The organism is Halorubrum ruber, from assembly GCF_018228765.1.
Lineage (GTDB): Archaea > Halobacteriota > Halobacteria > Halobacteriales > Haloferacaceae > Halorubrum > Halorubrum ruber.
Genome location: NZ_CP073695.1, coordinates 2,127,817 through 2,183,354 on the forward strand (window position 1 = coordinate 2,127,817; position 55,538 = coordinate 2,183,354).

Consider the following 55,538-nt stretch of genomic DNA (forward strand, 5'->3'; position numbering starts at 1 on the left):
CAGCCCTCGGCCGGGCGCCGGTGCCGTCGCGAGGTACGCCGGGTCGCCGTCCGGGTCGGCCGCCAGCACCTCGGGGACCGCGAGTGGCCCGTGTTCCCCCACGTATCCGAGCACGGCGCGCTCTCGGGCGAGCCGGCGGCTCTCGTCGGCGAGTGCGACCTTGAGGAACCCTCGCTCACCGTCGGCGAAGACGACGCCGACCGTCTCGTTGGCGCCGTTCCAGGAGGGGCCGACGCCGGTCAGCCGGTCGACCTCGCGGTCAGGAAACGCCGCGGCGAGCGCGCGGTCGATCGGTTCCGATCCGGGCCCGTCCATGCGTACTCGTCCGAGTCGGCCGATGTTAAGATTGTTGTCAGGGTTGGACGAAAGCGAGCAAGAACCACGGTAGCACGCTTCAGAACTCCGAAACGAGATAATTACCAACAACCTCATACGTGTTGGCGAATCAGACTAATCCAGTGAACGACGGGGCATCCGGGGGGCGCATCGCGTTCGAGGTCGACGGGACGACGCTCACCGTCCGGGACGTGATCGAGGGCGAGGAGATGCGGCTCGGCGTCGACCGCGAGCCGGATCTCAGTCCGGCGCTGCCCGCGTTATTCCCGTCTCCGGTCGACGACGCGGTCAGTTTCGAGGCGGAATCGCTTACCGTTCCGGAGTACACGTCGATCGTCGTCCGAGACGACGGGGGCGAGTTCATCGGGCGGCCCAGCGAACCGATGGAGTTCCCGCGTGGATCGTACTGTATCGAGATCACTGGCGTGACGAAGGCGTCCCTCAGGTTCGAAGACGCAGAACTCTCCGTGAGCGGGGTCGAAGGCTCCGACCCGGTCGAGGTCGCGCTCGACCGCCCGACGACCGTCAGCCTCGGCGCGCGGTCGCTCCACACTCGTCCGGAGGCGACGATCACCGTCCCCGACGATCCGGAGGCCCTCGCGGAGGCGGTGTCGGTGTTGGGGTCGTCGATCCGGGAGTTCTCCGCGGAGCGGTCCTGGCCGACGCTGCGCGGGTATCCCCCTCAAATCCGGCGAGGCGAATCGCTCGACATTCCGAGCCCGTTGACCGTCCCCGACACGGGCGTCGAGGTCGTCGTCCGACCGACGTACGCCGACGTGTACCGCCTCTCGACGCTCGCGTACTACCTCGGCGCGCCGATGACGATCGGCAAGGTACCGGCCGTCCGGCTCGACAACGGATACACGGAGCGGCTCCCGACGGACGGTCGCGGGCTCGAAGAGCGAGCCGAGGAACTGCTGCGCACGTGGTTCTTCCTCGACACGCTCGTGCGGACCGACGGCTACACGCTCTCCGACAGGGAGGAGTACGATCAGGTCGGAGCTCAGCTCCCGTTTTATCCGCCGAATCTGGACGAGCTCTCACCCAGCGAGCGGCTGATGGAGTACATGGAAGTCGACCCTGAGACTGTCGCACCGTATACCCCCGAGTGGTCGACTGAGGCGGTACTTCGTCCCGGTCCCGCGAGCGCGGAAGTCCTGCCCCACCTCGCGCACGTCCTCGCACCCGTCCGAGTCCGCGGTTCGACCGAGCGGACACGCACGGGAGACCCAGTGGGGCTCACGACGGCGGATCGGCCGACCGACAGTCTGCGGTCACCCCCACGCGACGGCGGCCCGGTACCGGACCCGGACGCGGACCCGCTCCCGGCGTGGACCGCCGCAGCGCTCCCGGCAGGGTACGAACACGCGCTTCGGCGAAAGACTCCGAACCCCGGGGAAGCGAACGTCACCCTCCTCGTCCAGTCCGCCGACCGAGCGCAGCGACTTCACGAGGCGCTCACGACCCCATCGCTCGCCGCCGGCGTCGGGTCGCTTTCGGTTCTCGAAACGCCGACCGCGGACACCGTCGTAGAGGTGCTCTCGGACCCGTCGATCGACCTGTTGTACTGTGACCTCCCCCTCGACGGGGGAACCCCGGTCGCGGACTCCGATCCGGTCGAGACCCCTCGCCGCGCGGCCGCGGACGGTCGGTCGGCCCCGGCGGTTAGCGTCTTCGAGGGGAGCCAAAGCGTCGCGATCGGAGCCGACGCGGTCCGACGCGGCGGCACCGGCTCCGCGGTGATCGACGGTCGGATTCCGGACGACCGGATACGAACGCTAGTTGAGCTACTTGCCTCCGTGGGTCTCGCGCTCGACACGTCCCTCGCTACGCTACAACTCTCCGGTCGGTCCCCCGTCCGGTTCGCGGGCGACTCCGCTACGGTCGTGGTCCCTCCGAATCCCCCTACGCCCCGGCTCTCATTCTTCGAGTCCGTGACGGAATCGGAACACCGCCTCACGTGGCGAACGGTGCTTTCCCCCGCCTCGTGGCTCGGAGCGGAGCATCAGATCGTGTACGACTGTTTCGATGACAAGACCCGGCTCATCGGTCGCGACCCGACGGAGCGGCCGACCCTCCCCTCCGAAGTGGTGGTCGACTGGTCGACCGAGCCCGACACCACGCTGTTCCTCAACGGTCAGTTCGTGTCCCCGAATGTCGATCTTACGGTCAAGGACGTCGAAGAGTCGGCTCGCCGGGCGCTCGCGGCCGACGATTCGAGCGCTGACGCTCCGACCGAACTCCGCGCCGATTCCGAGTGCCACGACTAACTCCCCGTCCACGGCCGACAACCGGTCCGGTCCGCAGCGGTCCTGTCGGGCGCTCCCGGGACCTCGTTTCCGCCGACATCTTTTATTCTCCGGACGACGAACCGCCGCGTATGCCCCAGATACACCTCGACGAGGAGACGGTCGAGCGGCTGGACGCGCTCCGGGTCGACGACGAGGAGTACGACGAGATCGTCAGCGAGCTCATCAGCATCTACGAGGCGGAGGAGCTCACTCTGTTCCGCGGTAGCGACGTGGAGTAACGAGCCGGGGCGAGCGGCCGCCGAGCGGCCGAACTGCGGGGTCGGCTACTCCTGATACGCGACGCGGACCTGTTCCCACTTCCCGACTTCCTCTAAGTGCGCCTGTAGCTCGTCGGCGTACTCCTGAACGAGGCGCTCGGCGGCCTCCAGTTCCTCGTCCGAGGGACCGCCGGATCCGCCCCCGCCGCCGAGCCCGAGCGCGCCCTTGATCGAGTCGACGACGCCGCCCGACCCGCCGGAGTCGCCGGCGCCGTCGCCGCCGGGAGCGCCGCCCATCCCCGCCATCTGCGACCGGAGGTTCTCCAGTTCGGGCATGATCGCCGGGAGGCTCGACGTGTCTGCGACGACCCGGGCGGCCTCGGGGTCGTCGGCGTTCTCGATCTCGAACTCCGTGGCCGTCATGATCAGTCCCCACTCCTGGCTGGAGAAGCGCGACGCCGCGACGCGCTCGTTGAACTGGTTGTCGACGGTCATCCGCTCGCCGACGATGGCGTCGGTCCACTCGCTCATACGCCTCCGTTCGCCGGTCGTGGTGAAAAGTCCGTCCCCCTGCGGCGAGCCGGGGCCCCAGTCGCCCGGGTCGTGCCCGAGACGAGCCCGAGCGGCGTCAGATCCGCGTCCGCTACCACCGCCGCAGGTCCTCGAACGCGCCGCCCGCGAGCCCCGGACCGGTCGGGACCGCGATCTGCCCGTCCGCGATCGGACAGGGATCGGACGCCAAGTCCTCGTCGAGCAGCGACCCGGTCGCGAGCCCGCACGGGGGGACGTCGGGTGTCGCGGCCGCAACGTGGACTGCGGCCGTCCGCGCGACGACCGCGTCGATCGTGGTGGTGACGACGGGGTCGACGCCCGCCCGCTGCGCCCGCAACGCGGCCGCGAGCGCGCGGTCCGGGCCGCCGAGCGCCATCGGCTTGAGAACGACCGCGTCCGCGGCGTCCGCGTCCAGCACCGCGTCGACCCCGCGGGCCGCGACCGACTCGTCGACGGCGATCCGGACCGCGCCGCCCGCGCCGTCGGTCGGGCCGCGCTCGCGGAGCGCCGCCAGCCCGTCGAGGTCGTCCGCCGGGAGCGGCTGTTCGACGTACGCGAGGTCGAACGCGGCCAGCGCGTCGAGCGCGCGGCGAGCTGTTTCCCGGTCCCACGCGCCGTTCGCGTCCGCGCGGAGCGAGACCGCGTCACCGATCGCCTCGCGGACCGCGCGGACGCGCTCGATGTCCGCGTCGACGTCGCGGGCACCGACCTTCAGCTTGAGGCAGTCGAACCCCGAATCGACCGCCCGCCTCGCCTCGGCAGCGGTCTCGTCCGGCGACCCGTCGCCGACGGTCGCGTTGACCGGGACGGCATCCGCGGGCGTCGCGGTTACACCGGCCGCGTCCGCGAGCCGGTCCGCGAGTCGCGCTCCCGCGTCGCGGGCGGCGGCGTCGGCGAGCGCGAGGGAGATGCCGTGTCGCGCGGCCGGCGTCGACGCCGCGTCGAGTACCTCCAGCGGCGACTCGGACCCACCCTGCCCGCCCACTCCGTCGAGCGCCGCCGCACACGCCTCGCGTGACTCCGTCCACCCCGGAAGCGGGGTCGCCTCGCCGAGGCCGACCGCGCCGCCTCTGTCGCCCCCCGCGCTGTCCCCGTCGCTCCCGCGTTCGACCGCGATCAGGAACCCTTCTCGCCGACGGATCGCTCCGCGGGCGGTGCCGAGCGGGCGGATCAGGTCGAGCGCGAACGACCGGTGTCGCATCGCGCGAACCGGACTCTCGCCGCGGGGATCGTCGTCGATCACACCGCGAGGCCGACGGCGAACGCGACGGCGTACGCCGCGAGCAGCTTGCCGGTCGATTCGAGTGCGGGGTTGAGTGCCTCGCCCGAGGTCTCGGTCAGCACCGTCCGCGCGACGGCCGCCGCCAGCGGGAGGGTGACGAGGGGGAGCAGCGTCGCGAGGCCCTCGCCGCGCGCGACGAACCACAGCGGGGCGAGGTAGGCGGCGGCGAGCATCGCGAGGTACTCGGCGCGGGCGAACCGGTAGCCGAACCGGACGGCGAGCGTGCGCTTGCCCGTCGCGGCGTCCTCCTCGCGGTCGCGGAGGTTGTTGACGACGAGGATGTTCGTCGACAGCGCGGCGATCGGAAGGCTCGCGACGAGCGCCGCGAGCGTCACGGTGCCGGCCGGGATGCCGACGGGGAACCATCCAGAAAGGAGCGCCGCCGTCTGGACGTAGTAGGTCCCCATCACCGCAATGACGCCGAAGAAGACGAACACGAAGAGGTCGCCGAGACCGTGGTAGCCGAGGGGGTACGGGCCGCCGGTGTAGGCGATTCCGGCCGCGACGGAGGCGAGCCCGATCACGAGGATCGGGACGCCGCCGACGGCGACGAGGTAGGTCCCCACGAGAATCGCGGCAGCGAAGGTGAGCCACATCGCCCGCTTCACCTCGTGGGGCTCGATGAGGCCGCTGGCGACGACGCGGGTGAACCCCTCGCGGTCGTCGGTGTCGGCGCCCTGGATCGCGTCGTAGTAGTCGTTCGCGAAGTTCGTGCCGACCTGGATCAGCGCCGCGCCGACGAGCGCCGCCAGCGCGGGAAGCGGGGCGAACACCCCGTCGGCAAGCGCCAGCCCGACGCCGACGATCACCGGTGCGGCCGCGGCAGGGAGCGTCTGGGGACGCGCGGCCATCACCCACGCCCGCCGGCGGGTCACCTCGGTACTCATTACCGCAAGTTGGTGCGTGGCGTCCCTTAAGCTTGCCATCGCGAATCGCCGCGACACCGCGCCGACGGCTCCTCGATCCAGGCCCGACCGGCTGCATCGATACTGGTCGCAGCCAGCGACGTAGCGATCGCGGCCAGCGACGTAGCGATCGCGGCGAACGATACCGAGTCGCGTACACCTATGCTCCGCCGCCGCGACCGGTCGCCATGGCCCGCGTTCCCTACGCCGAGGCGGCGGACGTGCCGGACGAGTACGAGGACCTCCTAGAGTCGTCGCTTCAGGGGAAACCGCTCCACGTGTACCAGTCGATCGGCAACAACCCCGAGGTGTTAGCGGGCCTCAGGTCGTTCCTCGGGTCGCTGTGGGCCGACAGCGGCCTCACCGAGCGGGAGCGCGAACTCGTCATCCTGGCGGTCGCGAGCGAGGTCGGAAACCGCTACGAGTGGCACCAGCACGTCAATATCGCCCGCGGCGTGGGGATCGACGACGACGAGATCGCGGCGCTCGGCCGCGGGGACACCGGGCCCTTCGGCGACGGGGAGACGACGCTGGTCGAGTACGCGCTCGCGGTCGTCCGCAGTGAGGTCGACGCGGTCGCCCACGACGAGATCTCGGCGCTGTACGACGACGAGACGATCGTCGGCATCGCCGCGACGGCCGAAGGGTACGACGCGCTCGGCGGGATGATCGACGCGTTCGATCTGGAACTGGAGCCGGGGACAGAGTTCCACGGGTGGGGCCCCCGATAACGACCGACAGGTTCGACAGGGACCGGCCCCTATCACGGGTATGACCGACACGGAGACCGCGACGGCGAACGGCGTCGCGGCCCGCTACGAGGAGACGGACGGCGAACGCCTGCTCACCTTCTCGCGGGACGGCCGCGAGGCGACCGTCGCGCAGAACGCCGAGGGGTACGCCATGCTGAAGGTCCGGTCCGGCCCCGACGGCGACGAATTAGAGCGGTACTACGGGTTCGACATGGCGCTTGACCACGCCGCCGAACTGCTCGGCGTCGACGTCCCCGACCTCCCGGTGCCGGACGCCGCAGCTGACATGGGGATGTAGCTGCGGCGGCGGACCGCCCGGCCGGCGCAGTCGGTGGTTTCTCGCGGTCGACGGCGCCGGCGGCGCCAACAACCAGCAATATGATCCGGCACCCGGAACGCGAGCCGAACTGCTTCGCCGACCCGTGAGGTCGGGTCGGAGACGCACGACGAGCCGTCAGGCGCCGTGAGGCGACGTTCAAGGACCGTGTGAACCCCACTCATTGACAAAATTAAATAACCATAGAACATCATAGCCGGAGTTGAATATTCTCCATAGCCATATCCCCTTATGAGTGGCACCGGTAGCAGGAGTCACGATGGAACGAAGACAATTCCTGCGCGGTACCGGCGCGGCGATCGGCGGCTCGCTCGTCGCCGGCTGCGTCGGGGGCGGGAGCGAATCCGGGACGGTGACGGTCGACTACGCGTACTACAACCCGGTCAGCCTCGTGTTGCGCGAGAAGGGCTGGCTCGAGGAGGCGTTCGCGGACACCGACACCGACGTCGAGTGGGTGTTGAGCCTCGGGAGCAACCAGGCGAACGAGTACGCCCAGAGCGGCGAAGCCGAGGTCTCCTCGACCGCCGGCATCGCGGCGCTGATGGCCCGCACGAACGGCGTGCCGATCACGACGCCGTACGTCTACTCGGAGCCAGAGTGGACCGCGCTCGTCACCTTCGAGGAGACCGGGATCGAGTCGGTCGCGGACCTGGAGGGGAAGCGGGTCGCCGCCACGCGCGGCACCGACCCGTACTTCTTCCTGCTCCAGGCGCTGGGCGACGCCGGGCTGAGCGAAGACGACGTCGAGGTCGTCAACCTCCAGCACCCGGAGGGACAGTCCGCGCTGGTCCGCGGCGACGTCGACGCGTGGGCCGGGCTCGACCCCCACATGGCGGAGCTGGAGCTCGAACACGACGGCGCGGAGCTGTTCTTCCGCGAGCCCCGGTACAACACCTACGGCTTCCTGAACTTCCTCGACGGGTTCCTTGCGGACCGCACCGAGGACGCGACGCGCGTCCTCGAGGCCTACGAGCGCGGCCGCGAGTGGGCCATCGCAAACCCCGAGGCGACTGCGGGGATCCTCGCCGACGCTTCCGAGATGTCGGCGCCGGTCGCGGAGCGCGTGTTCACCCAGCGGAACGACCTCTCCGAGCCGATCCCGGGCGAGCCGCACCGCGAACTCCTCTCCGACCTCTCACCAATCCTCGAACGCGAGGACCTCGTGACCGACGACGCGGACCCCGCCGGCAACGTCGACGAGCTGATCGACGCCGAGTTCGCGAGCGAGGTCGTCTGAGATGGCCGCCGACACCCGCCGGGAGTCGGACGTCTCCCGCGACTCCGACTCCGGCCGCGGGTCGACGGCGGGCGGGTCGGCCGGCGGCGCCGAGTCTCACGGGCTCGGCCCGGTTCCCCTCCCCGCCGCGAGGCGGTTCCGCCCCCTGCTCGGGCTGCTCGTCCCCGCCGCGCTCGTCGTCGTCTGGCACCTCTCCGTCGCGACTGGTGTCTTCGCGGCCCACCAGCTGCCGGCGCCGCTGCGGGTGGCGGAGACGCTGTACGGGCTGGCGGCGTCCGGCGAGCTGTGGGGTCACGTCGCGATCACGGTCCAGCGCGTCGTCCTCGGCGCCGGCCTTGGGATCGTCGTCGGCAGCCTGTTCGGGACCGCGACTGGGCTCTCCCGGACGGCGAGCGACCTGCTCGACCCCCTGCTCCAGAGCCTGAAGAACATCCCGTCGCTGGCGTGGGTGCCGCTGTTCCTGCTCTGGTTCGGCATCGGCGAGACCGCGAAGGTGCTGCTCATCGCGGTCGGCGCGTTCTTCCCGGTGTACCTCAACCTCTCGACCGGCATCGCCGCGGTCGACGAGGAGCTGCTGGAGGTCGCCGAGGTGTACGACCTCGGGCGCGTCGAGTCGCTGCGCCGGGTCGTGTTCCCGGCCGCGCTCCCCGACCTGCTCGTCGGGATCCGCGGCGGCGTCGGGCTGGCGTGGATGTTCGTGGTCGCCGCCGAGCTGATCGCGGCGAGCCAGGGGATCGGGTTCCTGCTCAGCGACGGGCGGACCCTCGCGCGGCCCGACATCATCGTGGGGTCGATCCTGCTGTTCGCCTTCCTCGGCAACTGCTCGGACGTCGCGGTGAAGGAGGTGAGAGACCGTGTCGTCGGACGCTGAGGCCGACGCCGCGACACCGACCCGCGAGGCCGACGAAGCCGACGCCGCGTCCGCCGAAGCAGATCCCGTCCTCGCGGTCGACGGTCTCCGGAAGCGGTACGACGACACGGTCGCGCTCGACGGCGTCGACCTCGCGGTCGCGGACGGCGAGTTCGTCGCCGTCGTCGGCCCCTCGGGCTGCGGCAAGTCGACGCTGCTCCGCGTGCTCTCCGGCCTCGAAGCCGAGTTCGACGGGCGTGTCGAGGTCGACGGGACGGACGTGCGCGACGGCGGCAGCGACGCCGTCGGGATGGTGTTCCAGGAGCCGCGGCTGCTCGACTGGGCGGACGTCCGCGAGAACATCGCGGTCGGGCTCCCGGGCGACGTCGACCCGGACGCTCCCGCGGCCCGCGAGCGCGTCGACGACCTTATCGAGACGGTCGGGCTCGACGGGTTCGCCGACAGCCGCCCGGACGAGCTCTCCGGGGGGATGGCGCAGCGCGTCGCGCTCGCGCGGGGGCTGGCGTACGACCCCTCGGTGCTGCTGCTCGACGAGCCGTTCTCGGCGCTCGACCGGCTGACGAAGGCGGACCAGCAGGACCACCTGCTCGACGTGTGGGAGGAACGCGGAACGACCGTCGTCCTCGTCACCCACGACGTCGAGGAGGCGGTCTACCTCGCGGACCGCGTCGTCGTCCTCGGCGGCCAACCCGGCACGGTGGCGTCCGTCGTCGACGTCGACATCGACCGCCCCCGCGAGCGCGCTGACGCCGAGCTCGTCGAGCTCCGGCGCGAGGTGACGGAGGCGCTCGGGCGGTAGCGGCGTGCGTGATCCGGCGGTAGCGGTGTCCGCGGTTCGGCGGTAACGGTGTCCGCGGTTCGGCGGTAACGGTGTCCGCAGTCCGCCCCGAGCGGCGGCAGCCCTCCGGCGGTGCGGATGGCTGCCACGCACCGCGCGCCGACCGTCGTCCGAACGAAACGAACGTCGATCCGACTTATTAACCCAGTTCCGGATCGGAATACGGGGTCGATCCTCGGTGTGTGTATAACCTGTTTAAGGTGTATGGATTCGGGCGCAGTCGTGCGGTTTTTCGCTCACCGTGCGCGGCCCACCGAACTGCCGGTCCGCTCTGATTTTGCGATCGTCCAAACCGTTAAGTATCCGACCGTCTTGTCGTGAACCGATGACAGACATCACGGAGGCTTCGTCGGACACCCCGGCGGATCGAGTTCTTCCAGGGCACGATAGCTTCTAACGTCGATATAGGTCCTGTCAGGATCTTCGACACGACCCTGCGAGACGGAGAACAGTCACCACGCACGTCGTTCAGCTACGATGAGAAACGCCGCATAGCGGCGACGCTGGACGACATGAACACCCACGTCATCGAGGCGGGGTTCCCGGTCAACTCGGACGCGGAGTTCGAGGCCGTCAGCGACATCGCCGCCGCGACGGACACCACCGTCTGCGGGTTGGCGCGGGTCGTCGAGGGCGACATCGACGCCGCCATCGACTCCGGCGTCGAGATGGTCCACGTGTTCGTCTCCACCAGCGACGTTCAGCTGGAGGACTCGATGCACGCGACCCGCGAGGAGGCGAAACAGCGCGCGGTCGACGCCGTCGAGCAGGTGAAAGACGCCGGCGTCGAGTGCATGTTCTCGCCGATGGACGCCACTCGGACGGATCCGGACTACCTGATCGACATCGTCGAGGCCGTCTCCGACGCGGGAACCGACTGGATCAACATCCCCGACACCTGCGGCGTCGGGATGCCGACCAGCTTCGGCGAGACGGTGAACGCGGTCGTCGAGGCGACCGACGCCCGCGTCGACGTCCACACCCACGACGACTTCGGCATGGCCGCGGCGAACGCGGTCATGGGCTTCGAGAACGGCGCGGAGCAGGCGCAGGTGTCGGTCAATGGGATCGGCGAGCGCGCCGGCAACGCCGCCTACGAGGAGGTTGTCATGGCCGTCGAGTCGGTGTACGGCGTCGACACCGGCATCGACACGACCCAGATCACCAAGCTGGCCCGGATCGTCGAGGAGGCCTCGGACATCCCGGTGCCGGCGAACAAGCCCGTCACCGGGCGGAACGCGTTCGCCCACGAGTCGGGCATCCACGCCGCCGGCGTCATCGAGAACGCCGACACGTTCGAGACCGGCGTGATGACCCCGGAGATGGTGGGCGCCGAGCGCGAGTTCGTGCTGGGCAAACACACCGGCACCCACAGCGTGCGCAAGCATCTGGTAGAGGCCGGCTTCGACCCGACGGACAGCGAGGTCCGGGCGATTACGAAGCGGGTCAAGGAGTACGGTGCCGGCAAGCGGCAGGTGACCGCCGGCGACGTCGAGCGGTTCGCCGAGGAGGCGGACGTCACGCGCGAGGAGGAGGTCCGGGTCTGATGACCCCCTCCCCGACCGGAGCGCCCCCCGAGCGACCGCGAGGGCGGTCGCGGGAGCACTCTGACCGGGGCCAGCGTCGGCCCCGCGGCGCCCGTCGCCGTGCCGCGCGCCGCGTCGCCCGACAGGAATTTATACCCCGGCCGCGTTGCTCCGGGCGAGATGCGACGGCACACCACGGCCGCGGCGCGCGCGAGCGTACCGGGAGCCGTCGCGCCGATTATTGTAGGGGTATAACCCCCTACACTACCCTTTCCTCACCAACGCGACGCACCGCCGAACGCCGGCGACCGGGTCGGTTCCCACACGTGGAGACCCGCTCCCGAGACGGGAACCGCGCCCCGGTCTGTCCCGCGTTCGCAGCGACCGACACGACAACCCGCCAGATGCCACACCGCACACCACCACGACAATGAGCGACACAGCAGCACAGCCGCGATCCGACGCGGACGAGTCGGACGACGCCTCGGCCGACGCGACCGCGACCGACGAACCGACCGATCCGGACGAGGAACAGGGGGCAGGCCCCGTTTCGACCGGCGCCGAGTCGGTCGTCGCCGCCCTCGAGGCCGCGGGCGCGAAGACCGCCTTCGGCGTTCAGGGCGGCGCGATCATGCCCGTCTACGACGCTCTGTACGACTCCTCGATCCGGCACGTGACGATGGCCCACGAACAGGGCGCGTCCCACGCCGCCGACGCGTACGGCGTCGTCGCCGGCGAGCCCGGCCTCTGTATGGCCACGTCCGGCCCGGGCGCGACGAACCTCGTCACCGGTATTGCCGACGCAGACATGGACTCGGACGCGATGCTGGCGCTGACCGGCCAGGTCCCCACGGAGTTCGTCGGCAACGACGCGTTCCAGGAGACCGACACGGTCGGCGTTACCCGTCCCATCACGAAGCACAACTACTTCGCGGGCGGCGCGGACACTGTCGGCGACACCGTCGGCGAGGCGTTCGAGCTGTCGCGGGCCGGACGGCCCGGTCCGACGCTCGTCGACCTCCCGAAGGACGTCACGCAGGACGAGACCGACCGGACGCCCGGTCCGGCGACGCCCCCCGCGGGGACCGACCCCGACCCGAACGCCGATCAAGAGGCGGTCGAGGAGGCTGCTCGCGCTATCGAGTCGGCAGAACGACCCGTCTGCCTGTTCGGCGGCGGCGTCATCAAGGCCGACGCGAGCGACGAGGCGCGGACGTTCGCCCGGAGCTACGGGATCCCAGTGACGACGACGATGCCGGGAATCGGCTCGTTCCCCGAGGGCGACGACCTCTGCCTCTCGTGGGCGGGGATGCACGGCACCGGCTACGCGAACCTCGCGATCACCCACACCGACTGCCTGATCGCGGTCGGCACGCGCTTCGACGACCGGCTCACCGGCGGGATCGACACGTTCGCGCCCGAGGCCGAGGTTATCCACGTCGACATCGACCCCGCGGAGATCAGCAAGAACGTCCACGCCGACTACCCGCTGATCGGCGACGCGGGGCGCGTCCTCGACCAACTGACGGCGGCGGTCCGCGAGGGGCCCGATACCGAGGCGTGGCGCGAGCGGTGCGCGGAGTGGAAGGAGACGTACCCGCTCACGTACGCGACGCCGGACGACGAGCCGCTGAAGCCGCAGTTCGTCGTCGAGGCGTTCGACGAGGCGACCGACGACGACACCATCGTCACCACCGGCGTGGGTCAACACCAGATGTGGGCCTCGCAGTTCTGGACGTACTCGGAGCCCCGGACGTGGGTCTCCTCGCACGGCCTCGGGACGATGGGGTACGGCGTGCCCGCCGCGGTCGGCGCGCGCGTCGCGGCCGACACGATGGGCGAGGAGGACCGCGACGTGGTCTGCTTCGACGGCGACGGCTCCTTCCTGATGACGATGCAGGAGCTGTCGGTCGCGGTCCGCGAGGAGCTCGATATCACTATCGCCGTGCTCAACAACGAGTACATCGGGATGGTGCGCCAGTGGCAGGACGCCTTCTACGAGGGCCGCCACATGGCCTCCGACTACACGTGGATGCCCGAGTTCGACAAGCTCGCCGAGGCGTTCGGCGCGCTCGGCCTGCGTGTCGACGACTACGACGAGGTCGCGCCCGCCGTCGAGGAGGCGCTCGATTACGAGGGGCCGGCCGTGGTCGACTTCCACGTCGACCCCGAGGAGAACGTCCTGCCGATGGTGCCGAGCGGCGGCGCGAACGGGAAGTTCGCGGCCGCGGAGGACCAGCTATGAGCGGCGACGCCTCCGACGGCGACGCGCCGGCCGTCTCGGACGCCGACTCGCGCACGACTCCCGACGCCGACTCCCGACCGCTCCCGGGCGAGCAGCCCGGGCCGGACGAGCGCGACCACCCCGAGGGGCGCCGGAACCTCGAAGGGATCCGGATCGATCCCGTCGTCGAGGCCGAACACGAGTCGCGGCGCGCGGTGATCTCCGCGCTGGTCGAGGACGAGCCCGGCGTGCTCGCGCGCGTCTCCGGGCTCGTCTCTCGCCGCCAGTTCAACATCGAGAGCCTCACGGTCGGGCCGACGACCGTCGACGGCCACTCGCGGATCACGATGGTCGTCGAGGAGACGGACCCCGGCATCGACCAGATCGAAAAGCAGATGGCGAAGCTGAAGCCGGTCATCTCGGTCGGCGAGGTCGCCGGCGATGCGGTCATCTCCGAGCTCGTCCTGCTGAAGGTCGAGGCCGACGACCCGGCCGCGGTCCACGCCGTCTCCGAGATGTACGACGGGCGGACGGTCGACGCCGGCCCGGAGACAATCACCGTCGAACTCACCGGCGACAAGGCGAACATTGACAACGCGATCGGCGCCTTCGACCGGTTCGGGATCGTCGAGATCGCGCGGACCGGGCCGACTGCCCTCGCGCGCGGCGACACCCCCACGGCCCCAGGAGAGAAACCCGGAACGGCCGGCGAACCGACGACGCACGACGACTGACAGCGAACACACGCGAACTCACACGATACACATGACCGAAGACGACACGCAGACGTTCAATTCGACAGTATACTACGACGACGACGCGGACGAGGAGGCGATCGCCCACAAGACGGTGGCCGTCCTCGGCTACGGCTCGCAGGGCCACGCGCACGCCCAGAACCTCTCCGAGAGCGGAGTCGACGTGATCGTCGGCCTCCGCGAGGACAGCTCCTCCCGGAGCGCCGCCGAGAGCGACGGGCTCCGCGTGGCGACCCCCGCCGAGGCGGCCGCCGAGGCCGACGTGGTGAGTGTCCTCGTCCCCGACACCGTCCAGCCGGACGTGTACGAGAACGCGGTGGAGCCGAACCTCGACGCGGGCGACACCCTCCAGTTCGCGCACGGGTTCAACATCCACTACAACCAGATACAGCCGCCGGAGGACGTCGACGTGACGATGGTCGCGCCGAAGTCGCCGGGCCACCTCGTCCGCCGCAACTACGAGAACGACCAGGGGACCCCCGGCCTGCTCGCGGTGTACCAGGACGCGACGGGCGACGCGCACGACGAGGGGCTCGCGTACGCGGCCGCGATCGGCTGTACCCGCGCCGGCGTCGTCGAGACGTCGTTTCGCGAGGAGACCGAGACCGACCTGTTCGGCGAGCAGGCCGTCCTCTGTGGCGGCGTCACCTCGCTCGTGAAGCAGGGGTACGAGACGCTCGTCGACGCCGGCTACTCGCCGGAGATGGCGTACTTCGAGTGTCTCAACGAGCTGAAGCTCATCGTCGACCTGATGTACGAGGGCGGGCTCGGCGAGATGTGGGACTCCGTCTCCGACACCGCCGAGTACGGCGGGCTCACGCAGGGCGACGTGGTCGTCGACGAGCACGCCCGCGAGAACATGGAGGAAGTCCTCGAAAAGGTCCAGAACGGCCAGTTCGCCCGGGAGTGGATCTCTGAGAATCAGGCGGGACGGCCCTCCTACACCCAGCTCCGCGAGGCGGAGAAGAACCACGAGATCGAGGCCGTCGGCGACGAGCTGCGCGGCCTGTTCGCGTGGGAGGAGTCGGGAGACGAGGACGAGGAGGAGAGCGCCGAGGTGACCGCGTGATGGGCGTATCGCAGGCGGAAACGGCGTCGCAGCCCGCGCCGCCGGCCGGCGGCGCGGCGGTCCGGGGTGACTCCCGATGAGCGAGGGGACGCTGTACGACAAGGTGTGGGACCGCCACAAGGTCACCGAGCTCCCGAACGGACAGGACCAGCTGTTCATCGGGCTCCACCTCGTCCACGAGGTCACCAGTCCGCAGGCCTTCGGCATGCTGCGCGAGCGGGAACTCGACGTGGCGTACCCCAACCGGACGTTCGCGACGACGGACCACATCGCGCCCACCGAGGCCGACAAGCGCGAGCGCCCCCTTGCCGACGACCAGGCCGAAGAGATGCTTTCCGCGCTCGAACGCAACGTGAGCGACAGCGGGATCACGTTCTTCGGCTTCGAGTCCGGCAAGCAGGGGATCACCCACGTCGTCGCCCCGGAACTGGGGCTCTCCCAGCCCGGGATGACGGTCGCCTGCGGCGACAGCCACACCGCGACCCACGGCGCGTTCGGTTCCATCGGCGTCGGTATCGGCACGAGCCAGATCCGCGACGTGCTCGCGACCGGCTGTATCGCGGCGGACAAACAGAAGGTCCGCCGAGTCAACGTCGAGGGCGAACTCGGCGAGGGCGTTTACGCGAAGGACGTGATCCTGAAAGTGATCCAGGACCTCGGCGTCGACGGCGGCGTCGGGCACGTGTACGAGTACGGCGGCCCCGCCATCGAGGCGCTCGACATGGAGGGCCGGCTCGCGGTGTGTAACATGTCCATCGAGGGCGGCGCCCGCGCCGGGTACATCAACCCCGACGAGACCACCTACGAGTACCTGAAGGGCCGCGAGTACGTCCCCGAGGGCGAGGCGTTCGAGGAGCGGAAGGCGTACTGGGAGTCGATCGCCTCCGACGACGACGCCGAGTACGACGACGTGGTCACCGTCGACGCCGACGGGCTCGACCCGCTCGTCACCTGGGGGATCAACCCCGGACAGGTGATCGAGATATCGGAGCCGGTCCCGCACCCGGACGACTTCGAGGCCCGGACCGACCGCGAGGCCGCGGAGCAGGCGCTCGATCACATGGAGATCGAGGCCGACCAGTCGATGCTCGGCTACGACGTCGACGTGGCCTTCCTCGGCACCTGTACCAACGGTCGCCTCTCCGACTTCGAGGAGGCCGCGAAGATCCTGGAGGGCAACACGGTCGACGAGGGCGTCCGCGCGCTGGCCGTCCCCGGCTCCGAGACCGTCCGCCAGCAGTGCGAGGAGCGCGGCATCGACCAGACGTTCATCGAGGCCGGCTTCCAGTGGCGCCGCGCCGGCTGCTCGATGTGCCTCGCGATGAACGACGACGCCCTGGAGGGCGACGAGGTGTGCGCCTCCTCGTCGAACCGGAACTTCATCGGGCGACAGGGGTCGAAGGACGGCCGCACCGTCCTGATGAGCCCCGCGATGGTCGCGGCCGCGGCCGTCGAGGGCGAGGTCGCCGACGCGCGGGCGTACTTGGACGACGGGCCGACCGGCGGCGCCGGCGGCGTCGAGGAGGTGGCCGACTGATGGCCCCCGACGCCGACCCGGGCGCGGACCAGCACATCACCGACGTCTCGGGCACGGGGGTTCCGATCCCCGGCGACGACGTCGACACCGACCAGATCCTGCCGGCGAAGTTCATGAAGGAGGTCACGTTCGACAACATGGCGGACTACCTCTTCTACGACGCCCGGCGGGACGACGACGGCGAGTTCAACGACCACCCCCTCAACCGCTTCGAGGGCGCGTCGATCGCGGTCGTCAACTCCAACTTCGGCTGCGGTTCCTCCCGGGAGCACGCGCCGCAGGCGATGATGCGCTGGGGTATCGACGGCGTCGTCGGCGAGTCGTACGCCGAGATTTTCCGCGACAACTGCAAGTCGCTCGGCATTCCGGCGGTCACGACTGACCACGAGACGGCCGTCGAACTCCAGGAGTGGATCGAGGCCAACCCGGACGGCGACATCGAGGTCGACGTCGAAGGCGAGACCGTCACCTACGGCGACACAACCATCGACGTCGACGTCGACGACGCGATGCGGGAAGCCCTGGTCGAGGGGATCTGGGACACTACCGCCCTGATGTACTCGAACCGGAGCAAGGTCGACGAGACGGTCGACGGACTCCCCTACGTCGAGGGGGACGACTGACCGGATGACCGACGAGATCGTCGTCATCGAGGGCGACGGCATCGGCCGCGAGGTCGTGCCCGCCGCCGTCGAGGTGTTGGAGTCGTTCGACCTCGACTTCGAGTTCGTCGAGGCGGAGGCCGGCGACGCGACGAAGGAGGCGACCGGCGAGGCGCTCCCCGACGAGACGTACGACCTGGTCGCCGACGCGGACGCGACCCTGTTCGGCGCGGCCGGCGAGACGGCCGCCGACGTCATCCTCCCGCTGCGCGAGGCGGTCGACTCGTTCGTCAACGTCCGGCCCGCGAAGGCGTACCCCGGCGTCGACGCGCTCCGCCCGGAGACGGACGTGGTGTTCCTCCGCGAGAACACCGAGGGCGTCTACGCCGGCCACGAGGACCGCCTCTCGGAGGACCTCTCGACGCTGACGCGCGTCGTCACCTCGTCGGCCTCCCGCGAGCTGGCCGAGTACGCCTGCGAGTTCGTCGAGGACGGCCGCGGCCCCGCGGGCGACCCCGACGAGGGGTTCACCGTCGCGCACAAGGCGAACGTGATGCGCGAGACCGACGGCCGGTTCCGCGAGGAGGTCATGGCGGTCGCCGCGGAGCGCGGCGTCGACGCCGACGAGGAGCTGATGGACGCGTTCGCGACGAAGCTCCCGCTCGACCCGGCGGAGTACGGCGTGGTCGTCTGTCCGAACCTCGCCGGCGACGTGCTCTCCGATCTGGCCGCCGGACTCGTCGGTGGGCTCGGCCTGCTCCCGTCGGCGAACGTCGGCCACGACAACGCGCTGTTCGAGCCGGTCCACGGCACGGCGCCCGACATCGCCGGCGAGGGGATCGCCAACCCGACGGCCGCGATCCTCTCGGCGGCCATGCTGCTGGAGTACCTCGGCCACATCGAGGAGGGCCAGCGGGTGCGCGACGCGGTCGAGGGCGTCCTCTCCGATGGACCTCGAACCGGCGACCTCGGCGGGTCGGCGACGACCGACGAGGTCACCGCGGCGATCGTCGACCGGCTGTAAGGCGCGTCTCACCGCCGGTCGGCCAGCCGGAAGCGGCTCCACCGACCGCGGGCGAACCACAAGACAAGAAACCCTGCGGCCCCTCCGCTCGGATATGAGCAACTACGAAGTCGCGATGGAAGCAGCCTGGTTGGTCCGTGACGTCGAGGAGACCGACGACGCCATCGGCGTCGCGGTCAGCGAAGCCGGCAAGCGACTCAACGAGACGGACAAGCAGTACGTCGAGGTCGAGCCCGGCGTCACCGGCTGTCCGGCCTGCGGCGAGCCGTTCGACGCCGCGTTCCTCGCGGCGAACACGGCGCTGGTCGGACTCCTCCTCGAAATCGACGTCTTCAACGCCGACAGCGAGGAGCACGCAGAGCGGATCGCGAAAAGCGAGGTCGGGGGCGCCCTCCGCGACGTCCCCCTCGAAGTCATCGACGTTTTCGAGACCGAGGCCGACGAGGACGAGGAGGACGCGGCGGACCGATAGGCGCGACGCCGCCCTCCGGGGCGAGTTCGGTCGGTGCCGAAAGCTTTTCTAATAACCTTAAGTAATTAGTCGGCATGGAACTGCCGACGCCACAGGACCTCCGCGAGCGCCGGACCGGACTGGAGCTGACCCAGAGCGAGCTCGCCGACGCCGCGGACGTTTCCCAGCCCCTCATCGCGCGGATCGAAGGCGGCGACGTCGACCCGCGGCTCTCGACGCTCCGCCGCATCGTCAACGCCCTCCAAGAGGCCGAAGGCGAGGTCGTGCGCGCGACCGACCTGATGAACGAGACCGTGATCAGCGTCGCGCCGGACGACGCCGTGAGCGCGGCCGTCGAGCTGATGGAGGCGGAGGCGTACTCGCAGCTCCCGGTCCTCCAGAACGGCGTGCCGGTCGGCTCGATCAGCCAGGGCGACGTCGTCCACGCCGGCGAGAACGTCGGCGACCACCCGGTCAGCGAGGTGATGAGTGAGTCGTTCCCGACGGTCGCGCCGTCGGCGACCGTCGACGAGGTCCGGAACCTCCTCGATCACTACAAGGCCGTGATGGTCACTGACGGCGGCGAGACGGTCGGGATCATCACGGAGGCAGACATCGCGGCGCAGCTGTCGTAGCGCTCAGCGGGGGCGACCGCGCCGGACCGCGCGGGACCGCGCCCTACTCCTCCCGTCGCTCGGAGAGCCGCTCCCAGATCTCCGTACAGCCCGCGCCGTCCGCCACGTCGTCGAGGTGGTCCGCGTTGCCGTTGGCTTCGTCGTCCCGTCCGGAGCCGTCGCTGTCCTCTTCCGTCTCGTCGTTCCCCGCGGCCCCGTCGGTCATCTGCCAAGACATAGGCCGACGCCGCTGATAAGCGGCCATTCGGCGGCACGACGCGCCGCGTCTCCCCGCCGGACGCAACGCTCTCCGTTACCTCGGACGCGATCGCCTACAGTTCCAGTCCGCGGATCTCGACCGTCGCTTCTTCCTCGTCGCCGTCGCTGCCGTCTCCTCCCTCAGCAGCCTCGACCCGTCCGATCACGCGCCCGTCGGTCGCGTCGGCCAGGGCCTCGGCGTCGTCGGGGTCGAGGGAGGCCACGAAGCCGGTCCCCATGTTGAACGTGCGGTGCATCTCCTCGTCGGAGACGTTCCCCGCCGACCGGACGAACTCGAAGACCGGCTGCGGCTCGAACGCGTCGTCGATGGCGTAGCGGTGGCCGCCGAGGCGTTCCAGATTCGTCCAGCCGCCGCCCGTCACGTGGGCCGCGCCGCGGACGCCGTGGGCGCGCATCGGATCGAGGAGGTCGGTGTAGATCGCGGTCGGTTCGAGCAGCGCGTTGCCGAGCGTCTCGTAGTCGCCGAACGGGCACGGATCCGTGTACTCGTGGTCGCGCGTGACGGCTTCCCGCGCCAGCGTGAGCCCGTTCGAATGGATCCCCGACGAGCGCCAGCCGACCAGCGCATCGCCCGGCTCCGCGCGGCCGTCAAACACCCCGTCCTTCGCGGCGAGGCCGGCGCAGGTGCCGGCCAGGTCGAGCCCGCGTACAACCTCCGGCATCACCGCCGTCTCGCCGCCGACGAGCTCCATGTCGGCGAGCTCGGCGCCGCGGGCGAGCCCTTCGCCGACCTGCTCGGCGAACCGCTCGTCCGGCTCGTCGACCGCGAGGTAGTCGACGAACGCGACGGGGCGGACGCCGGCCGCGACGAGGTCGTTGACGTTCATCGCGATGCAGTCGATGCCGACCGTCGAGTAGTCGCCGAGCGCCTCCGCGACGAGCAGCTTCGTCCCAACGCCGTCGGTCGCGAGCGCGAGGTAGCGGTCGCCGATGTCGAGCAGGCCGGCGTACTCGCTCCCCGAGCCCTCCGCCTCGGTATCCGCCCCGACCGCGCCGATAAGCGCCGCGGTCGCGGCCTCGCTCGCGTCGATGTCGACGCCCGCGTCCGCGTAAGTGAGCTCGTCGCCGTCGCTCGGTCCCCCGTCGTCGCCCGCCGATCCGCCGTCGCCGCCGTTGCCCTCGGTCATGTGTGAGGGGGCACGCCCGCGGAGCAAAAGCGCACCGTTCCGGCGGGGAGCGGTCGCGGGAGGGACGGCGGGCGATCAGAACGGCCCGCCGAACCCGAGCCCGACGACGAAGACGAGCCCGAAGGCGAGCAGCACGGACGGGACGAAGACGGCCGCCCAGACCGGCTTGCTCCACCCCATCACCGTCTTCCCGTCGAGCGGGCCGTACGGGACGAGGTTGAACGCGGCGAGGAACGCGTTGATCGCGATGCCGCGCGCGCCGAGGATGACGACTATCTCGCTGCCGACGATTCCGCCGAGCGCGTACAGCGGGAAGAAGACGATCATCAGCCCGAGGTTCACGGCGGGGCCGGCGAGCGCGATGTGACCGTGTTCGCGGGGAGTCAACCGCCCGCGATGGTGGACGGCGCCGGGCGCCGCGAAGATGAACCCGAGGAGGGAGCTCATCACGGCCAGAAACAGCATGCTGTTGTCCGCGCGGAACTCCGCGACCTGGTCGTAGTGGACCGCGACGACCTTGTGTGCGACCTCGTGGAGGAGGAAGGCGACCCCGGCGGTCGCAAGCGCGACGAACAGCGGCGGGACCACGCCCGCCGCGAGTATCCGGCTGATCCCGCCCGAGCCGCCGACGAAGAACAGCATGAACGCCACGCCGAGCGCGAGCCACGCGACGAGGAGGTCGCGGATCTCGGTCCCGCTGAAGTAGAGGCCCGCGATCCGCCGCCCGGAGACCGCGCTGTCGCCGCTCATGCGATCCCCCCCACGGCGCCGCGCACGAGGTCGGCGCCGTTGAGCGCGCCCTCGACGAGCAGCCGCCCGACGTCCTCGACGCCGCCGACCTCGGCGCCGAACATCGCCGGGATGACGTACGCCGCGAAGAGGAAGCTCGCGACGATGCTCCCGACGTTCGTCATCGCGACGACGACGATGAGCCGGAACAGCGGCACGTCGAGCATCGCGGAGACCAGCTCCGCCGCGGAGCGCGTCTCGTCGGCGAGCAGGTCGTTGAGCGCGCCGATGTCGGCGACGTTCACCGTCAGGCTGCGGAGCTCCACGTAGCCGGTGAACCAGCCGGGCGCGAGCAGCGGGTTGATCGAAGTCAGCCACGCGACGGCGCCGCCGACGGCGGCCGAGAGCCAGCGCGCGCCGGCGACCTTCGCGAACGCGAACGCGAAGGCGCCGTTGATCAGGAACCACGCGCCGAAGAGGCGGAGCAGGAACGCGTTCCCCGCGCCGCCCAGCGCCAACAGGAGGAAGAAGCCGACGAACCCGACCGTGATCGCGTAGCCGACCGCCTTCTTCCACGGGAGCCCGCGCCCGGACTCCTGCCCGACCAGGTCCTCCATCGGCGGGAGCGTCGCGGGGTCGGCGAGGTACCGCTCGATCCCCGCCCGGTGGCCGGCGCCGACGACGGCGACCACGTCGTGGCCGGCCTCGCGGAGCGCGACGAGCCGGTGGGCGATGAACGCGTCGCGCTCGTCGATGAGCGCCTCCGCGCCGCCCGGGGAGAACTGCCGGAACTCCTCCATCATCATCGTCACCACGTCCGTGTCGGTGAGGTCCGCCTCGTCGAGTTCTTCGATCCCGCCCGCCTCGGCGTCGACCTCACCGCCGGCGAACGCGCCGACCGCGACCGCGAGGACGGCGCCGACGACGAGTCCGAGGCCGATCCCGATCCCGAAGCCGCCGATCGCCGTCACGGGGAAGCCGCCGAGGTACGTCGAGACGATTCCGTTCGCGACGCCCGTGACCCCGGCGGCGACACCGGCGGCGAGCCCGGTGCCGACCGCAGCGTAGAGGCGTTGGTCCGGCGAGAGCGCGAGCGTGCCGACCTGATCGACGGCGATACCGACGACGAGCGCGACGAGGACGCCCGCGGCGACGCTCGTCAGGATCGCCGTGGTGATCCCCACCGCGCCGCCGAAGAGGCCGATCGCCGGGCCGGCGAGGATCCCGACGAAGAGCCCGCCGATCACGCCGGCGACGCGCGGATCGCTGACGCCGAACGCCAGCCCGCCGACGAGCCTGAGCTTCTCCGTGACCGTCATGCGAGCCCAGAAGCGCTGGATCGTTGTCTGGATGTCGCGGTCGACGAGGGCGACGTCGATGCCGAGCGACTCGGCGAGGTCGACGGCGGCCTTCATATCCGCCCCCGGCTCGATGTCGAACCGCTCGCCCAGCTGGGTCTGGACGTACGAGAGCATCCAGTACGCGAGGAACTGGAACACGGTGTTCCCCTTGAGCAGGTCGCCGGCGTCGAGGTCGTCGGGGGTCTCGCCGTTGAGCTGCCGGTAGCGCCCCTCGTCGAGCTCGACGGCGACGACGTCGGGGCGCTCCCGCTCGATCGTCTCCTCGACCTCGTCGACGGAGCGCTCCGACACGTGCGCGGTCCCGACGACCGTGACCTCTCCCTCGCCGGCCGCGTCGCCGCGCGGCGCGCCGTCGAGGTCGCCGCCGTCGGCCCGCGGGGATCGGTCGGTCGACGGGGGCGGCTCCTCGCTCCCCCGTGACGGCTCTGTCATCACCCGTCGTACTCGGTCACCGCGTTTAGGGTTTGTGAGTCGGTCGCTGGCTCCGGGGCGCGCCGACCCTCCGCGCGTTCCCGACGATCCAACAAATTTGTATTCTCACGCGTCTCACGTGTTCGTATGTCCCGGCTGTTGCCCTCCCTGCCGGACGCGACCCCCGAGGAGCGCGAGCCGCGGGTCGTCGGCGTCGACGACGACGAGGCCGACGACCTCATCGCCGCCCTCGGCTCCGAGACGGCGCGGGCCATCCTCTCGACGCTCCACGACCGCCCGGCGACGAAGTCCGAGCTCGCCGACGAGGTCGACACCTCGCTCCAGAACGTCCAGTACCACCTCTCGCGGCTCGACGAGGCCGACCTCGTCGACGTCGTCGACACCGCCTACTCCGAGAAGGGCCGCGAGATGGACGTGTACGCCGCCGCGGACGAGCCGCTCGTGCTGTTCTCGGGCGGCTCCGAGGAGTCGAGCGGGATCAAGACCGCGCTGATGCGCCTGCTCGGCGGCTACGGGATCATCGGACTCGCCGCGCTCGCGGCCCAGCGCCTCCTCGCGGTCGGATCGCCCGGCGGCTCGGAGTTCACCGCCAGCTCCGGCGGCGACGCGGGGACGGCCACCACCGACGGCGGCGACGGGAGCACGGCGGACGGCGCCGACGGTCCCACGGTAGAGAGCGTTCAGGACGGGGACACCGCAGCCGAGAGCGCGGACGGTGCGATCGAACTCGTCGGCGACCCGCTCGCCGAGTACGCCGTCTCGCTCGTCGAGCCCGGGATCGTCTTCTTCGTCGGCGCCGCGCTCGTGTTCACGCTCGCGTGGGCGTACTGGTACCGGGCGTCGAACTGACGAGGTCGGGGTCGCCCGGAGGCCGCGCGTGGGACAGCTATTCAAGCCGCCGCCACCACGTTCCCGTATGGAACACGAAGCCGAGGTCGTCGGGGTCGGCGCGGGCTCGGCGCCGAGCGGCGACGTCCCGGCGGTTATCCTCTCCGCGCGCGGCGAGTACGTCCCGATATTCGTCAGCGGCGATCAGGCCCGCTCGATCGGGATGGCCTTAGAGGGCGAACCGTTCGACCGACCGCTCACGCACGACCTGCTCGTCGACATCCTCACGGAGTTCGGCGGCGCCATCGACCGCGTCCGCGTCGACGACCTCCGCGACGGCACCTTCTACGCGAAGGTCGACGCCGAGCGCTACGACGACGGCGAGCCGGAGCGGTTCGTCTTCGACGCCCGCCCCTCGGACGCGCTCGCGCTCGCCGTGCGGGTCGACTGTCCGATCATCGTGACCGACGAGGTGATAGACGAGGCGGGCCGCTCGCAGGACTCGATCCGGTTCGGCGGCGACGGCGACCCCCCCGAGGAGCGCTGAAGGGGCTTCGGGATCGGCTTCGCTTCCCGGCGCGCCGCCGACGAAGCCCGCCGTTCAAGTCGCCCGCCCTCCCACGGCGGGTATGGACGAGACGGCCACGCTCGCCTCCTCGCACACCGAGATGACGGAGATGCTGCTCCCGAACGACACGAACAACCTCGGCCGCGCGCTCGGGGCGCCGTGTTGCACTGGATGGACATCTGCGGCGCCATCGCCGGCATGCGCTTCTCGAACCGACAGGTGGTCACCGCCTCGATGGACCACGTCGACTTCATCGCGCCCATCGAGATGGGCGAGGTCGCGATCATCGAGGGGTACGTGTTCAACACCGGCCGGACGAGCGTCGACGTGAAGGTCGACGTGCGCGCCGAGAACCCCCGCACGGACGAGACGCGACGGACGACCACCTCCTACTTCACGTTCGTCGCGCTCGACGACGACGGCCGCCCGACGCCGGTCCCCGATCTGGACTGTCCGACTGAGGACGAGGAAGTCCTCCGCGAAGACGCCATGAGCGGCCGCGAGGAACAACTGCGACAGGTCGTCGAACGCTACGATCTCTGACCGGACACGCGGTCCGGCCGGCAGCGGACGCGGCCCGGACGGCCTCACTCCGCCGAGCCCGCGACGACTTCGACGGTCGCGTCCGGGTCGTCGGTTTCGGCAACTGCGGCCTCGTGCGCCGCCAGCGCGCGCTCCGCGAGGGCGTCGAACGCCTCGTTGGCGTCGACGTCGCGTCCTCGCGCGTGTTCGCCTTCATCTCCGCCCGCGAGATGACTCGGACAGCCGCAGTCGGAGGCGCCGAACCCCTCGATAGGACCGGCCGGGAGGCGCTCGGCGACCGCGCACTCGACGTCGACGCCGACGCTGCGCACGACGCGGTCGATCCGCGCCGCCGGGTGGCCGAGCAGGTAGTCGACGTGCCAGTGCCGGGTGTCGTTATCGCCGCGCGCCGTCCGGCGGTGTCTGTCGACCCGGGAGAACCCGCCCGACCCGAGCGCGCTCCCCGTGTACGCGTACGCGCCGGCCGGGAGACGGTGTTCGCCCAGCGCGCCCGCCGACACCGTCGCATCGTCCGCGAGGGCGACGACGAGCGTGTAGCTGCCGCCAGCGGCGTCGCTCATCGGTCGACCACCGCCAGAGCGGCGTTCGCGACCGCGCTCACGACAGCGCGGCCGGCGCCTCGTCGGCGGCCGCCCGGAGCGAGCCGACCAGATCGTTCGCCTCGTCGTCGAGGCGGTACGTGTCGTGGAAGTCGGCCGGGTCGCGTCCGCGGCCGGAGAGCGTCCCGACGACGTCGGCGATGCGGTCGTAGTTGTCGCGGACGAGCCCGCCGACGATCCCCGGGGTGCCCGCGCGCTCCGCCAGCTCCTCGGCGGCCGACCGGCCGGCGTACACCCGGCGCTTCGCGGGGTCGACGAACACCATCGCGAACGGGCGCGAGCCGAACTGCGCGTCGAGGAACGGCCCGACGGGGTCGGCCTCCCACGGGACCGCGACGACGCCGTCGAGTCGGCGGAGCGCGACCGCCGCGACCGAGCAGTACGGGCAGTCGCCGTCGAAGATCAACACCGGTGCGTCCGCGCCGTCCGGGTCGGTAGGCATGCGAGAATATAGGGTCTCGACCGGCTTAAGCGGCCGGTCGGCGGCTAGCGAGTCGGCGAAAAAGCGGCGTCAAACCCGCTCAGTGCGAGTGGCCGAGCGCCTCTTCGAGCGGCTGTCCGAACCGCTCCTCGAACAGCTCCGCGGCCGTCTCCTCCATCTCCGCGATGTCCTCGGGCACGTCGCCCTCGCTGTGGTGGACGATGACGTGCGCCTGCTGGGCCATCGCCTGGACGACCACGTCGGAGACGACGGCGGTCGCGGGCTCGCCCTGCTCGCTGAGCACGTCGACGAGGCCGGCGGGCAGTTCGAACGACTCTTCGTCACCGTCGGGACCGGTGACCGTGTAGGTCTCGGTGTCTCCCATAGGCGTGGGTCGCGGCCGCGACATAAGGGTCTGTGGAAACCGGACGCGACCCGGCTCACCGACTGGAACTGCGGGGGCCATCCGGACTTATCCGTGCGCGGAGACCGCCGTCACGGAGGAGCCCGATCCGACGACGCTCGCGAGGTACACCGCGATGGCCGTGACGACGATCGACCCCCCCGACGGGAGGCCGAACCCGATCGAGACCGCGAAGCCGCCGAGCACCGACAGCTGGCCGAAGATCACGCCGAGGTACATCGTCTCGCGGAAGCTCCGGGCGACCTGCGAGGCGGCCGCGACGGGGACGACCAACATCGCGGCGACGAGGATGACGCCGAGCACCTGCATCGCGCCGACGACGACGACCGCGGTCAACACCACGAGCAGGGTGTTGTAGCCGGTGACGTTCAGCCGCGCGACCCGCGCGGCCTGCTCGTCGAAGGTGATGAAGAGGAGCTGTTTGTACGTCATCGCCACGCCGGCGACGACGATCAGGGAGAGCGCGCCCATCAGGCGCGCGCCCTCCGGCGTGACCACCGCGAGGTTCCCGAACAGGAATCCCTCGACGTTGACCCCGGTGAGGCCGTCACCGTAGCTGATGATCAGCGTGCCGACCGCGAAGCTCCCGCTGAGCATGATCGCGATGGGCACGTCGCCGTAGGCGTCGGTGCGCTCGGTGAGCCACTGGACCGCGAGCGCGCCGAGGATACCGACCGCGAGCGCGACGAGCAGCAGCGACCCGTTCCACCCGGTCGAGGAGGTGACGAGGATGCCGAGGGCGACGCCGGCGAACGCGGTGTGCGCGAGCGTCTCGCCGATCAGCGCCATCTCGCGGTGGACGAGGAAGGAGCCGACGAGCGGGGCGACCACCCCGACGAGCACGCCCACCGCCATCGACTGCCACATGATCGGGTGCCGGAACACGTTCGTGCCGAACGCGGTGTCCATCCCCCGCCCGAGCGAGCGGAACGCGGCGTACAGGTCGCTCGCGACCGGGAGGTCCTGCGCCCAGTACAGCAGGAGGAAGCCGAGCATGCCGACCGCGACGACGCCCGTGATCCCGATTCCGACGAGTTCCGCCGTTCGGCGGCGGCCGCGTTTGGGTTCCGCGCGAAGTCCGGTCTCAGTGGGCGAGTCCCCGCTCATCAGTGGTGGTGGTGGACGACTTGTCCCGTCGTCCCGTACGCCTCGGCGAGGGCGTCGCTCTCGACGAACGACTCGGTGTCTCCGTGGTGGTACAGCTCGGTGTTGATACAGGCGATGCGGTCGGCGCGGTCGGTGACGACGCCGATGTCGTGCTCGATGAGGATGATCGTGATCCCCTCGTCGTTGAGGTCGTCGAGGAGGGCGTAAAAGGCGTCGCGCGACTCGGCGTCGACGCCGACCGTCGGCTCGTCGAGCGCGAGCAGGTCCGCGTCGCTCGCCAGGGCGCGCGCGATGTACGCCCGCTGCTTCTGCCCGCCGGACAGCTCCGAGACGAGCCGGTCGGTCAGATCGCCGATGCCGACCGTCTCGATGGCGTCGGCGACGGCGGTGCGGTCGGCCTCCGAGAGGCGCCCCCGTCCGGCGTGCGCGAACCGGCCCATGGTGACGCACTCGCGGACGGTGACCGGCATCGCGCCGCCCCGGCTCGTCGCCTTCTGGGAGACGTAGCCGATCCGCCCGCCGTCGTCGAACTCCTCGATCGGTCGCCCGAACAGCTCGACCGACCCCTCGTCCGCCTCGTGGAGGCCGAGCATGAGGTGGAGGAGGGTGGTCTTCCCGGAGCCGTTCGGGCCGACGAGCCCGAGGAAGTCCCCCGCCTCGACGGTGAGGGAGACGTCTCTCACGGCCACGGTGTCGCCGTAGGCGAACGTCACGCCGTCGAGGTCGACGATTGCGCTCACTGCGTGTCTCCCATCTGGGTCGGCCGCACGTTTAGCTCTTTTAGTCCGGCGGCGGGGACGCCGTCACCGGACCGCTCGACCGCCGACGCGAGGTCGGATCGGCTCACTGCGCGCCGAACGCCCGCTCGAAGGCGGGGACGTTGACCTCGGTCATCTGGTCGAGGTAGCCGTAGCCGGCGTCGTTCCACTCCCGAGTCGTCCCCCCGGCGGGCGTGACGGGGACCGCCTCCGTCGCGTCGCTGTTCTCGACGATCGACTCGGCGAGCCGGGGCGACTGGAAGCGGTCGTACAGCACGACGTCGATCCCCTCGCTGTCGACGAGTTCGATCGTGTCGGCGATCTCCGACTGCGTCGGCTCGTTCTGCGGCGAGACGCCGACCGGCGAACGGAGACGGAACCCGTAGCGGGCCTCCAGGTACTGGAAGGAGTTGTGGCCCGCCAACACCGCCACGTCGCGCGCGGCCTCGTCGGCGATCGACTCGAACGCGTCGTCGACCGCGCCGAGCTCTTCCGCGTACGCCTCGGCGTTCGCAGCGTACGCGTCGGCGTTGTCCGGGTCCGCCTCGCCGAGCCCGGTCGAGATCGTGTCGACCATCTCGCCCGCGAGGACCGGGTCGACCCAGACGTGCGGGTCGTACCGAGTCTCGCCTCTTCCGTCGTGGTTTTCGCCCTCGCCGTCGTGACTTCCGTCCCCCCCGTCGTGAGTCCCGCTCTCTCCGCCGTGCGTGTGGTCCCAGTCGAGGAGCTCGTCTTCAAGGCCGTCGAGCGCGTCGATCACCGCGACCGTGTCGTAGTCGCTCTCCAGCGTCTCCGCGAGGTCCTGCGCCCACGAGAACTCCGGGCTGTCGAGGTAGACGAACGCGTCCGTCGCGGCGACATCCGCCGCGAGGGTCCCGTCCGGCGTCCACCCGTGCCCGAGCTGCCCCACGTCGACCGGATCCTCGAAGCTCGCGAGGTCGTCCGCGACCTCGTTGGCCCAGTCGTTGAGGGTGAAGAAGGCGGCGTACCCCGAGTCGAACCCCTCGGACCCGCCGTCCGCGGCGCCGGCACAGCCCGCCAGCGACGCCGCCGTCCCCGCGACCGCGAGCCCGGCGCCGCGCCGCAGCAACGACCGCCGTGAGTGAGTCATACCGATCCGTACCGTGGATTAATAGAAAAAAGTTATTATTTCACAAGCCAGTGTTAATAACACAGCGCCAGAGAGCGCCTTCGCTTAACAACTCGCCGGGCGTGCGTCTCGAAGCGAGTCGCTGATCGTCACTCCGTGAGGTCGACGACGGTCGCGTCCGCGAGCTCGGCGAGCGTCTCGGGATCGACCGCGAACACCGCGCTCGGCGTCCCGGCCGCGCCGTAAACCGTGTCGTACTCGGTGAGCGTCGGGTCGAAGACGGTCGGGAGCGCGGCGTCGTGAGCGATCGGCGGGACGCCGCCGATGCTCCAGCCGACGACCTCGCGGATCCGGCTCGGATCGCCCATCTCGGCGGTGTCGGCACCGAAGTGATCGGCGATCGCGTCCAGATCCAGTCGGTTCGCGCCGCTTGTGACCGCTGCGACGAGCGCTCCGTCCCGGTCACCGCCGGAGAGCGAGACGACGATGGTCGACGCGATGGCGCCGGTCTCGCAGCCGACGGCGTCGGCCGCGGCCGCCGCCGTCTCCGTGCCCGCGTCGAACTCCAGCACGTCGACGTCGACTCCGTAGCGTTCCGCCGCCTCCTCTTCGAACTCCGCCGCGCGTGGATGCATGCGATCCGAGCCGCGGTCCGCCGGTATCAACCTCCCGGAGGCGGTGAAACTCCGGCCGGGCTCGCGGCCGGCTTGGCGGCGGACGATCGGACGGCGTTACCGGGTCCGGAGCTCGTCTTTGTCCTTGATCACGCGGGCGTCCCCCTCCCCGGACGTGATCTCGTTGACGAGGTCGTAGAGGTCGTTCTGGAGCCCGGCCGGGAACGTTAACACACCGACCCACGAGCCGTCGTTCTGCCACTCCTCGCGTTCGAGGTCGCCGAACTCGCGGATCTGTGCCTGCCCGGACCCCGCGTAGTCGGCCGGGAGCTGAACCGCCATCGTCACCTCCTCGAACCGGATCGGGATCACGGGGCGGAGCGCGTCGAGCGCGTCGTCGACCTGGTTTTCCACCGGCTCCATCGGGTCGATCTGGAACCCGGCCTCCTCCAAGGCGCGCTCGATCCGCTCGGGCGGGTGCGGCGAGTCGTCCATCTGCGGGTTCACGGCGTTGCGCGTGATGGTGGTCACGAGCTGGTTGTGCTTCCGCTCTTGCATCTCCGCGCGCTGCTCGGCGGTGATCTGTATCTCCCCGCGATCGACGACCTCCGGAATGATTTCGAGCGCGTCCGTGGTGCCGAAGACGGTCTCCAAGTCCTCTTCCGCGGGGCGATCGCCCCGTGAGGCGTTCTCGAAGACGTCCTCGGCGGCGATGACCTCCTCGAGGTCCCCCTCGAACTCCCCGCGCTTGATGGCGAGCGCGGCGTCGGGGTCGATCAGGACCTCGAAGCGCTCCCCGTGTGACTCCAGTCGGGCCGTCACGGCCTCGTCGAGCGATATCATACCGAACGGTACCACCCCCGCGGGCAAAAAGCCTCCCGCCGTCGCCGTGGTCGCGTCGAATCGGATTGTCGGGCGTCGAGCTCGCGCGCCGCGTCCGACTACTCGGTCGCCGCCGGCCGCTCGTCGTCCCAGTCCTCGCGGCACGACTCGGAACAGAAGTGTCGGTGGACGGCGTCGTCGCCGTCGACCCACGTGACCGTTCGATGTCCGGTCCCCAGCGCCGGCTCGCCGCACGCAGCGCAGCTCGGTGCGGACTCCTCGTCGACGTCCTCCTCGAGTTCCGAGGTCGGATCCACCATACCTCCCCGTACGCCCGGGGACACTTGAACCCGCGAAGGGCGGCAGTTCTGGCCGCGGCGGTCGCCGCCGACTCGGGGCCCCTCGCCCGGTGACGGTCACCGCCCCGGAGCCCCCGCTCCCGGTGCGTCTCGGCCGCTACCGCTGCGTCCGCGCGTCGCGGTCGGTCGCCTTCCGCGACGGGTGCTTGACGGTCAGTTCCCGGTCGGCGCTCGGGCCGACGACGGTCCGCTCGCGGCCGTCGGGCCAGCGCACGTCCACGCGCAGCGGCTCCGCACCCCCGAGCCCGAAGTGCGCGACCGGCTCGGTCTGACAGAGGCAGCCGCCGCCCGCGTCGATCGTCCGCCGCTGGACCCCGTCCGCGGTCTCCAAGGTGACGACGGCGCCGCGCGCCGGCGCGCCGTGGCGCGTCGTCGGACGCACGCGAAGCCACCCGGCGTCCGGCGCGTCCGGGTCCCCGTACGCCGTCACCGGCTGCGCGGCGACCTCGCCGTGGACGACGAGGAACTCTACGGCGCCGTCGCCGTCGAGGTCGGCCGCGACCGCGCCGGTGCCGAACCCGTCCGGCTCCGCGGCCGCGCCGAGGTCCGCCGACTCCCACGCCGGCGGCTCTCCGGGCCGATCGACGCGCTCGAACAGCCGGTTCTCGGCGCCGCAGACGTTGAAGAAGAGTTCCTCTCGCCCGTCGTTATCGAAGTCCGCGGCGACGACGGTCCGGACCGCCCCGACGTCGCGGAGCGGGTCGGGGGCCACGTCCTCGTAGCCGCCGTCCGGCGAACAGCGGAGGAGGCGGCTCGGCGCCGACTCGTTGCCGACAGCGAGCGCGAACGTCCCGCCCTCGTCGACGAGCGCGGCGCCGCGCGTGTCGCCGCCGGGATCCGAGAGGTCGGGCCCCCCGTCCGTGCGGTCGTAGTGGCCGTCGCGGTTGCTGAACAACCGGTTCGGTCCCCCCTCGACGCCCGCGAACAGGTCGCCCTCGCGGGAGCGGTACGGGACCGCGAGCAGCGACCGGCAACCCCCCTCGACCTCCAGGCCGACCGCCTCGGCCATGTCGGTCACCTCGCCGTCGTCGCCGAGCTCGTAGAACGCGAGCGGCGCGGTGTACCCCGAGACGGCGACGCCGTACCGGCCGGTCCCCAGCCGGTCGAGCGCGGCGACCGACCGGCCCGCGCGGACGTCAAGGCGGTCGGCGTTCACCTCGCGGGCGAACACGTCGGTCCAGCGGTACCGATCCGCCTCTAAGCGGCTCAAGAGGAGGTCAGGGTCGCCGCCGTCGACGCCGCGCGCGCAGTTGTGGACGTACACCTCCTCGCAGCCGTCGGCGTCGAGGTCGGCCGCGCACACCCCCATCCCGTGGCGCGTCCCGTCGGCGACGATGCCACAGGCGGTGTCCGAGAAGCGGTCGCCCTCCCGGGCGTACAGTCGGTTCGGCTCGCCGTAGCCGGCGACGAAGACGAGCGGCCCGTCGCGGCCGGGTGTCACCGCCACGCCGTACCCGCGCATCGGGCGCGCGTCGTCGACGAGCGCGGACCGCTCCGTGAACATGGCCGCCCGTCACCGCTCCGAGAATATGAACGCACGGGTTGGATACGGACGGCGAGCGCCGGGAGGAAATCCCCGACGAGCCTACAGGTTCCGCTCGATGTACCGGTTCACCCGCGAGACGCGGTCCGCGTCGAACGTCCACAGGCCGCGCCAGACGCGCGGCTCGGTCTCGACCGCGAGGAGGCCGACGCCCCCTTCGACGCCTCGAACGAGGTCGCTTTCCGGGTCACTCTCGGCAGGGTGGGGTCCCTCCGGGGGGCGGTACACCACGAACCAGCTGTCGGTGAAGTCGGGGTCGTCGCCGGCGTGGATCACCGCGTCGAGATCCGCCGGGAGCTCGTCCGGGACGCCGTAGAGGTGCGTGTCGACCCCGGTCTCGGAGACGCGCTCGTACACCTCGCGCGTGCCGACCTCGTCGTCGATGCGCGAGAGTCGTTGGAATGACGAGCGCAGGGTGCCGTCGCCGGCGGTCCACGCCGCCCGCTCGATGAACCGCGAGATGGTGATGAGGAGCAGCTTCTGTCGGTTCGACTCGGGGTACCCGCGGAGGGTGAACGTCGCGTCGTCGAGGCCGCTTATCACCGACGGGAGGTCGACGTCGGCGAGCGACCGGCTCCCGGTGATGTACAGGTCCGAGTTGACGAACAGCACCGCGTCGCCGAGCTCCCCGAGCGTCGAGCCGGCCACCACCTCGTCGCCCTCCATGAGCAGGACGAGGTTCTCGATCTCGTCGGGGTCGTCGCCGTCGAACGGGACGTCGTCGTGGCGCCGGAGCACGTCGACGTCGAGCGCCGGGACCGGCTCTCCCTCCCCGTCGACCACGCCGGTCGTCGCCAGTTCTCGGGCGGTGAGACCTGTTGTTCCGGCCCCATCGGTCAGGCGTCGGTCGCCTGAGGCGTCGGTCACCCGACCGTCCACCACCCGTACTGCGTCGTCGCCGAACGTGTCCACGAGCATGTTCAAGACGGGGTCCGGGTCGGTCCGGTTGACGATGACCACGGAGCGCTCGGGTCCGTCGAAGCGATCGAGAAACTGTTCGAGAGTCACGTGCTCCGGAGTCAGCGAGTTCAGTTGATAAGAATTCCCGCTCGGTTATCGGCGCTGAGAACGACCAACGCCGGCTACCGGGTACACCACGGCCGCGGGGCGCGCCCGCGGCTCCGGCGGAACCATGTCCGACGACACCGGCAACGGACCGGTGCCGCCTACGCGCCGAGCGTGTCCTCCAGCAGCTGGAGGGGGTGTTCGATCTCGTAGCCGGTGCCGTGTTCCATCTGCATCGCGCAGGTCGGACACTCCGTCATGCCGACCTCGCCCTCGGCGTCCTCCATGTGCTCGAACATCTCCGCGCCGATCTCCATCGACTTCTCGTACTTCTCTTCCTTCCAGCCGTACGTGCCGGAAATGCCCGAACAGGAGTCGCCGACGTCCTCCATGTTCACGCCGTCGACGTCGCGGAACGTCTCGACCGCCTGCCGAGAGAGTCCCTGATTGCGCGCGTGACACGGCGCGTGGTACGCGAACGCGCGCTCGTCGTCGAGCCCGCCGGCCGCGTCGAGCTCGCCCTCTAAGTCCTCGTGGATCCGGAGGTACTCTAACGCCTCGAAGGTGTGTTCCGCGACGTCCTCGATCCCGTGGAGGTCGAACAGCTCGGGGTACTCCTGCCGGAGCGACATCGAACAGGAGGTACAGGAGGCGATCACGTCGGCGCCCTCCCCGATGGCCTCGACGAGGTTCTCGACGTTGGTCTCGGCGTGACGCCGGGCGTCCTTCAGCATCCCGTTCGCGAACATCGGCGTGCCCGAACACTTCTGGGGCGGCACCATGACCTCGTAGCCGAAGTGCTCGTAGACGCGGACCATCGCTTTCCCGACCTCGGGGGTGTTGTAGTTGGAGTAGCAGCCGTGGAAGTACGCCACGCGCTTGTCGGGGTTCTCCACCTGCGCGCCGCCGCGCGCCTTCCACCACTCGCGGAACGTCTCCGTGGCGAACTCGGGGAAGTCGCGCTCCTTCGGGATCCCCATCACCTTCTCCATCGCCCACCGCGCGGGGCCGAAGTTCATCGCGAACGACGCCGTCCGCGGGAACTTGCTCGCGAGGCTCGCCGACGTGCGGTAGTTGGCTAAGATCCGGTTCCGAATGTACTCGACGGAGAGCTTCTCCATCTGCCGCTCGACGAACTGCCCGCGCGCCTCGTTGTGCATCTGCGAGAGCGGCACGGAGGAGGGGCAGGCGTCGTCACAGCGCATACAGTTCGAACAGGAGGTGATCGACTCGTCGATGTCGTGGTCGTCCTTCCGCTTGAGCCGCCACTGCTCCGGGCCCTGGAACTTCGGCCCCGGGAACTCGTCGTCGACCTCCGCCACCGGACAGGAGGTGTCACAGCTCGTGCACTTGTAACAGGAGTCGGCCCCCTCCCGGAGGTCGAGGTCGCCGCCCGGGAACACGTCGACCGGGTCGTACGCGTCCGGGTCGAGTTCGGTCGAGTCGGTCCCCCCGGTCGCGCTATCGGTCCCGCTCGACGCGCTCTCGACGCCGCCGTCGGTGGCCGCGCGGTCGGCGGCGCGGTCGACGTCGCCGGCGCTCGCCGCCTCGGAATCGGGCACCTCCCCCTCGTCGGGGACGAATATCGACGGCTGCTCGTCGCGGCCGGCCTCCGGGACGCCCGGAGTCGGCTCACCGCAGCCGCAGTCCCCGCAGCCGCCGCGCTCGCGCCCGCCGTTCGGTTCGCTCGTCCCGTTCGAATCTCCCGCGTCGCCGTCGTCCTCGGTGTGTCGTGTCATTGGTTCGCCTCCGTCGCCGCCTGCCGCCCGGCCACGAGGCCGGTCGCGAGCGACACCCCGCTCGCGGACTTCTCCCGCGCCGCGTCCGCGCCGCCGACGACCCCGCCGGCCGCGAACACGTTCTCGTACTCTACCGCCCCGTCGGCGTCAGTCGGCCGACACCGCTCGTCGGGCCGGACGCCGAACCGCGCGTACGGCTGGTCGCCGAACGCGTCGTCGACGAACCACTCGTACCGGTCGTCGGGCTGCTCGACGTGGAGGTCGAAGACCGGCTCGCGGACCCCCTCGCGGTCCGAGTCGAGCCCCTTCCCGACGAGGCCGCCGGTCGCCAGCACGAACGCGTCCGCGCCGTACGGCGCCGTCCGACCCTTCCGGTCGACCGCGACTGCCTCGACCCGACCGTCGCTCGCGGACTCGACGCCGACCACGGGGTTTCCGGTCTCGAACCGGACGCCCTCGGCGTCGAGCGCGTCGAACAACCGGTCCTCTAAGCGGAGGCCCGGGAGGCTCGGCGGTCCCATCGGGACCTCGAACACGTCGGCCCCGAGCCGGTCGGCGAGCTCCGCGCGGACCTCCTCGCCCCGGTCGTCGCCGAGGAACGCCGGGAAGCCGACGCGCTCGACGCGGTCGACGCCGCCGTCCCCGTCGACGACATCGTGAAGGTGCGGCGAGACCGCCTTCGCGAGCGCCTCGCGGGCGGGGACGCCGTCGATCTCCTCGTCGTGGTCGAGCGCCTTCGCGAGCCGAGTGATCTTCGCGTCGGCCCGGAACGCCTCCGCGAACTCCACCTCGGCGCCCGCGACGTCGAACGGGACGCCCGCGGCCTCCAGCCGGCCGGCGAAGGCGCGCGCGTCGTACTCCGTCAGCGACCGGAACCCGACGACGAGCATCGGTCGGTCGTCGCTCGCGAGTCCGGCCTCCGCGGCCGCGGGGTACCGCGCCGTCGGCTTCACCGCCCCGCCGAACGTCGGCACGAGGGCGTTGCTGTCGGTGTGGCCCCCGCGGTAGGCGTCGCCCGCGAGGTCGTCGAACAGGTCGAGCCCCTCGCGGAGCGCGTCCGCCCCGACGACCCGGTAGGGGTGGCTCTCGGGGAGCCGGTCGATCGCCTCGTACGGGTCCGCGAGCGGTCCTTCCGGATCGGGCCACTCGTCGGGGTCGAGCTCGCGGCCGGCGGTCGGCGGCCCGTCGCGCAGCGGCTTCGCGGGCTCGGTCGCCGGGACGTAGCCGAGCGCGTCGATCAGCCCGGACGCCTGCCGCAAGGTGCTGGCCTTGTGGGAGACGAGCCGCACGTCCGCGCCCTCGCGGGCCGCCGACACCGCAGCCGTGACCGCCGCGAGGCCGCCGCCGACCACGAGGACGTCGCTGGTTATCGCCATCAGCGACCCCCGTCTGTGGCCGCGTCGTCGTTTGCGCGGTCACCATCGGCGGCCGCGTCGTCGTTTGCGCGGCCGCCGTCGGTCGCCGCAGTTCCGGCCGATCCGGCCCCGTCGGCGTCGGCCGCACCATCGTCGGCGCCCGCGTCGAACGCGCCGAAGTCGACCTCGCCGTCGAGGTTCGCGGGGTCGCCGTCGCGGTTCATCGTCGTCGCGTGGAGCATGTGGTTCAGCATCGCCTGCGAGAGCTGCTCGCCCCACAGCGCGTGGCGCTGGCCCTTCCAGCGCTCCTGGTACAGCTCGTCCTCGGCGTCGCGGACGACGGGCTCGGGGTACTCCTCGGCGAGCTCCGCGGCGATCCGGTGCGTACAGAAGCCGCCCTGGCAGTTCCCCATCGAGGCGCGGGTGCGCAGGCGGACTGCGTTGAGGTCGGAGCCGGCGTCGCCGATCGCGTCCTGGACCTCCGCGCGCGTCACGCTCTCGCAGTTGCAGACGATCGGGTTCGGGTCGTACTCGTCGAGCACGTCGTCGGCCCGGGAGCCGAGCCGCTGGCCCGACCGCCGCGCGACCGGCGAGCGGAGGCCGAACTCGTCCATCAGCTCCGCCATGCGCGCCTCGCTCTCCGAGCCCGGCAGCGGCGCGTCGGCGGTGTCACAGGTCGCCTCGTAGTCGAGCGTCTCGCAGACGTGGTCGGAGATGGACTCGGCCATCATCCGGTAGGTGGTGAGCTTCCCGCCGACGATGGTCGTCATCCCCGGGAGGTCGTCGCGGTCGCCGTGGTCGAGGAGGAAGTAGTCGCGCGTGATGTCCGTCGGGTCCTCCGTGCCCGTTCCCGGGGGCTCGTACAGCGGGCGGACGCCCCAGAAGGAGCGGAGCGTCCGGGCGTCTTCGAGCGCGGGCACGAGCTCGGAGAGCGTCTCGATCATCAGGTCGACCTCCCAGTCCTCCTCGGGGTAGTCCTCGGGGTCGTCGACCTCCTCGTCAGTCGTGCCGAGGATACAGGCGGTCTCGTGGGGGACGATGATGTCGGCGTCGCCCTTCGGCCGGCACCGGTTGATCACGGTGTCGACCTGCCGGGTGTTCATCACCGTCATCACGCCCTTCGAGGGGCGGACCTCCACGTCGACGCCGGCCATCTCCCCGACGTTGCCCGCCCACGCGCCGGTCGCGTTGACGACGTGGCGCGCGCGGATCTCCTCGGTCGTCCCCGGCTCGCGGTGGACGCGCTTGCCCGGTCCGGTCTCGTGTTCGATCTCGACGCCGACGACCTCGCCGTCCTCGACGAGCACGTCGGTCACCGGGGCGTGGGTCTCGACCCGCGCGCCGTGCTCGCGGGCGTCGGCGGCGTTGGAGACGCAGAGGCGGAAGGGGTCGACCGCGCCGTCCGGTAAGGCGATCGCCTTCTCGACGTCGCGCGCGAGGTACGGCTCGCGGCGCCGCGCCTCCTCCCCGTCGATCACCTCGACCGGGATGTCGCACGCCTTACACCCCTCCAGCTTCTCCTGGAAGTACTCCTCGTCGTCCTCCGGTCGCTTGACGAACAGCCCGCCGGTCTCTTCGACGCAGTGGGTCGCGATGTCGCGGAGGACCATGTTCTCCTCGATACACTCCTTCGCGCTCTTCCGGTCGGAGACCGCGTAGCGGCCCCCGCTGTGGAGGAGGCCGTGCATCCGTCCGGTCGTGCCGTGCGTCAGGTTCCCCTTCTCGACGAGGACCGTATCGAGCCCGCGTCGCGCCAGGTCCCTGACGACGCCGCACCCCGTCGACCCCCCACCGACGACGACGACGTCCACTTGTCTGTCCATGCGAGGCCCTTGGACCACGACCACTTTACTTTACCTCCCGAGGCGTCCTACCCATAACTATCAGGGTCATTCAAGTAGCGTACTCGTCCTCGTCGTCGGTGTGTTTATATACTGTACTTTTTCACTCCCGCCGCCATCCGGATTTTAACAGGAAGATTATTATGGTAGTACATTATGTTCACGACCGGCGTGGTAGCTTCCGTGAAGATATGTCGCGGCGGCGTCGATACGCCTCGCGGCCGCCTCGGGTCGGCTCCGGACGGGTCTGACCGAGCGGACGCGCGACGCGACAGCGAACGCGGCGCCGGGATCGCCCTCAACGGCGAGGGCGACCCGGCCACCGCCGCGCGCGGACCAGCGCCACAGGAGGGATCCACAACATGACACAGTACGTCGGTGCGATAGACCAGGGGACGACCGGAACTCGATTCATGGTGTTCGACCACGAGGGCCAGGTCGTCGCGAACGCCTACGAACAGCACGAACAGATCTACCCGAACCCGGGCTGGGTCGAGCACGACCCGATGGAGATCTGGGAGAACACCCAGCAGGTCGTCCTCGACGGCCTCGCTGACGCGGGCCTCGAAGCCGACCAGCTCGACGCCATCGGTATCACCAACCAGCGCGAGACGACGATCGTCTGGGACAAAGACTCCGGCCGACCGGTCCACAACGCCCTCGTGTGGCAGGACCGGCGGACGACCGACCGCGTCGAGGAGCTTCAGGAGGCGGACAAAGTCGAGGAGATCCGCGAGAAGACCGGCCTCGAGGCCGACGCGTACTTCTCCGCCACCAAGACGGAGTGGATCCTCGACAACGCCGAGCCGCTCAAGATGCAGAGTTCTCGCGGCGGCGACCTGCGCGACCGGGCCCGCGCCGGCGAGCTCGTGATGGGCACCATCGACTCGTGGCTCATCTACAACCTGACGGGGAACCACATCACTGACGTCACCAACGCCTCCCGGACGATGCTGTACAACATTCGGGAGTTAGAGTGGGACGACGAGCTGCTCGACGAGTTCGACGTGCCGAAGGAGATGGTGCCCGAGGTACGCCCCTCCTCCGACGAGGACTACTACGGGCACACCGACCCCGACGGCTTCCTCGGCGAGGAAGTCCCCGTCGCGGGCGCCTTAGGCGACCAGCAGGCCGCGCTGTTCGGCCAGACCTGCTTCGACGAGGGCGACGCGAAGAACACCTACGGCACCGGCTCGTTCTACCTGATGAACACGGGGACCGACGCCGTCGAGTCCGACCACGGACTGTTGACGACGATCGGGTTCCAGATGTCCGGCGAGCCCGTCCAGTACGCGCTGGAGGGCTCCATCTTCATCACCGGCGCCGCCATCGAGTGGCTCGAGGACGTCGACCTGATCAACAACGCGGCCCAGACCGCGGAGCTGGCGCGCTCGGTCGACTCGACCGACGGCGTTTACATGGTCCCGGCGTTCACGGGGCTCGGCGCCCCGCACTGGGACGGCCGCGCCCGCGGCACCATCGTCGGGATGACCCGCGGGACGAGCAAGGAGCACATCGTCCGGGCGACGCTCGAGTCGATCGCCTACCAGACCCGCGACATCGCCGAGGCCATGGAGGCCGACTCCGGCGTGGAGACGACGAGCCTCCGCGTCGACGGCGGCGCGGTGAAGAACAACTTCCTCTGCCAGCTCCAGTCCGACATCATCCAGACGGAGATCGCCCGGCCGGAGGTCGACGAGACGACCGCGCTCGGCTCGGCGTACGCCGCCGGGCTCGCGGTCGGCTACTGGGACAACGTCGACGAGCTGCGCGACAACTGGCAGATCGACCGCGAGTTCACGCCCGAGAAGTCGCAGGGCGAGGTCGACAAGCTGTACAGCCGCTGGGACGACGCGGTCGAGCGCTCGAAGAACTGGGCGATCGACGAGGAGGAGGAGTAGATGAACGAACTGCTGCTCCAGATCCCGGTCCTCGGGATCGAGGTCAAGCTGTTCGTCATGCTGCTCATCACCGCGCTGGCGGGCGGCGCGTTCGGGGCCGCGATCGGCGCGCTCCCGGCGTTCATCTTCACCGGGTTCGTCGTCTTCCTCGGCGAGGGATCGGCATCCTTCAGCGACAGATCGGTGCGATCGAGGGCATCCCCGCGGGCGAACTCGCCGCCGGGATCACCGGCGTCATCGGGTTCGGGGCGATCACCGGCCCGCACATCGCGTTCGCGGGCGGCGTGGCCGCCTCGGCGTACGCGGGCAAGAAGTACCCCGACATGAACCCCGCCGACGGCGGCTACCACTTCGGGAAGGACATCACGTACGCGTTCGGCACGAAGCCGGACATCCTGGCCGTGGGAGCGATCTTCGGCGTGATCGGGATGCTGTTCACCCGGATCGCCAACGGCCTCTTCATCAACGTCCTCGGGATGATGCCGCCGACCGACTTCATCGCGGTATCCGTGTTCGCGACCGCGTTCCTCGCCCGCCCCGTCTTCGGCTACCCGATCGTCGGCAAGCCGGCGGGCGACGGCCTCCTCGACATGTCACCGTTCGAGCGCGGCGACATGCACCCGCAGGCCGACGGCGGCCCCGAGGAACACGCCGGTCGCCCGGCGACCGAGCCGTGGCTCCCTCACCAGTACAAGTGGGCGGGAGTCACGACTATCGGCCTCGTCGGCGGTATCCTCGGCGGGTACATCTACCTACAGACGGGGAGCATCTTCCTCGGCTACGGTATCTCGGCGATCAGCCTGCTGTTCCTGAACCTCGGCGTCGAGAAGATTCCGGTGACACACCACATCACCCTGCTCGGCTCCGTCGGCGCCGTCCTCGGCGTCGGCGCGTTCGGGGACATCGGCGCGGTGACGCCGCTCGCGTCGGTCGGCACGAGCGGCGCCGTCGTCGCGCTGCTCGCCGCCGGCGTCCTCGGGGCTCTCAGCGGCCTCATCGGCGAAGTCACCCAGCGGATGTTCTACTCGCACTCCGGGACCCACGTGGACCCGCCGGCGATGGCCATCGCGATCATGATGCTCGTCGTGGGCATTCTCGCCATCCTCGGCATCCTGCCGAACGCCGGGTACCTCTGAGCCCGCTCGCGGGAGCCGACGCGGCGTCGACTCCCTCGTAGCGGCCGAGGACGGTTCCACGCGCGAAACACCCTCTGACCAAGCCGCCGAATACCAATGAGACCAGACCGGACACGCGGACGCCGAGGCGCTCGGTTCGAGAGCGACGGCCGTCCCTCGGTCGGCGTCGACGCCGCTCGCGGACGCCACGTCGCTCGCGGCCGCCACGTCGCACCCGACGCTTTCGACGTCCCTGCCGCCGACGCCGCTCGCGACCGCGATCGACCGCGCACCGACTCCGCTTCGTGCCAGTTTTGTTCGACTATCTCGGAGGGTCGGCCGTGAACATCGACGACCGGATCGAAAGACGGCTCGGCTACGACGCCGGCATGAGCGTCCTCGCTGACTTCGAAGCCGTCTCGCCGGTCAGACACGTCGAGTCGCCGATCGGCCGTGGCCCGGCGATTGAGCGGCTCCTCGACGTGTTCGAGCCCGCCTTCACCGGGTCGCTCCCGCCGAGCGCCTACGTGTACGGCCCGAAGGGGAGCGGGAAGTCGGCGGTCGTCTCCGCGCTGTTCGACCGGCTGGCGAGCCACAGCGGGCCGCGGCGCGCCATCCAGACGACGACGCGGGCGGTCGAGCCGACGATCCCGGGTTCGTTTACGTCGACGCGCGGAACGCGTCGACCCGCTTCCGACTGTATCACGCAATGTTGGCCGCGATGAGCGACGAGCCCGTCCCGGACCACGGGATCGGGACCGAGGAGCTGGCCGAGTCGCTGCGCGACGCGATGCGCACGGGCCCCGAGCTCGTCGTCGCAGCCGACCACACGAACGAGACCGAGACGCCGACAGCGGCGACGCTTATCGACTGGCTGAACGACGTGGGCGATCGGGTCACGCCGGCCTGTATCGGCCGCGACCCGCCGGACGCGATCGACTGGGAGCCGGAGACCACCGTCGAGTTCGCGAAGTACCGCCGGCACGTGCTCGTCGAGCTGCTGACGAGCCGGTGCTCGACCGGGCTCGGCCGCGATGCGCTCTCGCACGACCAGATCCGCGAGATCGTCGAGTGGGCCGCGGGCGACGCCCACGACGCGCTCGCCGCCGTGATGGGCGCGGCGGTCAACGCGGAGCGGGCGGGCGCGTCGACGGTCCGCTCCGGCGACGTCGACGCCGGCATCGACGGCGTCCCGCGTCCCTGCGTGGCGCTGGGGCGGGTGCTCGCGCTCCCCGAGAGCCGCCAGCGGCTCCTCTACGAGCTCGCCGGGCTCTCCGAGGAGGAGCGGTCGACGGTCGGCGTGGCGACCGAGGCCATCGCGGAGCGCCCCGGCGTCGACCTCTCGGCGTCGACGGTGCGGCGCGTGCTCTACGAGCTGGCCGACGCCGGCCTGCTCGAACGCGTCACCGTCCATCAGAGCGACGGCAAGGGGCGCCCCCCGAGCCGGCTCGTGCCGCTGTTCCCGACGGTCGTCTTCCGCGAGCTGTTCGACCGGCGCGTCCGGACCGGATAGCGGCCAAAGGGGGCGACCCAACCGGACCAACAGCAGCGATACGGTTTTTTTAAAAGGTGTAGGCGACACCGAAGGTTACTTATAAATGACTGCGGTGGCGCGTGCCTCCGAGCGCCCACCGGGCGCGAGGAGCACGCGCGAGGGATGCCGTGAGCGACGGGCGACCGAAGGGAGCCCGGAGCGAACGGCGAGGCTGGGGAGGTGTGAGGTGCTGTTGCTGTGCGTTCCCGCGAGCGAAGCGAGCGGGAGCACGGAAGTCGCAGCCCGCGCAGCGAAGCGAGCAGGAACGTCTTCCGGAGGGGCGGGACTCAAAGGGGCAGCCGTGAGGCGGGCGCAGGCGACGTAAGCACCGCAACGAGGGAGCACTAGCGACCGAGTGAGGAGCGCAGCGAGCGTGCGCCCGCCTCACGGCTGGGGCTTTGGGGGCGTTCGCCGTCGATCCACAGTTGGTCACGTATCGCCTCGCGGCTGGGGCTTTGGCGGTGTTCATCGCAGACCCCAAATCAACTATTTATAAGCGAGCGGCTGGGGCTTTGGAGATGTTTGCCGCCGATCTGCCAGCAACTATTTATAAATAAGCGGCTGGGACTTTAGCAGCGTTCGTCGCGAAGTCACGAACTATTTATAAACAACCATCCGGTCGCTCCGCTCCCTCGACGTACCAGAGCCGATCGAACGGAAGACAGTTGTCTCCGAGCCGCCGACTCGCGGGTATGGTTCCGCCCCTCGCGCTCGACATCGATGGCACCCTCACGACGCCGGACCACCGGATCGACCCGCGGGTCTTCGAGCTGCTGCCCGAGTGGGACGCCCCGATAGCCTTCGCGACCGGGAAGGCGTTCCCGTACCCGGTCGCGCTCGCGCACTTCCTCGGCCGCGAGGAGACGGTGATCGCGGAGAACGGCGGCGTCGCGTACGCCGACGGCGAGACGACGGTCGTCGGCGACCCGGACGCAGCCTGGGCTGTCGTCGAGGCGTTCCGCGAGCGCGGCGGGGAGATCGGGTGGGGCGACGGCGACACCGTGAACCGCTGGCGCGAGACGGAGGTCGCGCTCTCGACCGACGCGGACGAGGCGCTCCTCCGCGAGGTCGCCGCCGCCGTCGACGACGTGGAGGTCGTGGACACCGGCTACGCCTACCACGTCAAGTCGACGGGCGTGAGCAAGGGACGCGCGCTCCGCGTCGTCGCCGACGCGCTCGGCCTCGCGGCCGACGAGTTCGTCGCGATCGGCGACAGCGAGAACGACGTCTCCACGTTCGAGGTCGCCGGCGAGTCATACGCGGTCGCCAACGCGGACGCCGCCGCCCGCGAGGCCGCCGACGAGGTGGTGGAGGACGGATTCATGGACGGGACGGTCTCGGTGCTCGAACGGCTGCGCGAGCGCGCAGAGTAGTCGTAGCGTCTTCTTTCCGCTTATTCCCCGTAGGGGTACCGCGCCGTCGCCCCGCACTCCAGACACCGGACGACCACGCGCCCGGGTCGCGTTCGGACGCGGCTCGTCTTCCCGGGCCGGAGGTAGACGGCGCAGTCGTCGCAGGCGCGCCGGGAGAGCTCCGACGGGATCCCGCAGCGGTTTCGCTCGGCGATCCGGCGGGCGCGGGCGACGTACCCGCGGGCGCGGTCGTACTCGTCGTCGACGACCGCCTCGCGGGCGAGGACGAACAGCCGCTCGATCCGCTCCGCCGGGATGCCCATGTCACAGAGGGGGCGCGCGGCGGCAAAGAGGTTGTTATCCGGGTCGCTCGCGGCGGCCGGTTCCGGCCGCCCTCGACGCGCCGATGTCCCCGGACCGGCCGTGACCCGCACGCTTTTTTATCGGTCCCACCCAACCGAGCGGTATGAAGGAATCCCTGATGGACGTGATCTGCTGTCCGCTCGACAAGGCGGCCCTCGAACTCGACGTCGACGAGGCGGACGACGAGGAGGTCCTCGCCGGGACGCTCACCTGCACGGAGTGCGGCGAGACGTACCCGATCGAGGACGGAATCCCGAACCTCCTGCCGCCGGACATGCGCGAAGAGGCCGCGGCGTAGGCTCCCGGATCGGGCGTACCGCGGCGTCGACCCGACCGACCCGGAAACTCGTTGCTCGTGTGAATCTTTTTTTAGTACGGGGTCGTGGTCTCACCCGTGCCGACACTCGACGTCGAACTGAACGGGGAGACGGTCCACGACATCGACGCCCCGGACTCGTTCGTCACCGACGGGCCGTTCCCGGTCGTGCTCGAAAACAGCGGGCGCTCGACGCACGTCCACCTCCACTTCGACGACGACCTCGACCGGGTGGCCGCGCTCGACGAGGGCAACCACTTCGTCGCCGACGAGGCCACCCGCCACGTCCACGTCTCGACGGCCGACGTCGACGAGGCCGTTCGCGGCAAACTGAAGATCGTCACCGGCTACGGGTCGAACACGACGTACGTCGACGTTCGGGTCGACCCGTCGCCGGAGACCCCCGAAGAGGCGGTCGCCGTCGACGAGGAGCTCTCCGCGCCCCCGGAGCGCACGCCGGAGCCGCCGGCCCGACAGCGCGCGGTGAACGCGCTCGACCGCCTGGTACAGCGCGGCGGGGTCGCGGGCGCGGTCTTCGGGCTGGTCGCGGTCGGCGTCGCGGTCGGCGTCGCGATGGCCGTCGACAGCGCCGTCGTCTGGCTCGCGGTGGGGATCGCGCTGATGGTCGCGTTCGGCGCGGCGCTGCTCGCGGTGACGTGAGGCGATGGGGGAGTGTCGCCGCCCCACGGACTCCGCCGGCTCGACCTCCGCGTCTCGCTCGGGATCCGCGCGCTTTTAACCGTCCCACCGGAACGGAACGCCATGAGCTTCGAGAAGGAAGACGAGGTCGTGCTCCACGACAAACACAGCGAGTACGACGGCGAGACGGGGAAGATTACGCAGGTGATGGAGACGATGTTCGGCGACGCGACGTACACGGTCAGCTTCGAGGACGGCCAGGAGACGGGCGTCCCCGAGGACGCGCTCGACGCCGTCGAGAGCGAGGAGTAACGCCGCCCCCACCCGTACCGCATGCCGAAAGTCCCTTCCACTACGTCGACCTCCGCGCGTTCTCGTACGCCACGGAGGACGTGAAACGCGTCGAGCAGGCGCTGTACTCTCTGTTACCCGAGGACGTCGAGCTCGACCGCGTCGAGAACGTGGGCCATCACGGGGACCGGATCGTCGTCCTCTCGGCGCGCGTCGAGCGCGCCGACGAGATGCGACACGTGCTCGACCGGCTCTCCGAGCTGGAGGACCTCGACCGCGTCCTTGACGAGCTCGACGAGCGCGTCGACGACAACTGCGCGCTGTTCCTCCGCCTCGACAAGCAGGCGGCGTTCCGCGACGAGGTCCGGCTCGGCCCGGGGGTCACCGTCCGCACGAAGGTGGAGGCGTACCCGGCGAAAAAGGAGAAGGCGGTCGCGAACGCCCGCGAGACGCTCTCGCGGCTCGCGGACGAGGACTGAGCGCGACCGAAGCCGGTCGCGGTCGACTGTCAACGCCGGTGGCAGTCGACTGTCAACGCCGGTCGCCGTCGCGGTTGACGGCCGCGCGCCCGCCCCGCACCCACGGCGTGACTTTTTCACCCGGCCAGTCGATGTCCAGCCATGAGCGATCCGTTCGTGGTCGTCGGTGCCGACGCGGCGGGGTTGAGCGCGGCCAGCAAGTTCCGGCGCGAGGCGCCCGACCGAGAGGTCGTCGTCTTCGAGAAGGGCCGGTGGATCTCGTACGCCTACTGCGGGATGCCCTACTTCATCGCGGGTTACGTCGACCGCATGTCGAACCTCCTCTCGCTGTCGCCGAGCGAGGTCGACGAGCGCGGGATCGACCTCCGACGCGAGTCGGAGGTCGTCGCCGTCGACCCCGACGCGAAGCGCGTCACCGTCGAGACGGTCGAGGGCGACCGCTTCGAGCAGGCGTACGACGACCTGCTCGTCGCGACCGGCGCCCGCGCGACCACCGGCTCCTTCGACGTGCGCGGCGTCGACGGCGCGTTCACGCTACATAACATGGACGCGGCGGCCGCCATCGACGCGTACGTCGCCGAGCCGGACGCCTACGACCCCGAACGCGCCGACGTGAGCGCGGTCGACCGCGAGCGCGTCGAGCGCAACGCGGCGATGCCGGCCCCCGAGACCGCCGCGGTCGTCGGCGGGGGGTACGTCGGCGTCGAGGTCGCAGAGGCGCTGACCGAGCGCGGACTGGACGTCCACGTGTTCCACCGGTCCGGGCACCTCCTCTCACCGTTCGGGGAGACGGTTGGGAACCGCGTCGAAGAGGCGCTTGAAGCCGAGGGCGTCACGGTTCACACGGACGCACCGGTCGAGGCGCTCGTCGGCGACGACCGGATCGAGGCGGTCGAGGTCGGGGCGGGAGCGACGGCGCGGCGACCGAGAGCGTCCCCGTCGACATGGCGGTCGTCGGCGTCGGGATCCGGCCGAACACCGACCTGCTGGAGGGCACCGGCGTCGACCTCGGGCCGGGCGACGCGATCCGCGTCGACGACCGCGGCCGCACCAGCCTGCCGGACGTGTACGCCGCGGGCGACTGCGCGACCGCGCGCCACGCGGTGACCGGCGAGCCCGACTGGCTCCCGCTCGGCCTCACCGCGAACCGCGCCGGGCGGGCCATCGGCGCGACGGTCGCCGGCGACCCGACGCCGGTCGGCGACATCGCCGGCACCGCGGCGGTGAAGGCCTTCGACGCCGAGGCCGCCCGCGTCGGGCTACTCGACCCGGTGAAGGCCGAGGCGGCCGGCTTCGACCCGGTCAGCGAGACGGTGACTGCCGGCTCGCGCTCCGGCTACTACCCCGGTGCGGCCGAGACGGACGTGACGCTCGTCGCCGACCGCGACACCGGGCGCCTGCTCGGCGGGAGCATCGTCGGCACCGACCGCGCGGCGATCCGGATCGACACCCTCGCGACCGCGATCGAGGCGGACATGACCGTCCCCGAGGTCGAGCGCTTGGACCTCGCGTACGCCCCGCCGTTCAGCCCGGTGTGGGACCCGATACTCGTCGCCGCGAAGGTGCTAAACGGGACGCTGGAGGACTGAGGCAGGTCGGATCGCGGCGCGGCGCTACCGGGACGCGGCGATCCGGGAGAGGAGGAAGCCGACGACCGCCGACGCGGCGCCCACCGCGACCGCGACCGCGCCGGCGAGGGCAAGCGGAGCGGTGAACGCGGCCGCGGCCGGGGCGCCAGCGGCGAACGGGAGGACGTACGGCTCCGGTCCGATCCCCCGGAGCAGCGTCCCCGCGAACGGTCCGTAGGCGAGCAGTATCGTCGGGAACACGCCGCCCCCGGTCGCTGCGAAGGCGATCGCGCCGATCGCCGTCACCGCGGCGAGGGCGCCGGTGGTCTCCGCGCTCCCGACGCCGACCGCGGCCGTCGCGTCGAAGGCGACGTACGACAGCGCGAAGCCGACCGCGCTCCACACCGTCGCCCGCTCGAAGCCGGACTCACCGAGAGCTATCTGTCGGAGCGCCGCGCGCCGGGACTCGGCCGCGTCGTCTCCGCTCGCGTCGCCGTCCATCGCGCCCGCCGCCTTCGTCGCGTCGCCGCCCGTCATTCCGGTCGCGTCGCGCCCCGCCCCTCGCGGTCGGGGGTGAGGTTGCCGTGTTCGTCGATCTCGCCCGCGACGATCCGCGTCGAGGAGATGCGCTCGCCGTCCTCGGCGGCAACGTGGTCGACGACGATCAGGTCGAGCGGGTCGCGGCCGCGCTCGGTGCGGATCTCGTTGATCCGCTCGCCGCCAGCCTTCGTCTCGGGAGAGACGATCAGCGCGTCGAACTCCGGTTCGACCGCGATACCGGTCGGCTCCGTCAGCTCGCGGATCTCGTACTCGCGTCCGTGCGCCTCAGCCCGCGGGGCCAACTCTTCCTCCAAGTCGCGCTCGCGCCGGTCGTAGGGGCGGACGTACCGCTCGACGTGTCGGGTCTGCGGCGCCAAATCGTCGGAGGTGAGCCCGACCGTGACGTCACCCAGCTCGAACGCCCGTTCGAACAGCTTGCGGTGGCCGTCGTGAACGGGATCGAACGTACCCCCCAGCGCGACGTTCATGCCTCTCCGTTGCGCGGGTCGAACTTAAAACGTCCCGAACCGCGGTCGGACGAGGGGAAGTCGGTGCCGGTCGGCTCAGTTCGCCCGCTCGTCGTCCGCGTCGTCGCCGTCGGTGTCCTCGTCGCTCCCGTCTTCATCTCCGTCCGACGCCTCGCCGTCGCCGCTCTCGCCGTCGGTGTCCTCGTCGCTGCTCTCGCCGTCGCCGCTCTCGCCGTCAACGGAGATCTGGACCGGCTCGGTGTCGCCGTCGGGCGACTCGCCGCCGAGCCGGCGGTCGAGGTTGAAGACGGCGTTCAGCTCCGCCTGGACGTCGCCGACGACGGTGCGGACCAGTTCGCTCGGCGCGATGGCCTCGTACTCGTAGGGGTTGTTGCCCGCGCCCTCCGCCTTCCGTTTGCTGCGCTCGACGGTGCCCTCGTCGTGGAGCTCGGCGAGCGCCTCGCGGACGGTGCTGGGGTACAGGCCCGTTCCGTCCGCGACCTCGTCGCTCGTGCTGTGGGGGTTATCGCGGAGGTAGACGTAGATGCGCGCGCGGGTCTCGGTGTCGAGCAGCCACGCGAGCAGGTCGACGACGTTGTCGTCGAACCCCTTCACCGCCCTGTCGGCGCCCTCGCCGAGCCGCTCTTTCGTCTTCCGAAGCTCCTCGCGGGTCCGGTCCGTCGGCGACTCCTCCGGGTCGTCTCCCGGCTCGGTCGGTGAATCGTCCGTGGTCATGCCGGAAACTGGGGGCTACGCGGCCAAAAGCGTTTCTCGTCGCTTTCGTTCCGACGGAACTTCCGGGAGCGCCCCCGAGGCGTTCGATTCCGGGGTTAGGGGCTCACGAGGAGGTCCGAACGCAGCGCGTCGGCGCCCTCCTCGTCGCGGATCCGGCGCTGACGCGCGGCGCCGCTCTCGGCCTCGTACACCTCGCGGATGCCGTCGACTCCGAGCCGGTCGCACTCGGCGTCGACGACCTCGCCCAGCGCGGTCGTCCCCTCGCCGTCGCGGTCGATGAACGCGGCGTCGTGGCCGTGCCGGATCGCGCGCCACTTGTTCTCGTCAAGGAGTTCCCGGCGCAGGGTCGGGAGCGACTCGCCGTCCGCGTACCGCTCGGCGTAGTCGACGACCAGCGCGCGGACGTACTCGGCGAGCGCGAGCGTGACCTCGGGGTCGCGCTGCGCGTCGGGCGCGCGCACCTCCACCGTGCCGTGGCCGGTGTGGGGGCGCACGTCGAACCACAGCTCGCCGCGGTCCGCGATGGAGTCGGTCTCGACCATCCGGCGCTCGTACCGCCGGAACGCGTCGAAGTCGTCGAACGCCGAGGGGATCCCGGTGTTCGGGAGGTTCTCGAACACCTTCGCCCGGGCGGAGGCGAGCCCGGTGTCGAAGCCGTTCCAGAACGGGGAGTTCGCGGACAGGGCGAGCAGCACCGGGGAGTGCCACCGCAGCCGGTTCGCGACCCACACCGCCTTGTCCGCGTCGTCGACGCCGACGTGGACGTGGAGCCCCGCGGTCGTGTTCCGGTGTTGGGGGTACTGGATGCGGTCCAGCTGCGCCTGATACCGCGGCTTCTGGACGTGGTCGAGCTCGCGCCACTTCGCCGCCGGGTGGAGGCCCGCGGCCGCGATCCGATACCCGTCCGCGGCGGCGTGATCGACGAGCGCCTCGCGGACCGTCGCGAGCGCGTCCGCCGCGTTCGCCGGGTCCTCGATCGTCTCGGTCTGGGCCTCTATCGTACACTCGAACAGCTCATGGTCGAACCCCTCCGGCACCGCCGCTGGCGGGTCGCGGCCGTACACGAGGTCGTCGGTCCCGGACGTGGGGTAGCCGTCGGCATCGACGATGTAGAACTCCTCCTCGATGCCGAGCGTCCCCATCCGGGAGAACGCGTCCCGCGAACCGAGTTCCATTACGCCTCCGTTCCGCCCGCGCGGTCTTATATGGATTGGAACCCGAAACGGAGCGGCGGGTACCGGCCGTTCGAGTACCCGGCAACTCAGGAACCGGCCCCGACGCCCCCGCAAGGGTTGACGCGCGTCGCGGAAAGGAAGACCCCGGGAGAAACGCCTGGGACTCTCCGCTGTATTTGTATTTTTGATTATAAATTCTCCGAAACGGAGATATTTTATATACGAATTCCTGATAAGCGGGTCACACGTGTTCCCACGATTGAACCGGCACCGCGACGGATTCTCGGGGACTCCACACCGGACGGGAGGGTTCGTTCGGAGATCGACTCGCCCGTCGGTTACTGGCGGGATCCAACCGCTCACCGTCGATCGCACGGCGATAACTTGATACACTGTTACCGATGAGCGCAACTCGATCCCAACGGCTCCAGAAGTCGTTCCTGAAGTATCAGCACATATTCGTCTTCGCGGCGCCGGCGGTGTTCGTGGCGCTGGTACTGTTCGCCGCGCCGACCGGGGGAGGTAGCGGGGCGGACTACTGGCTGGAGTACTGGTGGCTGTTCCCCTTCTTCCTGCTCGGGGCGACGACTGTCAACACGGTCGGAATCAGCGGTTCGGCGCTGTTCGTACCGTTTCTGATCTTCGTCTTCCCGCTGCTGGCGGGGGAGACGCTCACGCCGGAGACGCTCGTAAAGGTGGGGCTGATCAGCGAGTCGTTCGGCCTCTCGGCCTCGTCGATCGCGTTCATCCAGTACGGGCTGGTCGACCGGCGGCTGGCGCTGACGATCGTCGTCGGGAGCGTCCCGTTCGTCATCGCCGGGGCGCTGCTGTCCTTTTTCATCCCCGAGCCGCTGTTCCACGCGGCGCTCGGCGCGGCGCTGCTCGTCGCCGGCTACCTGATGCTCAACGCCGACATCGGCCACGGTGAGCCGGACGAGAGCGACGACGCCGTCGCGGCCGACGGCGGCGCGCCGGCGGAGCTCCCCGACGACGACGAGAAGCTCGGTCCCGCGGGCGTCAACGCGACGGACGAGGGCGAAGTCACCCGAGTCGACCGCGAGGGCGACACGTACGAGTACTCCTGGTCGGGATACCTCGAACGGTTCGCCAACTACAGCGTCGGCGGGACCTTCCAGGGGCTGGCCGGCTTCGGGAGCGGCGAACTCGGGATCATCTCCCAGCTCCGGACCGGGGTCCCCACCCGAGTCGCCATCGGGACCAACCACATCATCGTCGCGACGACGGCGATCCTCGCCTCGCTCGTCCACGTCTTCGGCGGATCGATACTCGGCGCGTTCGGCGTCGGCGGAGTCCACTCGCTGAGCCTCGCCTCGACGCCGTGGAACATGGTCGTGTTCACGGTCCCCGCGACGGTCACGGGCGGACAGATCGCTCCGTACGTCTCGAACGCGCTCGACACCGGAACCATCCAGAAGGGCGTCGCCGGCCTCTTCGCCGCCATCTCGCTCGCGCTGTTCCTGATGGCCGGCGGAGCCGGGATCTGATACGGGCGGACACACAACACCCACACATGTACGATCACCTACTCCTACCGACCGACGGAAGCGACGGGATGTCGACGGTCGCCGAGCACGTCGGCTCGCTCGCCCGGCAGTACGACGCGACGGTCCACGCGCTGTCGGTCGTCGACACGCGCAACCGATTCGAAGGCCCGAACATGGGGCTGGGAACCGAGACCTGGGAGGACGCCGAGCGCGAACGCGCCGAGCGGGCCGTCGGCGACGCCGCCGACGCGATCCCGGGCGAGGTCGCGGTCGAGCGTCACGTCGAGTCGGGCGTCCCCCACGCCGAACTCCTCGACTACGCCGACGCGGCCGACGTCGACCTCATCGTGATGGGGACACACGGCAGAACGGGGATCGACCACTACCTGATCGGCTCCATCGCAGAGCGGGTCGTCCGGCAGTCACCGGTCCCGGTGTTGACGGTCCGCATTACCGAGGAGTAAGCCTCCGCGTCACGGTCGCATCCGTCGATAGCTCGAACGCGAAACGCGGGTCCGGTCGCACCGGACGCCGATATCGAAAACGAGTCGGCGGCGCGGGTCGCGCGCCGTCACTCCGATCCACCTCGCAGCGGTGACCGTCCCCGTTCAGCCGAGGACGTACCGGAGCTTCGGGAACTTCTCGACGAGCGCCTGCCCGCCGACCTCGATCTGCTCGATGTAGGCGTCGAGGCCGAGGACGCGGCCCGCACCGAACGCGGCGACCGTGAGGAACACGACCGCGTAGATCAGCGTCGACTCGAACAGTGCGAGCGCCTCGCCGCTCCAGCCGCCGAGGTAGAACAGCATCATCTGCATCGCACCGCCGAGTGCGGCGAGACGGACGAACGCGCCGGCGATGAGCGCGACGCCGATGAGCACTTGCGTGACCGGGACGACGACGTTGACGATCTCCATCAGCGCCGCGTTCGACGCCATGGCGGCGTAGATCCCGCTGACCGGACTCGCCGAGCCGATGTTCGCGAGGTAGCCGGCCGCGTCGAACGGCCACTCGGAGACCTTGCCGAGGCCCGCGAACAGGATCATCCCGCCGATGGTCGCCCGGAGCAGGACGATGAACAGCGCCGACAGCGAGTGCGCCTTCCCTAACAGCGTGACGCCGCCGAACTCTCCGCCGAACTCGTTTGTGGTTTTGGTGGACATTGTGTCTCTCCTCACCTACGGATACGCCGGATTCCCGTATAAATCGAGAAGCGAGTTCCCCCTCGGCGGGACGAATTCGGCGGGTTCCCCGCATCTGCCGGGTCTTTATATACTACTACCCGAACACTATCGGTTCGCTCCGGCTCCCACGCGTCGCCTACCACGCCTCGCCGCTCGCGAGGTCGACCTCCGAGTCGCCCTTCTCGGAGGGGCAGACGTCGGCGAGCGCGCAGTCGGCGCAGTCGGGGTTGATCGCGGTGCACGTCGCGCGGCCGTGGTCGATCATGAGGTGCGTGAACTGCTGCCAGTCGCTCTCGGGGACGATCTCCAACAGGTCCTGCTCGATCGCCTCCGGGCGCTCTTCCTCCGTAATCCCGAGCCGGCGCGTGAGCCGCTGGACGTGGGTGTCGACGACGATCCCCTCGACCACGTCGTGGCCGTGCTGGAGTACGACGTTGGCGGTCTTGCGGCCGACGCCCGCCAAGTCCGTCAGCTCCGACATCGTGTCCGGCACCTCGCCGTCGTGCTCCTCGGCGATGTCCGCACACGCCGAGCGGATGTACTTCGCCTTGTTGTTGTAGTAGGTGATCGAGTTGATCGCCTCCGCCAACTCCTCTTGGGGCGCGTTCGCGTAGTCTTCGGGCGTCTCGTACGTCTCGAACAGGTCGGCGCACACCGCGTTCACGCGCTCGTCCGTACACTGCGCCGAGAGGATCACCGCGATCAGCAGCTCCAGCCGGTTCGAGTAGTTGAGCGAGATGGTCGAGTCGGGGTACTCCTCGTAGAGCCGCTCCAACACCTCGGCGACCTGCGCCTCGCGCGAGTCGAGTGGCGTTCCCATACGATCCCCTCCGCCCGGGCGACATTGAACGATCCGACTGCGGCGTTCCCCCGCGGCCCAACCGGACGACGGTACCCCGGCCGAGTAGTAAGACAGTTACCACGCGCCGCGTTTGAGGGCGTATGGACGTACTCGACGTCGCGGCGCGCGCGACCGAGACCGGACCGGTGTGCGACGCCTGTCTCGGCCGACTCGTCGCCGACCGGAGCTTCGGGCTGTCGAACGCCGAGCGCGGCTCGGCGCTCCGGGTGTCGCTCGCGCTGCGCGACGACGAGGACCACGAGCCGGTCGACGTCGCGGACTGCTGGGTGTGCGAGGGGCGCTGCGCCGAGTTCGACGAGTGGGCCGAGCGCGCCGCCGAGGCGGTCGAGGGGGTCGAGTTCGCCACGTACAACGTCGGTACCCGACCCCCGCCGCTGATCGAGGAGAACGAGGCCCTCCTCCGCGCGGACACCGGCCTCGACGAGGACGCGGGCGAGCCGTTCAAGTCGGAGTTCAACCGCGAGGTCGGCAAGCGGTTCGGGCGGCTCACCGACACCGAGGTCTCCTTCGACCGCCCGGACGTCCAGTTCACGATCGACTTGGCCGA

General features: G+C 70.3%; 55 protein-coding genes and 6 pseudogenes (2 of these 61 only partly in view). 32 read left to right on the forward strand and 29 right to left on the reverse strand.

Annotated features, from left to right (window positions below; all coding sequences use genetic code 11):
• Window positions 1-315: the 5' end (the start) of a phosphotransferase family protein gene (locus J7656_RS10495; RefSeq protein ID WP_017342929.1), read on the reverse strand. Its footprint begins 741 nt before the window's first position; 315 of the gene's 1,056 nt are visible here — the first part of the coding sequence; its start codon is at window positions 313-315; the stop codon falls past the left edge of the window.
• Between the two features lie 143 nt (window positions 316-458).
• On the opposite strand from J7656_RS10495, the gene J7656_RS10500 reads away from it, so the two are divergent.
• Window positions 459-2,606, forward strand: a complete 2,148-nt coding sequence (locus J7656_RS10500) for a hypothetical protein (protein ID WP_017342928.1) — start codon at window positions 459-461, stop codon at window positions 2,604-2,606.
• A gap of 110 nt (window positions 2,607-2,716) precedes the next feature.
• Entirely contained in the window at window positions 2,717-2,866 is a 150-nt protein-coding gene (locus tag J7656_RS10505; RefSeq protein WP_017342927.1) for a DUF7557 family protein, read from the forward strand.
• Between the two features lie 45 nt (window positions 2,867-2,911).
• Here the strand turns inward: J7656_RS10505 and J7656_RS10510 are convergent, their stop codons facing one another.
• The 3 genes from J7656_RS10510 to J7656_RS10520 form a co-directional block, all read right to left on the reverse strand.
• On the reverse strand, window positions 2,912-3,376 hold the full coding sequence (locus tag J7656_RS10510) for a DUF5799 family protein (RefSeq protein WP_017342926.1): 465 nt from the start codon (window positions 3,374-3,376) through the stop codon (window positions 2,912-2,914).
• A gap of 112 nt (window positions 3,377-3,488) precedes the next feature.
• Window positions 3,489-4,640, reverse strand: coding sequence for a mandelate racemase/muconate lactonizing enzyme family protein (locus J7656_RS10515; protein ID WP_017342925.1), 1,152 nt, complete (start codon window positions 4,638-4,640; stop codon window positions 3,489-3,491).
• Window positions 4,637-5,566, reverse strand: coding sequence for a 1,4-dihydroxy-2-naphthoate polyprenyltransferase (locus tag J7656_RS10520; RefSeq protein ID WP_211553266.1), 930 nt, complete (start codon window positions 5,564-5,566; stop codon window positions 4,637-4,639). Before J7656_RS10520 ends, J7656_RS10515 begins: the two co-directional genes overlap by 4 nt.
• A 206-nt stretch (window positions 5,567-5,772) precedes the next feature.
• Between J7656_RS10520 and J7656_RS10525 the strand changes: the two genes are divergently transcribed.
• The 14 genes from J7656_RS10525 to J7656_RS10590 all read left to right on the forward strand — a co-directional run bounded on the left by J7656_RS10525 (window position 5,773) and on the right by J7656_RS10590 (window position 19,442).
• On the forward strand, window positions 5,773-6,315 hold the full coding sequence (locus J7656_RS10525; RefSeq protein WP_211553267.1) for a carboxymuconolactone decarboxylase family protein: 543 nt from the start codon (window positions 5,773-5,775) through the stop codon (window positions 6,313-6,315).
• Between the two features lie 40 nt (window positions 6,316-6,355).
• A complete protein-coding gene (locus J7656_RS10530) occupies window positions 6,356-6,634 on the forward strand; it encodes a DUF7111 family protein (protein ID WP_017342922.1) in 279 nt (92 codons plus the stop codon).
• 298 nt (window positions 6,635-6,932) lie between these two features.
• Window positions 6,933-7,910, forward strand: a complete 978-nt coding sequence (locus J7656_RS10535) for an aliphatic sulfonate ABC transporter substrate-binding protein (protein WP_017342921.1) — start codon at window positions 6,933-6,935, stop codon at window positions 7,908-7,910.
• Between the two features lies 1 nt (window position 7,911).
• The gene (locus tag J7656_RS10540) at window positions 7,912-8,781 is read left to right on the forward strand and encodes an ABC transporter permease (RefSeq protein WP_017342920.1); all 870 of its coding nucleotides are present in this window, start codon (window positions 7,912-7,914) and stop codon (window positions 8,779-8,781) included.
• Window positions 8,765-9,580, forward strand: coding sequence for an ABC transporter ATP-binding protein (locus J7656_RS10545; RefSeq protein ID WP_017342919.1), 816 nt, complete (start codon window positions 8,765-8,767; stop codon window positions 9,578-9,580). The genes J7656_RS10540 and J7656_RS10545 overlap by 17 nt, the downstream gene beginning before the upstream one ends.
• A 404-nt stretch (window positions 9,581-9,984) precedes the next feature.
• Window positions 9,985-11,166, forward strand: coding sequence for a LeuA family protein (locus J7656_RS10550; RefSeq protein ID WP_425490625.1), 1,182 nt, complete (start codon window positions 9,985-9,987; stop codon window positions 11,164-11,166).
• 409 nt (window positions 11,167-11,575) lie between these two features.
• Window positions 11,576-13,390 carry a biosynthetic-type acetolactate synthase large subunit gene (gene ilvB, locus J7656_RS10555; protein ID WP_017342917.1) on the forward strand — a complete coding sequence of 605 codons (1,815 nt, stop codon included), beginning with the start codon at window positions 11,576-11,578 and terminating at the stop codon, window positions 13,388-13,390.
• On the forward strand, window positions 13,387-14,103 hold the full coding sequence (gene ilvN / locus J7656_RS10560) for an acetolactate synthase small subunit (protein ID WP_211553268.1): 717 nt from the start codon (window positions 13,387-13,389) through the stop codon (window positions 14,101-14,103). The genes ilvB and ilvN overlap by 4 nt, the downstream gene beginning before the upstream one ends.
• Window positions 14,104-14,134: 31 nt before the next feature.
• On the forward strand, window positions 14,135-15,193 hold the full coding sequence (gene ilvC / locus J7656_RS10565) for a ketol-acid reductoisomerase (protein ID WP_211553269.1): 1,059 nt from the start codon (window positions 14,135-14,137) through the stop codon (window positions 15,191-15,193).
• A gap of 76 nt (window positions 15,194-15,269) precedes the next feature.
• The gene (gene leuC, locus J7656_RS10570; RefSeq protein WP_017342914.1) at window positions 15,270-16,730 is read left to right on the forward strand and encodes a 3-isopropylmalate dehydratase large subunit; all 1,461 of its coding nucleotides are present in this window, start codon (window positions 15,270-15,272) and stop codon (window positions 16,728-16,730) included.
• Window positions 16,730-17,353, forward strand: a complete 624-nt coding sequence (gene leuD / locus J7656_RS10575; RefSeq protein WP_017342913.1) for a 3-isopropylmalate dehydratase small subunit — start codon at window positions 16,730-16,732, stop codon at window positions 17,351-17,353. Before leuC ends, leuD begins: the two co-directional genes overlap by 1 nt.
• Before the next feature lie 4 nt (window positions 17,354-17,357).
• Entirely contained in the window at window positions 17,358-18,356 is a 999-nt protein-coding gene (locus J7656_RS10580; protein WP_017342912.1) for an isocitrate/isopropylmalate family dehydrogenase, read from the forward strand.
• Window positions 18,357-18,450: 94 nt separating this feature from the next.
• Window positions 18,451-18,828, forward strand: coding sequence for a DUF555 domain-containing protein (locus tag J7656_RS10585; RefSeq protein WP_017342911.1), 378 nt, complete (start codon window positions 18,451-18,453; stop codon window positions 18,826-18,828).
• 74 nt (window positions 18,829-18,902) lie between these two features.
• A complete protein-coding gene (locus tag J7656_RS10590; RefSeq protein ID WP_017342910.1) occupies window positions 18,903-19,442 on the forward strand; it encodes a CBS domain-containing protein in 540 nt (179 codons plus the stop codon).
• Between the two features lie 43 nt (window positions 19,443-19,485).
• On the opposite strand, the gene J7656_RS10595 is transcribed toward J7656_RS10590, so the two are convergent.
• The 4 genes from J7656_RS10595 to J7656_RS10610 form a co-directional block, all read right to left on the reverse strand.
• The gene (locus J7656_RS10595; protein WP_017342909.1) at window positions 19,486-19,647 is read right to left on the reverse strand and encodes a hypothetical protein; all 162 of its coding nucleotides are present in this window, start codon (window positions 19,645-19,647) and stop codon (window positions 19,486-19,488) included.
• Between the two features lie 106 nt (window positions 19,648-19,753).
• Window positions 19,754-20,827 carry a phosphoribosylformylglycinamidine cyclo-ligase gene (purM, locus tag J7656_RS10600; protein WP_017342908.1) on the reverse strand — a complete coding sequence of 358 codons (1,074 nt, stop codon included), beginning with the start codon at window positions 20,825-20,827 and terminating at the stop codon, window positions 19,754-19,756.
• A gap of 75 nt (window positions 20,828-20,902) precedes the next feature.
• On the reverse strand, window positions 20,903-21,577 hold the full coding sequence (locus tag J7656_RS10605) for a zinc metalloprotease (protein ID WP_017342907.1): 675 nt from the start codon (window positions 21,575-21,577) through the stop codon (window positions 20,903-20,905).
• Complete coding sequence (locus J7656_RS10610; RefSeq protein ID WP_017342906.1) at window positions 21,574-23,349, reverse strand: TraB/GumN family protein; 1,776 nt, start codon at window positions 23,347-23,349, stop codon at window positions 21,574-21,576. The genes J7656_RS10605 and J7656_RS10610 overlap by 4 nt, the downstream gene beginning before the upstream one ends.
• A gap of 126 nt (window positions 23,350-23,475) precedes the next feature.
• Between J7656_RS10610 and J7656_RS10615 the strand changes: the two genes are divergently transcribed.
• The 3 genes and pseudogenes from J7656_RS10615 to J7656_RS10625 all read left to right on the forward strand — a co-directional run bounded on the left by J7656_RS10615 (window position 23,476) and on the right by J7656_RS10625 (window position 25,288).
• A complete protein-coding gene (locus tag J7656_RS10615) occupies window positions 23,476-24,198 on the forward strand; it encodes an ArsR/SmtB family transcription factor (protein ID WP_017342905.1) in 723 nt (240 codons plus the stop codon).
• Between the two features lie 67 nt (window positions 24,199-24,265).
• Window positions 24,266-24,724 carry a bifunctional nuclease family protein gene (locus J7656_RS10620; RefSeq protein ID WP_017342904.1) on the forward strand — a complete coding sequence of 153 codons (459 nt, stop codon included), beginning with the start codon at window positions 24,266-24,268 and terminating at the stop codon, window positions 24,722-24,724.
• A gap of 82 nt (window positions 24,725-24,806) precedes the next feature.
• Window positions 24,807-25,288: pseudogene (locus J7656_RS10625) on the forward strand (acyl-CoA thioesterase).
• A 44-nt stretch (window positions 25,289-25,332) separates the two neighbouring features.
• Here the strand turns inward: J7656_RS10625 and J7656_RS10630 are convergent.
• From J7656_RS10630 to glpA, 14 genes are all read right to left on the reverse strand, one after another.
• Window positions 25,333-25,848: a GIY-YIG nuclease family protein gene (locus J7656_RS10630; RefSeq protein WP_017342902.1), complete on the reverse strand. Its 516-nt coding sequence runs from the start codon at window positions 25,846-25,848 to the stop codon at window positions 25,333-25,335.
• A 37-nt stretch (window positions 25,849-25,885) separates the two neighbouring features.
• Window positions 25,886-26,329, reverse strand: coding sequence for a thiol-disulfide oxidoreductase DCC family protein (locus J7656_RS10635; RefSeq protein WP_017342901.1), 444 nt, complete (start codon window positions 26,327-26,329; stop codon window positions 25,886-25,888).
• A 79-nt stretch (window positions 26,330-26,408) separates the two neighbouring features.
• Window positions 26,409-26,693, reverse strand: a complete 285-nt coding sequence (locus tag J7656_RS10640; protein WP_017342900.1) for a DUF7545 family protein — start codon at window positions 26,691-26,693, stop codon at window positions 26,409-26,411.
• Between the two features lie 87 nt (window positions 26,694-26,780).
• Window positions 26,781-27,839 carry a metal ABC transporter permease gene (locus J7656_RS10645; RefSeq protein ID WP_017342899.1) on the reverse strand — a complete coding sequence of 353 codons (1,059 nt, stop codon included), beginning with the start codon at window positions 27,837-27,839 and terminating at the stop codon, window positions 26,781-26,783.
• Window positions 27,839-28,579, reverse strand: a complete 741-nt coding sequence (locus tag J7656_RS10650; protein ID WP_017342898.1) for a metal ABC transporter ATP-binding protein — start codon at window positions 28,577-28,579, stop codon at window positions 27,839-27,841. Before J7656_RS10650 ends, J7656_RS10645 begins: the two co-directional genes overlap by 1 nt.
• 103 nt (window positions 28,580-28,682) lie before the next feature.
• A complete protein-coding gene (locus J7656_RS10655) occupies window positions 28,683-29,708 on the reverse strand; it encodes a metal ABC transporter substrate-binding protein (protein ID WP_017342897.1) in 1,026 nt (341 codons plus the stop codon).
• A gap of 128 nt (window positions 29,709-29,836) precedes the next feature.
• Window positions 29,837-30,322 carry a YbaK/EbsC family protein gene (locus tag J7656_RS10660; protein ID WP_017342896.1) on the reverse strand — a complete coding sequence of 162 codons (486 nt, stop codon included), beginning with the start codon at window positions 30,320-30,322 and terminating at the stop codon, window positions 29,837-29,839.
• A 96-nt stretch (window positions 30,323-30,418) separates the two neighbouring features.
• Entirely contained in the window at window positions 30,419-31,144 is a 726-nt protein-coding gene (locus J7656_RS10665) for a ribosome assembly factor SBDS (protein ID WP_017342895.1), read from the reverse strand.
• A 98-nt stretch (window positions 31,145-31,242) separates the two neighbouring features.
• Window positions 31,243-31,443, reverse strand: a complete 201-nt coding sequence (locus J7656_RS10670) for a DUF7576 family protein (RefSeq protein WP_017342894.1) — start codon at window positions 31,441-31,443, stop codon at window positions 31,243-31,245.
• 136 nt (window positions 31,444-31,579) lie between these two features.
• A complete protein-coding gene (locus tag J7656_RS10675) occupies window positions 31,580-32,986 on the reverse strand; it encodes an ASPIC/UnbV domain-containing protein (protein WP_017342893.1) in 1,407 nt (468 codons plus the stop codon).
• Between the two features lie 81 nt (window positions 32,987-33,067).
• Window positions 33,068-34,033, reverse strand: a complete 966-nt coding sequence (locus tag J7656_RS10680; RefSeq protein WP_017342892.1) for a hypothetical protein — start codon at window positions 34,031-34,033, stop codon at window positions 33,068-33,070.
• 158 nt (window positions 34,034-34,191) lie between these two features.
• Window positions 34,192-35,769, reverse strand: coding sequence for an anaerobic glycerol-3-phosphate dehydrogenase subunit C (locus tag J7656_RS10685; protein ID WP_017342891.1), 1,578 nt, complete (start codon window positions 35,767-35,769; stop codon window positions 34,192-34,194).
• Window positions 35,766-37,145, reverse strand: coding sequence for a glycerol-3-phosphate dehydrogenase subunit GlpB (gene glpB / locus J7656_RS10690; RefSeq protein ID WP_017342890.1), 1,380 nt, complete (start codon window positions 37,143-37,145; stop codon window positions 35,766-35,768). Before glpB ends, J7656_RS10685 begins: the two co-directional genes overlap by 4 nt.
• Entirely contained in the window at window positions 37,145-38,947 is a 1,803-nt protein-coding gene (glpA, locus tag J7656_RS10695) for an anaerobic glycerol-3-phosphate dehydrogenase subunit GlpA (RefSeq protein WP_017342889.1), read from the reverse strand. Before glpA ends, glpB begins: the two co-directional genes overlap by 1 nt.
• Before the next feature lie 380 nt (window positions 38,948-39,327).
• Here glpA and glpK point away from each other — a divergent pair, with 380 nt between their 5' ends.
• From glpK to J7656_RS10715, 5 genes and pseudogenes are all read left to right on the forward strand, one after another.
• Entirely contained in the window at window positions 39,328-40,866 is a 1,539-nt protein-coding gene (glpK, locus tag J7656_RS10700; protein WP_044965504.1) for a glycerol kinase GlpK, read from the forward strand.
• Window positions 40,867-42,002: pseudogene (locus tag J7656_RS10705) on the forward strand (DUF7973 family transport facilitator). It abuts the gene before it with no gap.
• A gap of 320 nt (window positions 42,003-42,322) precedes the next feature.
• Window positions 42,323-43,494: pseudogene (locus tag J7656_RS10710) on the forward strand (Cdc6/Cdc18 family protein).
• 446 nt (window positions 43,495-43,940) lie between these two features.
• Window positions 43,941-44,072 (forward strand): hypothetical protein, encoded by a 132-nt coding sequence (locus J7656_RS15100; protein ID WP_256364742.1) that lies wholly within the window; start codon window positions 43,941-43,943, stop codon window positions 44,070-44,072.
• A gap of 135 nt (window positions 44,073-44,207) precedes the next feature.
• The gene (locus tag J7656_RS10715) at window positions 44,208-44,888 is read left to right on the forward strand and encodes a phosphoglycolate phosphatase (protein ID WP_017342885.1); all 681 of its coding nucleotides are present in this window, start codon (window positions 44,208-44,210) and stop codon (window positions 44,886-44,888) included.
• A gap of 20 nt (window positions 44,889-44,908) precedes the next feature.
• Here J7656_RS10715 and J7656_RS10720 read toward each other — a convergent pair whose 3' ends face one another.
• The gene (locus tag J7656_RS10720; RefSeq protein ID WP_017342884.1) at window positions 44,909-45,190 is read right to left on the reverse strand and encodes a ribonuclease P protein component 4; all 282 of its coding nucleotides are present in this window, start codon (window positions 45,188-45,190) and stop codon (window positions 44,909-44,911) included.
• A gap of 143 nt (window positions 45,191-45,333) precedes the next feature.
• On the opposite strand from J7656_RS10720, the gene J7656_RS10725 reads away from it, so the two are divergent.
• From J7656_RS10725 to J7656_RS10745, 5 genes and pseudogenes are all read left to right on the forward strand, one after another.
• A complete protein-coding gene (locus tag J7656_RS10725; RefSeq protein ID WP_017342883.1) occupies window positions 45,334-45,528 on the forward strand; it encodes a methytransferase partner Trm112 in 195 nt (64 codons plus the stop codon).
• A 96-nt stretch (window positions 45,529-45,624) separates the two neighbouring features.
• A complete protein-coding gene (locus J7656_RS10730; protein ID WP_017342882.1) occupies window positions 45,625-46,206 on the forward strand; it encodes a DUF7524 family protein in 582 nt (193 codons plus the stop codon).
• Between the two features lie 102 nt (window positions 46,207-46,308).
• Complete coding sequence (locus J7656_RS10735; protein ID WP_017342881.1) at window positions 46,309-46,497, forward strand: hypothetical protein; 189 nt, start codon at window positions 46,309-46,311, stop codon at window positions 46,495-46,497.
• Window positions 46,498-46,529: 32 nt separating this feature from the next.
• Window positions 46,530-46,955 (forward strand): annotated as a pseudogene (locus tag J7656_RS10740) (RNA-binding protein); the annotation flags it as partial.
• Between the two features lie 141 nt (window positions 46,956-47,096).
• Window positions 47,097-48,544, forward strand: a pseudogene (locus J7656_RS10745) (FAD-dependent oxidoreductase).
• Between the two features lie 24 nt (window positions 48,545-48,568).
• On the opposite strand, the gene J7656_RS10750 reads toward J7656_RS10745, so the two are convergent.
• The 4 genes from J7656_RS10750 to J7656_RS10765 form a co-directional block, all read right to left on the reverse strand.
• Window positions 48,569-49,024: a hypothetical protein gene (locus J7656_RS10750; protein WP_026046189.1), complete on the reverse strand. Its 456-nt coding sequence runs from the start codon at window positions 49,022-49,024 to the stop codon at window positions 48,569-48,571.
• Between the two features lie 32 nt (window positions 49,025-49,056).
• Window positions 49,057-49,551, reverse strand: coding sequence for a phosphopantetheine adenylyltransferase (locus tag J7656_RS10755; protein WP_017342877.1), 495 nt, complete (start codon window positions 49,549-49,551; stop codon window positions 49,057-49,059).
• A 75-nt stretch (window positions 49,552-49,626) separates the two neighbouring features.
• A complete protein-coding gene (locus J7656_RS10760) occupies window positions 49,627-50,265 on the reverse strand; it encodes a winged helix-turn-helix domain-containing protein (protein ID WP_211553270.1) in 639 nt (212 codons plus the stop codon).
• A 95-nt stretch (window positions 50,266-50,360) separates the two neighbouring features.
• Complete coding sequence (locus J7656_RS10765) at window positions 50,361-51,440, reverse strand: glutamate--cysteine ligase (protein ID WP_017342875.1); 1,080 nt, start codon at window positions 51,438-51,440, stop codon at window positions 50,361-50,363.
• Window positions 51,441-51,841: 401 nt separating this feature from the next.
• Here J7656_RS10765 and J7656_RS10770 point away from each other — a divergent pair, with 401 nt between their 5' ends.
• Both J7656_RS10770 and J7656_RS10775 read left to right on the forward strand, forming a co-directional pair.
• Window positions 51,842-52,945 carry a sulfite exporter TauE/SafE family protein gene (locus J7656_RS10770; RefSeq protein WP_017342874.1) on the forward strand — a complete coding sequence of 368 codons (1,104 nt, stop codon included), beginning with the start codon at window positions 51,842-51,844 and terminating at the stop codon, window positions 52,943-52,945.
• Between the two features lie 26 nt (window positions 52,946-52,971).
• On the forward strand, window positions 52,972-53,409 hold the full coding sequence (locus J7656_RS10775; RefSeq protein WP_017342873.1) for a universal stress protein: 438 nt from the start codon (window positions 52,972-52,974) through the stop codon (window positions 53,407-53,409).
• A gap of 144 nt (window positions 53,410-53,553) precedes the next feature.
• Here the strand turns inward: J7656_RS10775 and J7656_RS10780 are convergent, their stop codons facing one another.
• Both J7656_RS10780 and nth read right to left on the reverse strand, forming a co-directional pair.
• Window positions 53,554-54,108, reverse strand: a complete 555-nt coding sequence (locus J7656_RS10780; RefSeq protein WP_211553271.1) for a DoxX family protein — start codon at window positions 54,106-54,108, stop codon at window positions 53,554-53,556.
• Window positions 54,109-54,265: 157 nt separating this feature from the next.
• Window positions 54,266-54,949: an endonuclease III gene (gene nth / locus J7656_RS10785; protein ID WP_017342871.1), complete on the reverse strand. Its 684-nt coding sequence runs from the start codon at window positions 54,947-54,949 to the stop codon at window positions 54,266-54,268.
• 122 nt (window positions 54,950-55,071) lie between these two features.
• On the opposite strand from nth, the pseudogene J7656_RS10790 reads away from it, so the two are divergent.
• Window positions 55,072-55,538: pseudogene (locus J7656_RS10790) on the forward strand (tRNA pseudouridine(54/55) synthase Pus10); it runs 816 nt beyond the window's last position.

Bases quoted from the DNA above. Each gene is read 5' to 3' on its own strand.
- J7656_RS10505 (WP_017342927.1), top strand. From the start codon at position 2,717: ATGCCCCAGATACACCTCGACGAGGAGACGGTCGAGCGGCTGGACGCG.
- J7656_RS10510 (WP_017342926.1), bottom strand. From the start codon at position 3,376: ATGAGCGAGTGGACCGACGCCATCGTCGGCGAGCGGATGACCGTCGAC.
- J7656_RS10520 (WP_211553266.1), bottom strand. From the start codon at position 5,566: ATGAGTACCGAGGTGACCCGCCGGCGGGCGTGGGTGATGGCCGCGCGT.
- J7656_RS10525 (WP_211553267.1), top strand. From the start codon at position 5,773: ATGGCCCGCGTTCCCTACGCCGAGGCGGCGGACGTGCCGGACGAGTAC.
- J7656_RS10530 (WP_017342922.1), top strand. From the start codon at position 6,356: ATGACCGACACGGAGACCGCGACGGCGAACGGCGTCGCGGCCCGCTAC.
- J7656_RS10535 (WP_017342921.1), top strand. From the start codon at position 6,933: ATGGAACGAAGACAATTCCTGCGCGGTACCGGCGCGGCGATCGGCGGC.
- J7656_RS10540 (WP_017342920.1), top strand. From the start codon at position 7,912: ATGGCCGCCGACACCCGCCGGGAGTCGGACGTCTCCCGCGACTCCGAC.
- ilvB (WP_017342917.1), top strand. From the start codon at position 11,576: ATGAGCGACACAGCAGCACAGCCGCGATCCGACGCGGACGAGTCGGAC.
- ilvN (WP_211553268.1), top strand. From the start codon at position 13,387: ATGAGCGGCGACGCCTCCGACGGCGACGCGCCGGCCGTCTCGGACGCC.
- ilvC (WP_211553269.1), top strand. From the start codon at position 14,135: ATGACCGAAGACGACACGCAGACGTTCAATTCGACAGTATACTACGAC.
- leuC (WP_017342914.1), top strand. From the start codon at position 15,270: ATGAGCGAGGGGACGCTGTACGACAAGGTGTGGGACCGCCACAAGGTC.
- leuD (WP_017342913.1), top strand. From the start codon at position 16,730: ATGGCCCCCGACGCCGACCCGGGCGCGGACCAGCACATCACCGACGTC.
- J7656_RS10580 (WP_017342912.1), top strand. From the start codon at position 17,358: ATGACCGACGAGATCGTCGTCATCGAGGGCGACGGCATCGGCCGCGAG.
- J7656_RS10585 (WP_017342911.1), top strand. From the start codon at position 18,451: ATGAGCAACTACGAAGTCGCGATGGAAGCAGCCTGGTTGGTCCGTGAC.
- J7656_RS10590 (WP_017342910.1), top strand. From the start codon at position 18,903: ATGGAACTGCCGACGCCACAGGACCTCCGCGAGCGCCGGACCGGACTG.
- J7656_RS10595 (WP_017342909.1), bottom strand. From the start codon at position 19,647: ATGACCGACGGGGCCGCGGGGAACGACGAGACGGAAGAGGACAGCGAC.
- purM (WP_017342908.1), bottom strand. From the start codon at position 20,827: ATGACCGAGGGCAACGGCGGCGACGGCGGATCGGCGGGCGACGACGGG.
- J7656_RS10605 (WP_017342907.1), bottom strand. From the start codon at position 21,577: ATGAGCGGCGACAGCGCGGTCTCCGGGCGGCGGATCGCGGGCCTCTAC.
- J7656_RS10610 (WP_017342906.1), bottom strand. From the start codon at position 23,349: ATGACAGAGCCGTCACGGGGGAGCGAGGAGCCGCCCCCGTCGACCGAC.
- J7656_RS10615 (WP_017342905.1), top strand. From the start codon at position 23,476: ATGTCCCGGCTGTTGCCCTCCCTGCCGGACGCGACCCCCGAGGAGCGC.
- J7656_RS10620 (WP_017342904.1), top strand. From the start codon at position 24,266: ATGGAACACGAAGCCGAGGTCGTCGGGGTCGGCGCGGGCTCGGCGCCG.
- J7656_RS10630 (WP_017342902.1), bottom strand. From the start codon at position 25,848: ATGAGCGACGCCGCTGGCGGCAGCTACACGCTCGTCGTCGCCCTCGCG.
- J7656_RS10635 (WP_017342901.1), bottom strand. From the start codon at position 26,329: ATGCCTACCGACCCGGACGGCGCGGACGCACCGGTGTTGATCTTCGAC.
- J7656_RS10640 (WP_017342900.1), bottom strand. From the start codon at position 26,693: ATGGGAGACACCGAGACCTACACGGTCACCGGTCCCGACGGTGACGAA.
- J7656_RS10645 (WP_017342899.1), bottom strand. From the start codon at position 27,839: ATGAGCGGGGACTCGCCCACTGAGACCGGACTTCGCGCGGAACCCAAA.
- J7656_RS10655 (WP_017342897.1), bottom strand. From the start codon at position 29,708: ATGACTCACTCACGGCGGTCGTTGCTGCGGCGCGGCGCCGGGCTCGCG.
- J7656_RS10660 (WP_017342896.1), bottom strand. From the start codon at position 30,322: ATGCATCCACGCGCGGCGGAGTTCGAAGAGGAGGCGGCGGAACGCTAC.
- J7656_RS10665 (WP_017342895.1), bottom strand. From the start codon at position 31,144: ATGATATCGCTCGACGAGGCCGTGACGGCCCGACTGGAGTCACACGGG.
- J7656_RS10670 (WP_017342894.1), bottom strand. From the start codon at position 31,443: ATGGTGGATCCGACCTCGGAACTCGAGGAGGACGTCGACGAGGAGTCC.
- J7656_RS10675 (WP_017342893.1), bottom strand. From the start codon at position 32,986: ATGTTCACGGAGCGGTCCGCGCTCGTCGACGACGCGCGCCCGATGCGC.
- J7656_RS10685 (WP_017342891.1), bottom strand. From the start codon at position 35,769: ATGACACGACACACCGAGGACGACGGCGACGCGGGAGATTCGAACGGG.
- glpB (WP_017342890.1), bottom strand. From the start codon at position 37,145: ATGGCGATAACCAGCGACGTCCTCGTGGTCGGCGGCGGCCTCGCGGCG.
- glpA (WP_017342889.1), bottom strand. From the start codon at position 38,947: ATGGACAGACAAGTGGACGTCGTCGTCGTCGGTGGGGGGTCGACGGGG.
- glpK (WP_044965504.1), top strand. From the start codon at position 39,328: ATGACACAGTACGTCGGTGCGATAGACCAGGGGACGACCGGAACTCGA.
- J7656_RS10715 (WP_017342885.1), top strand. From the start codon at position 44,208: ATGGTTCCGCCCCTCGCGCTCGACATCGATGGCACCCTCACGACGCCG.
- J7656_RS10720 (WP_017342884.1), bottom strand. From the start codon at position 45,190: ATGGGCATCCCGGCGGAGCGGATCGAGCGGCTGTTCGTCCTCGCCCGC.
- J7656_RS10725 (WP_017342883.1), top strand. From the start codon at position 45,334: ATGAAGGAATCCCTGATGGACGTGATCTGCTGTCCGCTCGACAAGGCG.
- J7656_RS10735 (WP_017342881.1), top strand. From the start codon at position 46,309: ATGAGCTTCGAGAAGGAAGACGAGGTCGTGCTCCACGACAAACACAGC.
- J7656_RS10750 (WP_026046189.1), bottom strand. From the start codon at position 49,024: ATGGACGGCGACGCGAGCGGAGACGACGCGGCCGAGTCCCGGCGCGCG.
- J7656_RS10755 (WP_017342877.1), bottom strand. From the start codon at position 49,551: ATGAACGTCGCGCTGGGGGGTACGTTCGATCCCGTTCACGACGGCCAC.
- J7656_RS10760 (WP_211553270.1), bottom strand. From the start codon at position 50,265: ATGACCACGGACGATTCACCGACCGAGCCGGGAGACGACCCGGAGGAG.
- J7656_RS10765 (WP_017342875.1), bottom strand. From the start codon at position 51,440: ATGGAACTCGGTTCGCGGGACGCGTTCTCCCGGATGGGGACGCTCGGC.
- J7656_RS10770 (WP_017342874.1), top strand. From the start codon at position 51,842: ATGAGCGCAACTCGATCCCAACGGCTCCAGAAGTCGTTCCTGAAGTAT.
- J7656_RS10775 (WP_017342873.1), top strand. From the start codon at position 52,972: ATGTACGATCACCTACTCCTACCGACCGACGGAAGCGACGGGATGTCG.
- J7656_RS10780 (WP_211553271.1), bottom strand. From the start codon at position 54,108: ATGTCCACCAAAACCACAAACGAGTTCGGCGGAGAGTTCGGCGGCGTC.
- nth (WP_017342871.1), bottom strand. From the start codon at position 54,949: ATGGGAACGCCACTCGACTCGCGCGAGGCGCAGGTCGCCGAGGTGTTG.